The sequence below is a fragment of the Streptomyces sp. NPDC000229 genome (genome assembly GCF_040300825.1).
GTDB lineage: Bacteria > Actinomycetota > Actinomycetes > Streptomycetales > Streptomycetaceae > Streptomyces.
In genome coordinates this window covers 1-44,907 of record NZ_JBEPEL010000062.1, presented here as the reverse complement: position 1 = coordinate 44,907, position 44,907 = coordinate 1, and the positions used below count along the sequence as shown (strand labels likewise).

Here is a 44,907-nt window from a genome sequence, read left to right as displayed (position 1 = left end):
ACGGACGGTCGTTGTCACGACGGAAGCCACCCGAGGCCGGACACGTCGAGCTAATCGACGTTTGTGATTCGAATAAGGAATCGGATGGGCTCCGTGGAAATCAATTCCGACCGGAGCGAGAGAGACTCTATACGTCCACGCTCGAACTTGTCCAGTCCGAGGCAACCGTTCAAATCTACCTCCCCACGTCACCCGTGTCAACGGGTTTTGTGGGCGAAGAGGAGACTAGCAGGTCAGCGAGGCCGCGCGCACATCAGGCGGCGGTGGGCAGGTCGGCGCTGCGGTCGGGGGTCTCGACGTCGCCCATTGCGCCGGCCCTGGCCGCGCGCCCGCCAAGGACGTACACGTACGCGAGGAAGGCCAGCTCAGCGCCGATGCCGATGGTGATGCGGGCCCAGGTCGGAAGGCCCGAGGGGGTTACGAAGCCCTCGATCACGCCCGAGACGAAGAGAACCAGGGCCAGGCCGAGGGCCATGCCGAGAGCTGCGCGGCCCTGCTGGGCCAGGGCTGTCCGGCGAGGCAGCGGGCCCGGATCGATGAGGGTCCAGCCGAGGCGGAGACCGGTGCCGGCGGCGACGAAGACGGCGGTGAGTTCCAGCAGGCCGTGCGGGAGGACGAGCCCCAGGAAGGTGTCGAGGCGGCCGGCCGAGGACATCAGGCCGAGTCCGACGCCCAGATTGAGCATGTTGAGGAAGAGGATCCACAGCACCGGGACGCAGAGGAACGCGCCGAGGACCAGGCACATGGCCGCTGCTTGCGCGTTGTTCGTCCAGACCTGGGCGGCGAAGGAGGCGGCCGGGTGGCTGGAGTAATAGGTCTCGTACTCCCCGCCCGGCCGGGTCATCCGGCGGAGCTCCTCCGGCGCGGCGATGGAGGCCTGGACCTCGGGGTGCGTGCCGATCCACCAGCCGATGACCGCGGCCAGGAGCGTGGAAAGGACGGCCGTCGGGATCCACCAGTGACGTGAGCGGTAGACCGCGGCGGGGAACCCGGCGGTCAGGAAGCGGACCGCATCGCGCCAGGAGGCGCGGCGGGTGCCGGTGACCGTGGCGCGGGCGCGGGCGACCAGCTGGGTGAGCCGGGCTGTGAGTGTGGGGTCCGGTGCGCTGGACTGGATGAGGGAGAGATGGGTTGCGGTGCGCTGGTAAAGAGCGACCAGTTCGTCGGCCTCGGCCCCGGTGAGGTGGCGGCCGCGTCCCAGGAGGTGGTCAAGGCGGTCCCACTCGGCGCGGTGGGCGGTGACGTAGACGTCGAGGTCCATGATCGGCTGCTGCTCCAGGCACTGGTGCGTACGGTTCGTCCTACGGCGGCGCGCTGGTGGTCAGCTTGGCAGACTGGCGTGCGGAGGGGTTGGGAAGGTCGAAGAAGGGTGGGCGCTGTGAGCGGGGTTGTGACGGGCGACGCGGTCGTACTCGGCTTGCAGCCGGCGAGGCTGCCGAGCAGGGCGCTGGCTCTTGCCATCGATCTTGTCGTGGTGTGGGCGGCGTACCTGCTGATATCGGTCGGGCTGGCGATAGCCACCGCCTCTCTGGACGAAGCCGCCGTCACGGCGGTGTCGATCGCGACCTTTTTGCTCGTCCTGGTGGGCGGGCCCATAGCGGTGGAGACGCTCAGCCACGGGCGTTCGCTCGGGAAGCTGGCCTGCGGTCTGCGGGTGGTGCGGGACGACGGGGGGCCGATCCGGTTTCGGCACGCGCTGGTGCGGGGGGCGATGGGGGTCGTCGAGATTCTGATGACCTTCGGCGTCGTGGCGTGCATCGCGTCGCTGGTGTCGGCCCGGGGCCGGCGGATCGGTGATGTCTTCGCGGGGACGCTTGTCGTGCGCGAGCGGGTTCCGGCGGCGCGGGCGGCGGCCCTGCCCCCGCCGCCGCCCTGGCTGGTCGGGCGGTTCACGCAGCTGGATCTGTCGGCGGTGCCGGATGACCTGTGGCTGGCGATACGCCAGTACCTGACGCGGATGCGGCAGCTCGACGCGGAGGTGGGGCGGTCTCTGGCGGAGCGGCTGGCCGACGATCTGGTGGTCCGGACGGGTACGCCTCCACCGCCCGGTGTGCCTGCGGCGGAGTTTCTGGCCGCGGTGGTGAACGAGCGGCAGGCGCGGGACGCCCGGCGTGCGTTCGCCCCGGGGGGTGGCGGGCCGGTGGTGGGTGCCGGCGTCCCGGGGGCGGGGGGTGGTGCCCCGGTTGTCGGGGTGCCGGTGGTCGGTGCGTCGGTGGTGGGGTCCCCGGCGGTGCGGGGTGGTGAGTCCGCTGTGGTCAGGGGTTCGGCGGGCGAGGCTGGTGGGGCCGTCGGGAGTACGCCGCCTGCTACCGGGTTCGCCCCGCCCGCGTAGGGCGGCTGGGGACGCGACGGGTCAGGGGAAGACCGACGGTGGGGTCTGGAGGTCCTCGAGCTCGATGCCGGGGGCTGCGAGGACCACGTCGCCGGCGATGTGGACCGTGTGCCGTTCGCCCGTGTCGAGGGCGCTGACCTGGTATTCGTCCACGGTCAGGGGGCCGTTGTCAGTGGTGTGCGCTTCACTCTTCACCAGGGCCCACGACTGGTCGACGGTGAGGGGTGCGAGGACCGGGTCCGTGAAGGCGACGAGGCGGACTCGGGTGGGGGGAGAAGCGGGGGTGAGGCGCAGCAGGCGGGATGTCGCGACGAGGAATGCCGGGGACGTGCCGGTGAAGGCGTGGGCGCGCACATTGCCTTCCGTGGCATGGGTTCCGGTGGGGTCTGTGCGGACCCAGGTGACGCCGTCGAGTGCGGCGCCGCGGACCTGCCAGCTCGCGGCGTGCAGTTCGAGGCGGATGGGGCGGCCGAGGTCGTCGAGGGTGAGGTCGACGGAGCCGGCGTGATCGCCGGAGGGAGTGGTGATCTGGGAGACGTAGCGCCAGCCGGAGGGGCCGGGCGCGCAGTTGAAGTGCTCTTCACCGAGGGGGGTGTGATCGTGCGGATCATGGAGCGAATAGCGGCCGCGGGGCATGGGTCCTCGGGTCCTCGGGATCGGCGGTAGGGGCGACGCCCGGTACGGGGCAGGCCCCCGGCACGGGGGTGCGGGGGCCTGCCTGATACCTGCTTCGCTGCTTACCCGTTACCGGCTGCTGCGGGCGTGCGTCAGTGCACGGGCGCCGTCAGTAGCGGTAGTGGTCGGGCTTGTAGGGGCCTTCGACCTGGACGCCGATGTAGGCGGCCTGCTCGGGGCGGAGCGTGGTGAGCTTCACGCCGAGCGCGTCGAGGTGCAGACGGGCGACCTTCTCGTCGAGGTGCTTGGGCAGCACGTAGACGTCGGTCGGGTACTCCTCGGGCTTCGTGAACAGCTCGATCTGGGCCAGCGTCTGGTCCGCGAAGCTGTTGGACATCACGAACGAGGGGTGACCGGTGGCGTTGCCCAGGTTCAGCAGGCGCCCCTCCGACAGCACGATGATCTTCTTGCCGTCGGGGAAGGTCCAGGTGTGGACCTGCGGCTTGACCTCGTCCTTGACGATGCCGGGGATCTTCGCCAGACCCGCCATGTCGATCTCGTTGTCGAAGTGGCCGATGTTCCCGACGATCGCCTGGTGCTTCATCCTGGCCATGTCGGAGGCCATGATGATGTCCTTGTTGCCGGTGGTGGTGATGAAGATGTCGGCCAGGCCGACGACCTCGTCGAGAGTGGTGACCTGGTAGCCGTCCATCGCCGCCTGGAGCGCGCAGATCGGGTCGATCTCGGTGACGATCACCCGGGCGCCCTGGCCCCGCAGGGACTCCGCGCAGCCCTTGCCGACATCGCCGTAGCCGCAGACGACCGCGACCTTGCCGCCGATCAGGACGTCGGTGGCACGGTTGATGCCGTCGACCAGCGAGTGACGGCAGCCGTACTTGTTGTCGAACTTCGACTTGGTCACGGCGTCGTTGACGTTGATCGCCGGGAACAGCAGCGTGCCGTCACGGTGCATCTCGTACAGACGGTGGACACCCGTCGTGGTCTCCTCCGTGACACCACGGATCTCCGAGGAGAGGAGGGTCCACTTCTGCGGGTTCTCGGTGAGGGTGCGGTTGAGGAGGCGGAGGATGTGGCCGTACTCCTCGCTGTCCGCGGTGGACGGGTCCGGGGCCTCGCCGGCCTTCTCGAACTCGACGCCCTTGTGGACCAGGAGGGTGGCGTCACCACCGTCGTCCAGGATCATGTTCGGGCCGCCGGTGGGCGTGTTCGGCCAGGTCAGGGCCTGCTCGGTGCACCACCAGTACTCCTCCAGCGTTTCGCCCTTCCAGGCGAAGACCGGGACGCCCTGGGGGTTGTCCGGGGTGCCGTCGGGGCCGACCGCGATGGCGGCGGCTGCGTGGTCCTGGGTGGAGAAGATGTTGCAGGACGCCCAGCGGACCTGCGCGCCCAGGGCGACCAGCGTCTCGATCAGCACGGCGGTCTGCACGGTCATGTGCAGGGAGCCGGTGATGCGGGCGCCGGCGAGCGGCTGGGCCTCGGCGTACTCCTTGCGGATCGCCATCAGGCCCGGCATCTCGTGCTCGGCGAGGGTGATCTCCTTGCGGCCGAACTCGGCCAGGGAGAGATCGGCGACCTTGAAGTCCTGTCGGTTGGCGACAGTCGTCATTTCGAGCTGCTCCTCGTATTGGGTCGAGGGTGGGTACGGCTGGCTCTGCGAGGTGGTCGGACACAAGGATGCCCGGTACCCGCAGTGCAGTCGTCGGAGGCCCTCTCTCCCTCGGCCGGTCCGTCGTGGACCGCCCGACCGCCATCAGCAGCGACGTCTGGCTCTGGTCACGAATCTACACCGATCGGTCGGGGGGCCCACAGTCCACCCGCGATCGGATTCCGTGATCGGTTTGCGTGGGCGGATGTGGCGAGGCAGGCGAAGAGACCGCGATCATGGGCGTTTTCAGGTGTGACCGAGTGAGTAAGGGGTGGCGATGAGACCGGGGCGTGGGATGCGGATCGCCGGGTGGGTGCTGGTTCCGCTCGGGGTGGGGGTCCTCGTGGGGTGCGCGGTGGGCTTCGTGGGCGGGTATGCGGGGCACACGATCGCTTCGTCGTCGATGGAACCGACGTACGCCCCGGGCAGTCGGCTCTTCTTCGAGAAGGTCGAGCCCTCGGAAGTGCGGCGTGGGGATGTGGTCGCGTATCGCATGCCGGAGCGGTACGAGGGCGAGCTCGTGGTGCAGCGGGTGATCGGGGTCGGCGGCGACCGGGTCGTCAGCGACGGCACGGCGGTCACCTTGAACGGTGAGCCGCTGGTGGAGCCGTACGTCCGGGGTGGGGACCCGGTCGGGGACGGGATGCGGTACGACGTGACGGTGCCGGAGGGCCGGGTGTTCGTGCTGGGGGACGACCGCGGCAACTCCAGGGACTCGCGCTACTTCACGGACGAGAGCCCCGGCGGGACCGTGCCGGTGGGCGTGGTGAGCGAGCGCGTCCTGGAGAGCGGCACCGTGCCGGTGCTGCTCGGTGTGGGGATGGTCGGCGGGGCGATTTCCCTGATCGTCGGGGGCGGGCTCGGGCTCGCCGGGTGGCTCACCGGGCGTCGGCCCGGTGCGGATGCGGGCATATGAGCGAGGCCCCCATCCCTCGCGGGTGGGGGCCTCATCCCGTCAGGAGGCGGGGGTGGCGGGCTTGGTCTCCCGGTAGATGTCCGGCTCCAGGTAGATCACCCGGGCGATCGGCACGGCGGTACGGATGCGCTCCTCCGCGGCGTCGATGGCGGCCGCGATCTCGGAGGCCGTGTCGTCGTGCTGGACGGCGATCTTCGCGGCGACCAGCAGCTCCTCGGGGCCGAGGTGCAGCGTGCGCATGTGGATGATGCCGGTGACGGTCTCGTTGTCGACGAGCGCCTCTTCGATCTTCTTGACCTCGTCGACGCCGGCGGCCTCGCCGAGCAGCAGGGACTTGGTCTCCGCGGCCAGGACGATCGCGATCGCGATGAGCAGGATGCCGATGCAGAGGGTGCCGATGCCGTCCCAGACGCCGTCGCCGGTGGTGATCGCCAGGCTGACGCCGACGAGCGCCAGGATCAGACCGACCAGCGCGCCGAGGTCCTCCAGGAGGACGACCGGGAGCTCGGGCGCCTTGGCGCGGCGTACGAAGTCCTTCCAGGAGAGGTTGCCGCGGACCGCGTTGGACTCCTTGATGGCGGTCCGGAAGGAGAAGGTCTCGGCGATGATCGCGAAGACCAGGACGCCGACCGGCCAGTACCAGGCCTCGATCTCATGGGGGTGCTTGATCTTCTCGTAGCCCTCGTAGATGGCGAACATGCCACCGACGGAGAAGAGGACGATGGAGACGAGGAAGGCGTAGATGTAACGCTCACGGCCGTAGCCGAAGGGGTGCTGGGGCGTGGCCTCGCGCTGGGCCTTCTTGCCGCCGACGAGCAGCAGGCCCTGGTTGCCGGAGTCGGCCAGTGAGTGGACGCTCTCGGCAAGCATCGAGGACGAACCACTGAAGAGGAACGCCACGAATTTGGCCACAGCGATCGCTAGGTTCGCGGCGAGCGCCGCCACGATCGCCTTGGTTCCGCCTGACGCGCTCATGCGTGCGGGTGTCCTTCCTGGATGCTGCTGGATGCTGCTGGCTGCTTCGGGGGGTGGTTCGTACGGCGGCACATTGTTGCAGCAGCGGCGGCGGGCGGTGCGTCAGGCCACCACTGTGGCGCGGAACGCGGTGCCCGTACCGGACAGTTCGGCCTTTTCGCCTGCGGGGATGAAGACGGACTGCCCTGGGGTGAGGGTGGTGTCGTTCGCCCGTGGGGTGCCGGAGGTGGCGAGGACGATCTGGGGGGTGGGGGCGGTGATGTCGACGGGGACGGCGCCTTCGGACCGTACGTAACGGGAGAGACGGAACTCGTCGACCGGCGTTTCGTAGACCTCTTCGCCGGAGGGTGAGGCTTCGGGGCGCAGGACGCCGGGGTCGTGGGCTTCGAAGCGGACGACCCGGAGGAGTTCCGGGATGTCGACGTGCTTGGGTGTGAGGCCGCAGCGCAGGACGTTGTCGGAGTTCGCCATGATCTCGATGCCGAGGCCGCCGAGGTACGCGTGCGGCACTCCGGCCCCCAGGTAGAGCGCCTCGCCGGGCTGGAGCCGGACGTGGTTGAGCAGCATGGCGGCGAGGACGCCCGGGTCGCCGGGGAAGTGGTGTGCGAGGGCGGCGTACGGGGCGTGGGCGCCGCCGAGGCGGTCGCAGGCGGCGGCGGTCTCGGTGACGGTGGCCGCCATCTCGGTGGGGTCGGCGGAGAGGACGGCCGTCAGGACCTCGCGGAGGGCGGCGTCCTCGGGGTGGGCGTGGAGGAGGTCGACGTACGGCTTGAGGGAGTCGACCTCGAGCGCGGCGAGGAGCTCGGCGGTGCGGTCGGGGACGCGGAAGCCGCAGAAGCCCTCGAAGGGGGTGAGGGCGCAGATGAGTTCGGGCTTGTGGCTGGCGTCCTTGTAGTTGCGGTGCGGCGCGTCGATGGGGACGCCGGCGCGTTCTTCGGCGGCGTAGCCCTCCTGGGCCTGCGTGAGGTCCGGGTGGACCTGGAGGGAGAGCGGGGCGCCGGCCGCGAGGATCTTGAGGAGGAAGGGCAGGCGGGGGCCGAACCTGGCGACGGTGGCCGGGCCCAGTTCGCGTTCCGGGTCGGCTTCGATGAGGGCGGAGAGCGGTTGTTCCCCGTGTCCGGCACGGTGGACGCGGGAAGGGGCGCCGGGGTGGGCGCCCATCCACATCTCGGCCTGGGGTTCGCCGGTGGGGGCGACGCCGAGCAGTTCCGGGATGGCCGTCGTGGAGCCCCAGGCGTATGGGCGGACGGTGTTGGAGAGGCGGTCCATGCGTCGTCTTTCCTTGCGTCTGTGCTTGCCTTGCGGCCCCGGGGGTGGGGGATGCCGGGCCGACGGGCGGGGCGGGGCGTCAGGTGGTGTGGAGCCGGGAGGTCAGCGCCAGGTAGACGGCCGCGAAGTCCGTCACCGCGAGCAGTTCTGCGAAATTCTCCAGGTCGGTCGTACCGTCGTCACGGGTGGGAGTGTCCTCGTCGGGAGGCGTGCCCATGTCGGTCGGCGCACCCATGTCGTCCTGCGTGCCGTCGCCGGTCGTGCGGTCCTCGGGTTCGAGTTCGCTGATGGTGGTGTCGTGGCTCAGCGCGAGTTCGCGTGCGGCGGGCGCGGCGGTGAGGCCGCCGACCGGGCGGTCGCGGAGCAGGACGACGCGTGCGTGCAGGGCTTGCGCTTCTTCGACCCGGTCGCGGAAGAAGTCGTCGGGGTCGGCGCCGCCCGCGAAGTCACCGGCGAGGAGCACCCGGTGGGCGGCCAGTGCCTCCGGGAGCTCGGCCGCGAAGGCCGGGCGGCCGGCCAGCTCTGCCAGGAGGGAGGCGAACCGGCGGCCGATCGGGGCGGCGGTCGGGCCCTCGGTCCAGATGAGCGGGAGGGTGTCGGCCAGTTCGGCCGCGAGGGTCTTGGCAGGGTTGCTGTACGTGGCGACGGCCGGGCCGCAGCGTTCGGCGGTGCGGTCGAGGCGGTCGGCGACCCGCTGGAGGGTGTCGGCGGGCGCGGTGACGAGGCCGACCCGGTCGAGCAGCGCGAGGAGCGGCGTGAACAGGGCCCACAGGGCGGCGGGGCTCGCCGCCTGCGCTTCCTCGTCGGTCAGCTCGTGCGGGGCGACCGCCATCGGGACGACGAGGCCGTGCGTACCGTCGACGGCCTCGGCGAGCGGGGAGCGGCGGGGGGCGACGGCGACGACGGTGACTCCGCGGCGGTAGGCCTGCTCGGCGAGCAGGGCGAGGCCGGGTTCGCTGCCGTCGGTGGTGGTGATCAGGAGCAGGTCGACGGAGCCGGCCCAGCCGGGGAGCGCCCAGCGGAGGGCGCCGGCGGCGGCTGCGACGCCGGTGGAGTGCAGGCGGGCCACGGGCGCCGAGGCGCCGGCCAGGGTGGCCACCAGGTCGGCGACGCAGGCGGCCGCGGTGCCGGGGCCGGCGATGAGCACGGCGCGGGGGCGGCCTTCGGGGTTCAGCTCGGTGACGCCCGCTTCGGCGGCGTGGCGGGCGGCCGTGCGTACGCGCGCGCCGGCTTCGGCGGCCCCGCGGAGGAGACCGCGGCGGTCGACTCGGGCCAGGGCGTCCGGGTCGTCGAGCAGCGTCTCGTCGAGCATGAGGTGGGGCCTCCGATCGCCGTGCGGGTGAAGTGCGGTTCCGCGCGGCGCCGGGGTGCGGCGCCTTGCGGTGCGCGTTGCGGGTTTCCCGTGCGCGTCGCGGTACGCGTGGCGGTTTCCCGTACGCGGTGCCGGTAGGCGGTTCAGGTACGTGTTCCAGTACGTGTTCCGGGTTGCCCGTACGCGGTTCCGGTACGCGGTGCCGGTACGTGTTCCGGGTTGCCCGTACGCGGTTCCGGTGGGCCGTCAGGCGGGGCGGCGGGCCTCGTCCACGAGGAGGACCGGGATGCCGTCCCGTACGGGGTAGGCCAGGCCGCAGTCCGTGCCGGTGCAGATCAGCTCGGGGTTCTCGGCTGCCGTGCGGTCGTTGAGCGGGGCGTGGCAGGCCGGGCAGGCGAGGATCTCCAGGAGGCCGGCTTCGAGCGGCATGGGGTGGGTCCCTTCGGGCGGCATGGGGTGGGGCGTTTCGTACATCGGTGGTGTCGTGCCTGGTGCGCGCGCCAGGTGGTGCGCGTCGGGCCACGTCAGCCTACCGCCGGGGGGCGGGGGGATGCGGCTTTGGCGGGGGCGGGGTCTTGTCCTCCGCCCCCGCGCCCCCGTTCCCGGAACCGGCCCCGGTCGCGCGGGGTGGAGGTGTGCCTAGGGGGTGCGGATGAGGGTGAGGACCTCGTCGCGGAGCCGGGTCATCGTCGGTTCGTCGCGGGCCTCGACGTTCAGGCGCAGCAGCGGTTCGGTGTTGGAGGGGCGGAGGTTGAACCACCAGTCCGCGCCCGTGACCGTGAGGCCGTCGAGGTCGTCCGTCGTGACGCCGTCGCGGGAGGCGAACGCCTCGCGGACCGCCGCGGTGCGGCCGGGCTGGTCGGCGACCGTGGAGTTGATCTCGCCGGAGCCGGCGTAGCGGTCGTACGAGGAGACCAGCTGGGACAGCGGCCCGGTCTGGCCGCCCAGGGCCGCCAGGACGTGGAGGGCGGCCAGCATGCCGGTGTCCGCGTTCCAGAAGTCGCGGAAGTAGTAGTGCGCGGAGTGCTCGCCGCCGAAGATGGCGCCGGTACGGGCCATCTCCTCCTTGATGAAGGAGTGGCCGACCCGGGTGCGCACCGGTGTCCCGCCGTTCTCGCGGACGACCTCCGGCACGGACCACGACGTGATCAGGTTGTGGATGATCGTGCCCGTGCCGCCGTTCCTGGCGAGCTCGCGCGCCGCGACCAGCGCGGTGATCGCCGAGGGGGACACCGGGTCGCCCTTCTCGTCCACCACGAAGCAGCGGTCGGCGTCGCCGTCGAAGGCCAGGCCCAGGTCGGCGCCCTCCTCGCGCACCCGCTTCTGCAGGTCGACCAGGTTGGCCGGGTCCAGCGGGTTGGCCTCGTGGTTGGGGAAGGTGCCGTCCAGCTCGAAGTACATCGGCACCAGGTCCAGCGGCAGGCCCTCGAAGACGGTGGGGACCGTGTGGCCGCCCATGCCGTTGCCCGCGTCCACCACGACCTTCAGCGGCCGGACGGACGAGAGGTCCACGAGGGTCTTCAGGTGGGCCGCGTAGTCGGTGAGGGTGTCCCGCTCGGTGAGCGTGCCGGGCGTGGGCGCCGCTTCGGGGGCGCCCGTCTCCAGCCACTTCTCCGCGAGCTCCCGGATCTCCGAGAGGCCCGTGTCCTGGCCGACCGGGGCCGCACCCGCGCGGCACAGCTTGATGCCGTTGTACTGGGCGGGGTTGTGCGACGCCGTGAACATCGCGCCCGGCAACCCGAAGCGCCCCGACGCGAAGTACAGCTGGTCCGTGGAGCACAGGCCGATCAGCGTGACGTCCGCGCCCCGCCGCGCCGCACCCCGCGCGAACGCGCCGGACAGGCCGGGCGACGAGGGGCGCATGTCGTGACCGATCACGATCGCGTCGGCACCGGTCACCTCGACGAACGCCGCGCCGAAGAGTTCCGCCAGCGGCTCGTCCCACTGATCCGGCACCACTCCGCGAACGTCGTACGCCTTCACGATCCCCGACAGATCACGAGACAGATCAGCTGTCACTTCCCCGCACCCTCCTGCAAGCCCTGTGTGGTCCACCCGAGGGTGGAGCACACAAACTACCCGTAGAGGGCAGGGCCTCAGGAGTCGGGAGAGCGCAGCACCCGCAGATGTCCACGGCGCCCGACCTCCACCGGGTCACCGGCCCGGCCGCCGGGCTTGCCGCCGGCCTGCGCGGCGCGTTCCTGGGGGCGGGCCGCTTCGCGTACGGCGTTGGCGAGCGCTTCGAGATCGTCGCCGCTGGGGCGGGCCGGGGCGGAGCCGTCCGAGAGCCGGACGACCTCCCAGCCGCGTGGCGCGGTCAGGCGCTCGCTGTGCTCGGCGCACAGGTCGTAGCAATGGGGCTCGGCGTAGGTGGCGAGCGGGCCGAGGACCGCTGTCGAGTCGGCATAGACGTACGTCAGTGTCGCGACGGCAGGGCGGCCGCACGCGGTGCGCGAACAGCGACGTACAGGGCTCACGACGTTGGACGGTACCGCACTCTTGAGCGGGCCGCGACGACTCTCCACCAGGTCACTCGCCCGTGTCGCGGTGTGACGTCCCGCACAGGGGCCCCGGAAAACGCTCGGCTGACCTGCGCGGGAGGTGTCGTCCCGGGTGCGGGGCGGTTGGCCTGCCGAACACCACTCCGAATGAATCCGGTCATTCCTCATGAGTCGACCGATCGGACCAAGGTGTCGAATCGCGCCGAAGCATGGCCGGAATGCTCAATCTGCGACATGCCCTCGGCGTGGCGCGCGGCACGATCGTCATACGCCGGGGAGAGCTACCCTGCCTCAGTGATGGACAGTCCCGTACCGCCCCGCCCGGCCGAGCCCCGGCCACGCCGCCGAGACCGCCACGGCCGCGGCATGCGCGGGCCCGTCGCCCCGCCCCAGGTACCGCTCTCCGCCAGCCGCGCGGACACCTTCCGCGATCTCGTCCAGGACTCGGTGGAGCGGCTGGAGCGGCGCTGGCCGCAGCTGGCCGACGTCGATTTCCTCGTGCTGGAAGTGCCCGTGTCCCCCGAGGAGTCCGTACCGCTGGGCGTCTCGGTACCGGCCGGCCGTGACCGGCCCGCGCGGGTCATCGTCTACCGGCGGCCGGTCGAGCTGCGCGCCAAGAACCGGGACGAGCGGGCCCTGCTCGTCCACGAGGTCGTGGTCGAGCAGGTCGCCGAGCTGCTCGGGTTGTCCCCCGAGTCGGTCGATCCGCGGTACGGGCAGGACTAGCCCCCCGGCGGCCCATCCGCGGTACGGACGGGACCGCCGCCCCGAGACGGCCATCCGCGGTACGGACAGGGCTGCCCCCGAGGCGGCCGATAATCCGGCCGCACGGGCAGGGCTCTTCCCGAAGCGGCCCATCTCCCGCACGGGCAGGACTGCCACCGAGTCGGCCGATCCGGCCGCACGGGCAGGGCTAGCCGCCGAGGACCGACAGGTCCTGCCGCGCCGTCGGGACCTCCACCGTGCCGCGGTCGTCGGCGAGCGTCTGCACGGTGAACATCGGGATGTCGTCGTCCGGTTCTGCCAGCGTGCGCGCCGCGTGCACCGGGCCGCCCGAGACCGTCTCGACGGTCAGCGCGTACGAGCCCTTCAGCCCGGCCGGCACGGGTGGGGTGACCGCCAGCGTCGTACCCGCCTTGACCGTGTACGTCTTGGTGGCCGGCGTCCCGCCCTCGGTGCCCGCCGACGCGGTGACCTTGACCTCCGCGGCCTCCCCGGGCGCCGTCAGCGACAGGGTGGTGCCCTTGGCGCGGTTGTCCGCCGCGGTCGCCCGCTCCCCCACCGGTCCGGTCGCCGGGATGAACGCCACCTCCTGGCTCTCGCCCTTGCCGCGCACGACCCGCAGCGCGGCGACCACCGGGGCCGCCCGCCCCTTCTGCGCCGGGGACAGCAGCAGCGAACCGGCCTCGCCGCGCGTGACGTCCTTGAGGTCGACGGCCGCGGTCATCCCCGACTTGACGTGCAGGCTCTCGGCGGCGGCCGGGGTGATCGTGCCGGTCGGGCTCGCGAGCTGGATCTTCAGGTCGGCGTCGTCCTCGCCGGGCGCGTACGCCACCAGCCGTACGGACGTGGCGTCCGCCGGGATGCCGGGAAGGACCAGTGTCCCGGCCGGGTCGGCCGACGCGGGCAGCCAGTCGCTGCCGAGCTTCTCGTCGGCGGAGCGCACCACCGCGCCGACCCGCCCGCTGCGGGTGGTGGCGTGGACCGTGACGTCCTCGGCGGCCGGGTCGGTCGTCAGGGTGGACAGCAGGACCGGCACGCTGGACCGGGCGGGGACCGTGACGCCTTCGGTGAGCTGGGACTTCAGGGCGCCGTCCGGACCGTACAGCTCGATGTCGACGACGGTCGCCGTGTCGTCGGGGTTGGTCAGGTGGACGTAGTCCGCGCGCTGCGTGGCGGTCGAGGCGCCCGGGAACCAGAAGTCGGTGTCGGGCGCGGTGCAGCTGACGCCGAGCAGGCCGCGCGAGCCGCCGGCCGGGACCTTGGTGGTCTGCTGGGTGGTCCAGCCGGGCGCGAGCCGTCCGGAGGCGGAACCGACCAGGGCGGGGGCGTCGCCGCCGTCCGCCTCGGCGGAGACCGGCTTGCCGGGCTGGGCGAGGCTGAGCACGGACTTGTCGGCGGCCGGGGCCTTCTTGGCCGTACTGGCCTTCTTGGGGTCCGCCGTCGTCTCGTCCGCGGTGGCGGCGGACGGCTTCAGCTCCGCCTGGCCGCCGCCCTCGCCCTCGCCCGCCGGGGTGAACGACGTGTACACGGTCTCGGCGACCTCGGAGTTGCTCGGCGCCGGGCACAGCAGGCTGGAGCGCTCGACCGGGAGACGTGCGGGGGCCTTGGCGACCGTCGGCGTCCCGGCGTCGGCGCCTGGGGTGGTCAGGGCGGCGAACCCGGTGACCGCGGCGAGGGCGGTGACGGCGGCGGCGAGGGAGAGGGTGGTCCGGTTCACTGGTTGCTGCTCCCGTCGGGACGCTGCTCGTCGTCGTACTCGTAGCCGTGACCCGGCGGGTACTGCTGGTCGTACTGGTCCTGCGGATACTGCTGGTCGTACTGGCCCGGCGCGTACTGGCCCTCGTACGGCTGCTGATACTGCGGATACTGCTCGTACTGCTGGTACTCGGGGTACTGCTGGTACGGGTCGGCCGCCTGGTACTGCTGCTGGTCGGCCGGGTAGGCGGCGTACGTCTGGGCGCCGTCCCACTCTCCGTAGGAGGGCTGCTGCGGCACCCCGTCCACGGTGTGCGCCGCGTACGGATCGGCGTCCGGTACGGGTACGGGCGCGGGGGACGGCTCCGTCTCCGTGGCCGTGTCCGCCTCCGCCGCCTCGGCGGCCGCCGCCGCCCGCAGCCGGCGCGCCCGGCGGCCGTCGCCCGCCAGGTCCTCGGCGGTCACGGCGGGCTGCTCCTCCTCCGGCAGGTCGTCGTCCACGTCCCGGCGACGGCCCGGCAGGGCCAGTACCAGGAGGACCACGGCCAGGGAGCACTGGGTCCAGATCCAGACGGTGTGGCCGAAGGGGTCCTCGTACGTCAGGTCCAGGCGCCCGCCCCCGGCGGGCAGCTCGAAGCCCTGCGCCCAGCCGTCGACGACCGTCTTCTCCAGGGGGCGGCCGTCGATCGTGGCCTGCCAGCCCTCGTCCGCGCGGTCCGCGATACGCAGCACGCGGCCCGGGCCGCCCGGCGGGATCTCGGTGTGCGCCTCGACCGGACCTGCGGCGACCGGCAGCCGCTCGCCCTTGCCGCCGCCCGGGACGATGGTGGCCCGCGCGACCTGGCGGTCGACCCGCCACAGCGCGCTGCCGTCCAGTTGGCTGAGCCGGGTGAGCCCCGGCGTGGCGTCCAGCACACGGCTCATCTGGCGCGGCGCCCCGTCCCGTACCAGCACGTAACGGATCGCGAAGCCGCTCAGCTGGTCCGTCTGGTCCGCGCCGGAGCCGGCGACCAGGTGGGCGACCACCTTGTCGAGGCGCGGGTCACCGCCGCCCACCGCGGTCAGCTCGGCGTCACCGAGGCGGGCGCCGGAGCCGCGGAGCAGGGTGTACGGGACCTCGGCGGACGAGGTGCCTCCCAGAACGAGGGTGCGGGGCTGGTCGCGGGTGTCGCTCTCCTCGGCGACGAACGCGGGCACCTGGACCGGGTCGCGCCGCTCCAGCGGCCCGGCCGCGCCGCCGATCATCCAGCCGGCCGCGGAGACGACCGGGCCGGTGGCGGCGGCCAGCGCGATCAGCACGGCGACGGGCTGGCGCCAGCCGAAGCTCTGCGAGGCGACGCGCGTACGGCCGCCCTCCGCGCCGAGCATGCCGGCGGCCAGCAGCGCGATGCCGTACACGAGGGTGGCGGGCCCGGCCCAGCCGGAGCCGTCGCCGGAACCGTTGACGAGCACCGCGAAGGCGAGGGCGACGACGGCCGCGACCCACGCCGTACGGATGGCGAACTGCCGCTCGGCGCGCAGCAGGGCCGCCAGTGCCGCCAGGACGACGCCGATCAGGACGAGCCCGCCGGCCGCCTTGGGCCCGCCCGGCGAGACCCCCAGCAGGTCGAGCGGGGTGGCCGGTCCCGTACCGAACGCCATCCCGGCCTCCTCGAAGAGGGCGGACGGGTCGGTGAGCAGCGAGAGCGACCAGGGGGCTAGCAGCAGCAGCGGTGCGCCGACGGCGGCCAGGAAGCGCAGCCCGTACGCCACGATGTCGTCGCGCCGCAGCGCCAGCACCACCACACCGAGGACGACCGCCAGCGGCCAGACGACTGGCGTGAACGCCATGGTGAAGGTGAGCAGGAAGGCGTACGCCCAGGTGGCGCGCCAGCTGCCCCGCCCTTCTCCACGGAGTCCGTGGGCCGCGACGGCGGCCCGGGCGATCAGCGGCAGCAGGACCGCGAGGACGGCCGTGCCGAGCCTCCCGGTCGCGAGGGCGCCGGTGGCGGCGGGCAGGAAGGCGTACGCGACGGCCCCCCAAGCACGCAGCAGCCGGGACTGGACCAGGGAGCGGGAGGCGAAGTACGCGGTGATGCCGGCCAGCGGCACCGAGCAGACGAGCAGCACGGTGAGGGCGAGACCGGTGGAGCCGAGGAACACGGCGGAGAGGGCGGCGAGGACCGCGAGGTACGGCGGGGCGGTCTGGGTGCCGCCGGTGCCGAGCGGGTGCCACGCGTCCGCGTACCGGCTCCACAGGTCCCCGACTCCGTCGGGGACGGGCAGCAGCGCGCCGCCCGCGAGGGAGCCGCCCCCGAACAGGCCGCGGCAGGCCACCAGGGAGACGATCAGCAGCAGGGCGAAGAGGACCGGCCCCGGCTTGCGGGCGATCTTCTTGACGCGGGCGAACTGCTCGATCTCCAGGTAGTCGGCGTCGTCGCCGCCGGGGCCCGACTCGACCGCGCCGTGCCGTGAACCGCCCGAATCGGCGTCCGTGCCGCCGAAGTCGGACATGACCTGTTCGACGGTGGCACGGACGGTGGCGCCGGGCGGGGGGAACAGCGGCCGCAGTTCGGACGCCTCGACGGCCCTCCTGCTCCTTCTGCGGCGGGCCGCGATGATCCGCTCGGGCCGCAGCAACGTGCCGAACAGGCCCATGACTTCGTCGACGGCCTGGCCGGGCGCCTTGCCGACGAGGTACGCGAGGGTGCGGAGCAGGGTGCCGATGACGAGGCGGACCAGGACCCAGGGGAAGGCGATGCCGCGCGCGTTGGCGAGCAGCGTGTAGACGGCGCCCGCCTTGTCGACGCGGTGGGGGCTGGCGACGGAGCGGCCGGCGCAGTCGACGGTGCGCCGCTCGCGCGCGGACGCCTCGGCGTGGCGGAGGACGGCGTCGGGGGCGACGAGGACGCGGTGGCCGGCGGAGTGGGCGCGCCAGCACAGGTCGACGTCGTCGCGCATCAGGGGGAGGCGACGGTCGAAGCCGCCGAGCTCCTCGAAGACGTCCCGGCGGATGAGCATGCCGGCGCTGGAGACGGACAGCACCGACCGGACCTGGTCGTGCTGGCCCTGGTCCTGTTCCCGACGGTCCAGGCCGGTCCAACGGCGGCCGCTGTTGGCGATGGAGACGCCCACTTCGAGGAGTTGCTTGCGGTCGTACCAGCCGCGCAGCTTGGGCCCGACGATCGCCGCGTACGCGTCGCCGTCCGCGACGCGGAGCAGCTCGGCGAGGGCGCCCGGCTCGGGCGCGGCGTCGTCGTGCAGCAGCCACAGCCACTGGACGGGCTCGCCGTGCGGCAGCTCGGGCATGTCGTACGCCTCGTCGCGCCAGGTCCTGCTGACCGGGTCCCACCCGCTGGGCCGCTTCAGGTACGGCAGCTCCTCGGGGCCGAGGACGGGCGCGGTGCGGGCGGCCTCGTCGACGGCGGCGCCGAAGCCCGTCCGCCGCGCGAGGTGGAGCACCCGGTCGTCGCCGATGGCCTCGGTGACCAGCCGCGCGGAGTCGTCGGCGCTGCCGGTGTCGGCGGCGACGACGTTCTGTACGGGGCGTTCCTGGCCGAGCAGCCCGGCGAGGACGTCCGGCAGCCACCGGGCGCCGTCGTGGGACACGAGCACGGCGGTGACGACGTGCCGCGGGAACTCGGGCTGCTGCGTGGGGGAAGCGGGGGTGAACGCGGCTTGGGTGGCGGACATCGGGTTACGGGCCCTCCGGCCGGGGGTCGCCCGCGGGGGGCGTTGGAGCGTCTCGGACGGAGGCCCACACTAATGGCTGGCACGACACCGGTCCGCCGCCTGTGGACAGAGCCCGGGCGGGGGACCGTTCTTTACGTACGCGTGTGCGCGGTTTGGCCGATCGGCACCCTTCGCCGGCCGGTACCGGGCCCGGTCCCGCATGCGCCGGGGGCCGTGTCCTTGCCGCGGGCCGTATCCCGCCGGGGGCCCATCCCGCCGGGGGCCGTATCGCGCCGCGGCCGCCCGGCTCGGCGCTCGGTCGTCGTTGCGGCAGTCGGCCGGTGGCCTTCACGGCGGCCGGCGCGGTGCCCTCCGGGCGGGGCCGTGCGAGCGGGCGCTCCTGGCGGCCGGGCGCCCGACGACGGTCCGGGGGGTGCCGACGGGTGGCTGCCGGCTGTGCCGCGGCGCCCGGTCGGTGCCTGGCGCCCGGTCGGCGGGCAGCCTGGGGCTCCGCTCGCGTGGCGGGGCGCCCGGGGGCCGGAGAGGCGCGCTCCGGCGGTGGCCGGGGGCGCCGGACGCGCACGCTCCGGGGTGGCCGGGCGGCGCCGGGTGGTGGGGTCAGAACGCGGCGGCGGACGCCACGTCAGACCGCGGCCTTTTTCAGGCGGCGGCGCTCGCGCTCCGACAGACCGCCCCAGATTCCGAATCTTTCGTCATTGGCGAGCGCGTACTCGAGACATTCCGAACGGACTTCGCACGCGAGGCAGACCTTCTTGGCCTCGCGAGTGGATCCGCCCTTCTCGGGGAAGAAGGACTCCGGATCGGTCTGGGCGCACAACGCGCGCTCCTGCCAGCCGAGTTCCTCATCCGCGTCCTCGACCAGCAGTTCCTGGAACAACTCGGTCATGTGCGCCCCTCGTCGGTCTTTGCGTCCCCGTGATGTGGCCGTTTGTCGAATTTTTCGGCCGAACGACACGAGTGAAATTACAAGTGCGGTGCTCCGGGCCAGTCAAGCCGGGATCTGCTATTGGCCCCGGTATTCACTCTGCGGAACCAAGGTTATGCGGAAAGTGTTCAAATCAGCAAAAATGAGACACATGCCGCTACCCTGCCCGCACCCTCCCTTTCACCGCCTCTTCAAGGGAGGACGTCCGCCGCTTCGATCTTGTTGCGGCCGAGCCGGTGAAGCGACCCGGATCACAGTCAGGTCACGAGGAGGCGGTGACGTTTGCGCGGGCGGTTGCTGCGGCATGTGTCCTGGCCTCTTCCAGCACAAACCTTTCTCCGGACGGAGTAACCGGATGAGGTGAAACATTTCCGCCAAATCGGGCATTGGGTTGACAGACGTAATCGAGCCGGTCACCTTTGATGGCATGCCAGCGACCACAGCGCTCCTCGCGACCCACGCCCGTGGGTCCCACCGCGCTGCCCGGGCTCTCCAGCCGCTCTGTCGCTGTTGCTGTCGCTGTTCCAGCTGTTGATGCCGTAGCGCTCCAGCGCCTCTCCCCAGCGTCTGCTTTCCGCCTTTCCCGCGTGTACCGCTTCCGGTTTCCGGACCTGTTTCTCTCGAGGAACCCCCGCATCCCATGAACAGCGACAGCGACCTCCAGATCGCCGGCGACATCCTCGCCGTACAGCACCTTCTCCAGCCCGCCAAGGAGCACCCCTCCACCGTGGCCGAGTTCGTCGGGCTGGCGCGCTCCATCGCCGCCGACCGGACCCAATGGGCCCACCTCGTCGAGTACGACGCCACTACCCGCTGGTACCACCGGCTGCGCACGGGGCCCGGTTACGAGGTGTGGCTGCTGTCCTGGGTGCCCGGACAAGGCACAGGTATGCATGATCATGGCAACTCTTCCGGCGTACTGACCGTCCTCGAGGGCGAACTGACGGAACGTACGGAAAAGGGCGCCCGGATGCTCACCGGCGGCGCACAGCGGGTCTTCGCGCCCGGGTACGCGCACGATGTCGTCAACGACTCGCTCGAACCGGCCGTCAGCCTGCACGTCTACTACCCGGGCCTGACCGACATGCCGATGCACGGCACCGGCTGCTCCACCCCACGGACCGCGGATGTCGTAGTCGCCTGACAGACTGCTCCGCATGCGCATTGTGGTTCTGGCCGGCGGCATCGGCGGTGCCCGTTTTCTGCGCGGCCTCAAGCAGGCCGCGCCCGACGCGGACATCACGGTCATCGGCAACACCGGTGACGACATCCATCTGTTCGGGCTGAAGGTCTGCCCCGACCTCGACACGGTGATGTACACCCTGGGCGGTGGCATCGACGAGGAGCAGGGCTGGGGGCGTGCGGACGAGACGTTCCAGGTCAAGAGCGAGCTCGCCGCCTACGGGGTGGGGCCCGAGTGGTTCGGCCTCGGCGACCGCGACTTCGCCACCCACATCGTCCGTACGCAGATGCTGGGCGCCGGTTACCCGCTGAGCGCCGTGACCGAGGCGCTGTGCGCCCGGTGGAAGCCGGGGGTGCGGCTGCTGCCGATGTCCGACGACCGGGTCGAGACCCATGTCGCCATCGAGATCGAGGGCGAGCGCAAGGCCGTCCACTTCCAGGAGTACTGGGTGAGGCTGCGCGCCTCCGTGGACGCGCAGGCGGTCGTGCCGGTCGGCGCCGAGCAGGCCAAGCCCGCGCCCGGGGTGCTGCAGGCCATCGGCGAGGCCGACGTCGTGCTCTTCCCGCCGTCCAACCCGGTCGTCTCCATCGGGACCATCCTCGCCGTGCCCGGCATCCGCGAGGCGATCGCCGACGCGGGCGTGCCGGTCGTGGGCCTCTCCCCCATCGTCGGGAACGCACCGGTGCGCGGGATGGCCGACAAGGTGCTCGCCGCGGTGGGCGTCGAGGCCACGGCCGCGGCGGTCGCCCAGCACTACGGCTCCGGGCTGCTCGACGGCTGGCTCGTCGACACGAGCGACGCGGGCACGGTCGGCGAGGTCGAGGCGGCCGGCATCCGGTGCCGGGCGGTGCCGCTGATGATGACCGACGTGGACGCGACGGCGCAGATGGCGCGTGAGGCTCTGGCCCTTGCCCAGGAGGTGCGTGCGTGACGCCTCCCTCGTACCGGGTGTGGGCGCTGCCCGGGCTGCCGGAGGTGCAACCCGGTGACGACCTCGCCAAGCTGATCGCGGCCACCGAGCCGGGGCTGGCCGACGGTGACGTACTGCTCGTCACGTCGAAAATCGTCAGCAAGGCGGAGGGGCGGATCGTCGCGGCGGACGACCGCGAGGCGGCGATCGACGCCGAGACGGTACGGGTGGTGGCGCGGCGCGGCACCCTTCGTATCGTCGAGAACCGGCAGGGCCTGGTCATGGCCGCGGCCGGGGTCGACGCGTCCAACACCCCGGCGGGGACGGTGCTGTTGCTGCCCGAGGACCCGGACGCGTCCGCGCGGGCCATCCGCGACGGGCTGCGGGACGCGCTCGGCGTGGACGTCGGTGTGATCGTCACGGACACCTTCGGGCGGCCGTGGCGCAGCGGGGTGACCGATGTGGCGATCGGCGCGGCCGGGGTGCGGGTGCTGGACGACCTGCGCGGCGGTACGGACGCGTACGGCAACCCGCTCGTCGCCACCGTGGTCGCCGGGGCGGACGAGCTGGCCGCGGCCGGGGACCTGGTGAAGGGCAAGGCGGCGGGGCTGCCGGTCGCGGTGGTGCGGGGCCTTGCGCACCTGGTCGTCGCCGAGGAGGACGACGAGGGCGCGCGGGTGCTGGTGCGGGACGCGGCGGACGACATGTTCCGGCTCGGTACGTCCGAGGCGGTGCGGGAGGCGGTGACGCAGCGGCGGACGGTGCGGGAGTTCACGGACGACCCCGTGGACCCAGGTGCGGTCCGGCGGGCGGTGGCCGCCGCCCTGACGGCGCCCGCGCCGCACCACACGACGCCGTGGCGGTTCGTGCTGCTGGAGTCGGAGGAGTCGCGGGTGCGGCTGCTGGACGCGATGCGGGACGCGTGGATCGCGGACCTGCGGGCCGACGGCCTCGGCGAGGACGCCGTCGCGCGGCGGGTGCGCCGCGGGGACGTGCTGCGGCGTGCGCCGTACCTGGTGGTGCCGTGCCTGGTGATGGACGGCTCGCACCGGTACGGGGACGCGCGGCGTGACGGGGCGGAACGGGAGATGTTCGTGGTCGCGGCCGGGGCCGGCGTGCAGAACTTCCTGGTGGCGCTGGCGGGTGAGCGGCTGGGGTCGGCGTGGGTGTCGTCGACGATGTTCTGCCGGGACGTCGTACGGGACGTGCTGGACCTGCCGGGTGACTGGGACCCGATGGGCGCGGTGGCCGTCGGACGGCCGGCGGGCGTGCCCCGGCCGCGGGCGGCGCGGGAGGTGGAGGAGTTCGTCGAGGTGCGGTGAGGCGGGCACGGTGCGGCGGGTGCGGTGTGGTGCGGTGCGGCAAGTGCGGTGCGGCGGGTGCGCGGTGAGAGGGGTGCGGTGACGCCGTGCGGGACGGGGACGGGGACGGGGACGAGGTCTAGAGCGCCGCGATGTTGCCCGGCGTGAAGCGGGGGCCGTGGCGGGGCGGGATGTGGCCGCTGAGGAGGATGAGGCGGGCGGCGCGGTGGCGTTGGCCCGCGTAGGGGGACAGCAGTTCCAGCATCTCGTCGTCGTCGGCGTCCCGGCGGCCGGCCAGGGCGTAGCCCACGATGCTCGGGAGGTGGTAGTCGCCGGTGGTGACCGCGTCGGGGGCGCCGTTGCTGCGCTGGACCGTCTCGGCGGACGTCCACGGGCCGATGCCCGGGATCAGTTCCAGGCGCTGCCGGGCCTGCTCGGGTTCCATCGTGGCGGCCTCCTCCAGGCGGCGGGCCACCCGGACGGCGCGGATCACCGTGGCGGAGCGCTTCGAGTCGACGCCCGCGCGGTGCCATTCCCAGGACGGGATCAGCGCCCATGTACGCGGCTCGGGCATCACGTACAGGCGGTCGTTCGGGCCCGGCGCGGGATCGCCGAACTTCCGTACGAGCAGACGCCACGCCCGGTAGGCCTCGTCCGTCGTGACCTTCTGCTCCAGGATCGAGGGGATCAGCGACTCCATGACCAGCCCGGTCCGGGTCAGCCGCAGCCCCGGACGGCGCCGCTCGGTGGCGGCCAGCAGCCGGTGGCGCGGGGTGAACGCGGACGGGTCGTCCTCCGCGCCGAGGAGCGCCGGGAGGCGGTCCAGGAGCCACTGGGCGCCCGCGCCCCACGCCTCCGCCTCGACGGCACCGCCACGCGCCGCGACCCGCAGCGTCCCCGGGCCCTCCGGGGTGCGGCTGGTGCGCCAGACGGAACCGTCGGGTGCCGTACGGAACGTGGGGTCGGCCGGACCGCGCCGCAGCGGTCCCAGGGCGAGCCCGAGGTCCAGCGGCCAGGGCGGGGTCCAGCTCCGGGTGCGGGGAGGTGAGGCCTGCGCGGGTATGGCGACCTGTCCGCCGCGCACGGTCGTGCGGGTCGGGCGTGGTGCGTAACGGCCTGCCACGTCGGTACGGTCCTCGGCGTCGGGGGCGGCCCCCGGTCGGGGTCCCTATGAGGGTAGCTCCAGCCCGGCGGACCCCGCAGCGCCCCGCAGGGCCCCGCCACCGGGCCGGGGACCTGCGCCTTGGGCGCCGCCCGCCCTACTGGTCCGAAGAGAACCGCACCGCACCGTCCGGCAGGCGGGCTCCGCACCACACGCGTACGCCGTCGCGCAGCTCGTTGTCCGCGCCCACGTACGCACCGTCGCCGATGACCGCCCCGTGCAGGATCGTCCGGGCGCCCACCCGGGCGCCCTCGCCGATCAGCGAGTCGTGGATCACCGCGCCGGCCTCGACGACCGCACCGTCCATGACGGTGCTGCCGTCGACGCGGGCGCCCTCGCCGACCGTCGCGCCGGAGCCGATGACCGTACCGCCCGTGAGCTTGGCGTCCGGGGCGACGAAGGCGCCGTCGAGGACGAGCCGGTCGCCGCGGCGGCCCGGCACGGCCGGCGACGGGGCGCGGCCCAGCACCAGGTCGGCGGAGCCGCGCACGAACGCCTGCGGGGTGCCCAGGTCCAGCCAGTACGTGGAGTCGACCATGCCCTGGAGGTGGGCGCCGGTCGCCAGCAGGTCGGGGAACGTCTCACGTTCGACCGAGACGGGACGACCGGCCGGGATGGTGTCGATGACCGAGCGGCGGAAGACGTACGCGCCCGCGTTGATCTGGTCGGTGACGATCTCCTCGGGCGTCTGCGGCTTTTCCAGGAACGCCGTGACCCGGCCGGTGGCGTCCGTCGGGACGAGCCCGAACGCCCGCGGGTCCTCGACCCGCGTGAGGTGGAGCGAGACGTCCGCGCCGGACGTCTCGTGGGTGTCCACCAGGGCCCGGATGTCCAGTCCGGTGAGGATGTCGCCGTTGAAGATCAGGACCGGCTCGTCCGGTCCCGAGTGCAGGCGTGAGGCGACGTTGCGGATGGCCCCGCCGGTGCCGAGCGGCTCGCGTTCGGTGACGTACTCGATGTGCAGGCCGAGCGACGACCCGTCGCCGAAGTACGGCTCGAACACCTCGGCGAGGTACGAGGTCGCCAGCACGATGTGCTCGACGCCCGCCGCCCGGGCACGGGCCAGCTGGTGCGTGAGGAACGGGACGCCCGCCGCCGGGACCATCGGCTTGGGCGTGTTGACCGTCATCGGACGCAGCCGGGTGCCCTTGCCACCGACCAGGAGGATCGCTTCTGTCACCTGTCGTCTCTGCTTCCTGCTGGGTCCGGTCGATGGGCCACATCGGTCATATGACCGATACGACCGGACAGTGTATGCAGACCGTTGTGTGCAGACCGTTCGGTACAGCCGCCCCGGTCGTCGTCACCGGCCCTGGTACTTGGCCGACGCGCTCCGGGCCGTGCCCAGCTTGCCGTAGAGCCGTGCGCCGGGGCAGTCGGTCGAAAAGCCGTCCCTGTGCCCCGAGATGACGTTGAGTTTGACCTTTGTGCCCTTCTTGTACCGGTTTCCGCCACCCGAGGTCAGGGTGGACTTCCCCCGCGGATCCTTTCCGTACAGTCCGAGCTTCCATGCCGTCAGCCGTGCGACGGCGGTCACCGCCGCCGAGGGCGGGGTGGACTGACTGTACGTGCCCAGGACCGCGATGCCCATGCTGTTGGTGTTGAAGCCTCGGGTGTGCGCGCCCAGCACGGCCTTGGCCACGCCTCCCGCACGTCCTTCGTAGATGTTTCCGCACTTGTCGACGGCGAAGTTGTAGCCGAAGTCACGCCAGCCGCTGCTCTTGACGTGGTAGCGGTAGATACTGCGCAGAACGGACGGGGCCTGCTTGCAGGTGTAGTTGTTGCCGGTGGCGCTGTGGTGGACGAAGGCCGCCTGGACGGACTTGGTGTAGACGAAGTTGCGTTCCCGCAGCTTCTCGTCCGCCCCCCATCCCTTGCGGGTGATGATGCGCGGGCGGGCACCGATGTACGGCTTGGAGGTCATGGCCTCCTCGCCGAACTGGTCGGCGAACGCCGCCTCCGTCTCCTCCTTGGACAGTTCGGGGATCTCGGCCGCGCCGAGCGGCACGAGTTCGGCGTTGACGGCGGACGCCGCCGACTCCTCCGGCGTCAGCGCCGGGGCAGGAACCAGGACCTGGCCGGTGGTGGTGCCGGTGTCGGTGCCCTCGGGGATCTCGGGGCCCTGGGCGGTGTCCTCACTGGCGGGTTCGCTGCTGGGCTCGTCGCCGGGGTCGACGAGCTCGATGCGCATACCGCGCGGCAGGGACGCGGGCGTGGCGCCGGAGCGCGGGGCCTCGGCCCGTACGCGTACCTCGACGCCGTCCGAGGCGCCGACCCACAGCGGGGCGGTGGAGCCGCGGACCGTGCCCGAGTCGCGTTCGGGGGTGCCCGGGTCGGCGGCGTGGGCGTGGTTGTGGGTCTCGACGGACTGCCAGCCGGACCAGGCGCCGGTGCCGGTGGCACGGGTGCGGACCTGGACCGAGCCGTGCAGCTCGGCGTCCGGGTCGTCCCAGACGACGCCGACCAGCGAGAACGGCCGGACGTCGCGCCGGGTCAGCCCCTGCTGCGCGGCGCCGGTCGCCCGGTCGGAGCGGAGCGCCCGCAGCGGCAGCGACTGGGTGGAGCCGGGTACGGACACGTCGCCGGCGGCGACGGCGGAGACGGCGGAGACGGCGGCGGACGTGGACGGGGCGGACGGGCCGGCGCTCGCGGGGAGCGCCTGCGGGAGCACGAGGGCCGCGGCGCACGCGACACCGATCGAGGATGCAAGGTAGACACGCATGAGGCGATCCTGGGCGGGCCGGACGCGCCCCGCCCGCCGGGAAACTGACGGCCCATCGGTCCGACCGGCGGACGCCGTCACCGGTACGGCCGACCCCGCCCGCCCGGCGCGCGTACCCTGGCGCGCGTGAACGCGACCGACCGTACCCCCGCCGACCTGCTGCGATCCGCTCTCGCCACGGATCCGGCCCGCCCCTTGGTCACCTACTACGACGACGCAACCGGTGAACGCGTCGAATTGTCGGTGGCCACCTTCGCCAATTGGGTGGCCAAGACGGCCAACCTCCTCCAGGACGGCCTGTCCGCCGAGCCCGGCGAACGGGTCGCACTCCTGCTGCCGGCCCACTGGCAGACCGCCGTCTGGCTCGTCGCCTGCTCCTCGGTGGGCGTCGTCGCCGGCCTGAACGGTGACCCGGCCTCCGCGGACCACGTGGTCGCCGGCCCCGACCGGCTCGACGAGGGCCTCGCCTGCCGGGGCGAGCGCCTCGCGCTGTCCCTGGCACCGCTGGGGCGCCGCTTCCCCTCCCCTCCGGCGGGGTACGACGACTACGCGGTCGAGGTCCCGTCACAGGGCGACGTGTTCGCCCCGTACGTCCCGGTGGACCCGCAGGCCCCGGCGCTCAGCGTGGGCGGTACGGAGCTGACCGGCGCGGAACTGGTGGACCGGGCGCGTGCGGACGCGGGGCGGCTGGGCCTGGAGAGCGGGGCGCGGCTGCTCTCGGCGCTGCCGTACGACTCGTGGGAGGGCGTTTCGGCGGGGCTGTACGCGCCGCTGGCGGCCGGTGCGTCCGTCGTCCTGTGCCGGAACCTGGACCAGCTGTCGCCCGAAGCGCTCGCGAAGCGGGTCGAGAGCGAGCGGATCACCAGCACTCTGGTGTGAAGTCCACCCGTCCGGCGCACGGCGTGCCGAGTCCCTCGGGGTTCGGCGCCGTCCGCGATGGATGATCGGTCCCACACCCCTCGTGTGAAGGACGGACGGACGACGTGACGGACAGCGCTGGTACGCCCCCGGAGCCGGACCCCCCAGCGGGGGCGTCCGGTCCGGGCACCCCAGCCGGTGACGCCGCGCCGGACCGGCCGGCGCCCGGCCCGGCGGCCGGCAAGGGCCGCACCCCCAAGGGCGGCGGCGGCAAGAAGCGCCGGCGGAGTACGCCCCACCCGGCGGCCGGCCAGGTCAAGAACGGGACGCGCCCCTCGAAGCCGGCCCCGGCGAAACCGGCCCCGGCGACCCCCGCCCCCGCGAACCGGGCTCCGGCGCCGGCCCCCGCACCGGACCCCGAACCGACCGGGCCGACCCCACCGACCCCACCGACCCCACCGACCCCACCGACCGGGCCGACCGGGCCGACCGGGCCGACCGGGCCGACCCCACCGACCGGATCCGCCGCCACTCGTCGCACCGGCTTCCGGCGGCCGCGCGGCCTGCGGGTGATCGCCTTCGTGGGCGCGGTCGCCGTGCTCGTGGCCGCCGGGGCCGGATGGTGGCTGTACAAGAAGCTCGACGAGAACATCACCACCGACATCTCCGCCGCCGCCGAGCTGGAGCGGTACGCGAAGGAGCGCCCCAGCTCCCTGGTGCGCGGCGCGCGGAACATCCTGCTGATCGGGTCGGACACCCGCGCCGGGAGCGGCAACGCCCAGTACGGCCGGGACAAGGGCGTCCAGCGCTCCGACACGACGATCCTGCTGCACCTGGCCGCCCACGGGCGCGGTGTGACGGCGGTGTCCGTGCCGCGCGACCTGATGGTGCGCATCCCGAGCTGCCGCACGCCCGACGGCAGCCGCAGCACGCCGCAGTTCGCCCAGTTCAACTGGGCGTTCGGGCTCGGCGGTACGGCCTGCACGGTCCGTACGCTGGAGAAGCTGACCGGCATCCGCATCGACCACCACGTGGTGATCGACTTCCGGGGCTTCAAGGACATGGTGGACGCGGTGGGCGGCGTACGCGTCTGCGTCACCAAGCCCATCAACGACCCCGACGCCCGGGTGAACCTGAAGCCCGGTGCCCGGACGCTCAACGGCGAGCAGGCCCTCGGTTACGTACGGGCCCGCAAGTCCCTCGGCAACGGCAGCGACACCGAACGCATGGGCCGGCAGCAGCAGTTCCTGGGCGCCCTCATCAACAAGGTGCAGAGCAATGGGGTGCTGCTCAACCCGACGCGCCTCTACCCGGTGCTCGACGCGGCCACCAGGTCGGTCACGACCGACCCGGGACTGGACTCGCTGAAGGACCTGTACGACCTGTCGCGCGCGATGCGCAGCGTACCGACCGAGAAGGTGCAGTTCCTGACGGTGCCGCGGCGCCCCTACCGTGACAACCCGAACCGTGACGAACTCGTACAACCCCGTGCGAACAGCCTGTTCAAGCGCCTGCGTGACGACGAGCCGGTCGCGGTCGTGCCGGGTGACGGGCAGGAGTCCGGTAGCGAGGAGCCGACGGATCCGAGCAGGCGCAAGAGGGATGCGAGGCCTTCCGCGACGCCGACCTTCACCGGCACGAATGCCGCTGCCGGCACCTGCAAGTAATGGCTGTGAGTAAAGCGATGCCCAAAGAGGGCACGGATCTCCATGCGGATTGGGCGGATTGCCCCCTTGTAAGGTGCGTGCAATTTGTCACGGGCGTCGCCCCACGCTGAACTGGGCGGATAGTGTGACGCGATCCGGTGCTCCCGGCCGTGAGGTCGCGCACCCGAGATCGTGGAACCGAGCGCCTGACGGGGGAGGCGCCTCGCGTGGCACCGACGGAGGACTCAAGCAACCGTGGACGCGCACAGCCGTGGACGGGCGGACGACATCGACCCCGCCGACCAGTGGGTGCTCAACCCGCAGACCGGTAATTACGAACTGCGACTGGAGCATTCCACTGAGCAGTCGGCGCCCTCGGCGCCGTCCACCCGTCCCACCGGCCGCCGCGCCACCACCACCTCCAGAACGGCCACGACCGGCAGCAGAACGGCCGGCGTCCCCGGCCAGCGCAGGCGCCGCACATCCGGTGCTCCGGAGGGATCCGGCCACGGCGGCGGTACGCCCCCGGCGGCGGGCCGCCGCAAGCGCAAGCCGCAGAAGTCCCGCAAGAAGAAGGCCCTGATGTGGACGAGCGGCGTGACGGCCGGCATGGTCGTCGCCCTCGCCATCACGGCGTACGCCTATTACGAGCACCTCAACTCAAACATCAGCACGGTCGACATCGCGGGTGCGGGCAGCGGCGGCTTCAAGAAGGACCAGGCCATCAACATCCTGGTCATCGGTACGGACAAGCGGACCGGCGACGGCAACGAGGGCTACGGCGACAAGAACAGCGCTGGGCACGCCGACACCACGATCCTCTTCCACGTCTCCAAGGACCGGACGAACGCCACCGCGATGTCCATCCCGCGGGACCTGATGACCGACATCCCGGACTGCGAGACGAAGACGTCCGAGGGTACGAAAGTGATCCCGGGCGAGCAGAACGTCCGGTTCAACACCAGCCTGGGCCAGGCCGACCGCGACCCCGGCTGCACCATGCGCACGGTCAAGGAGATCACCGGGCTGACCATCGACCACTTCATGATGGCCGACTTCAACGCGGTGAAGACGCTGACCACGGCGATCGGGGGCGTCGAGGTGTGCGTGGCCAAGGACGTCGACGACAAGCAGTCGAAGCTGAAGCTCACCAAGGGCAAGCACATGATCCAGGGTGAGGACGCCCTCGCCTTCGTCCGCACCCGGCACGCCTTCGGCAACGAGAGCGACCTCGACCGGATCAAGACCCAGCAGCAGTTCCTCGGCTCGATGATCCGCAAGATGAAGTCGAGCGAGACGCTCACCAGCCCGTCCAAGTTGATGGACCTCGCGGAGGCGGCCACCCAGGCCCTCACCGTCGACACGGGGATAGGGAGCATCAACAAGCTCCAGGACCTCGGCAGCGAGCTGGCCAAGGTGAACCCGAAGAACATCACCTTCACCACCCTTCCCGTCGTCGACAACCCGGCCGAGACGGTGAAGGCCACGGTCGTCGTCGACGAGGCGAAGGCGCGACCGCTCTTCTCGATGATGCAGAACGACGTCTCGCTCACCGAGGTGAAGGAGAAGCAGAAGGACGCCAAGAACGCCCAGGCCGCGCTGCTCAAGGGCGCGCGGGCGCAGGCCTCCGAGGTGCGCGTGGACGTGTACAACGGCAGCGGCAAGACGGGCGCGGCGCAGAGGACCCTCGACTGGCTTCAGAATGACGAGGGCGTCTTCAAGTCCTCGAACAAGAGCAACGCCCCGCATGACATCCCGAAGACGACGCTGGAGTTCGCGCCGAACCAGGCCGACCAGGCCCGCAAGCTCGCGGACCTGATGGGCCTGCCCGCCACGGCGCTGAAGCAGGGGACGGCGGACGCCGGGGAGAGGGAGCCGATGAAGCTCACGCTCGGCGGGGACTTCAAGGGCGCGGGGGTGCCCATCGCCGCTCCGGCGAAGGCGCCGGAGGGTGTGCAGAAGGTAGAGGCAGACAAGCAGGTCTGCGCGGAATGACGCATTCCTGAATGACAGGGGGACCTGGGGTGGGGCAGAGCAGCGTGCGTGGGGAGGGGACGCGAGAAGGCGTTCCGCACGCCCGTGAACTGGGCTGGGACGAGGGTCTGTACGACGACTCGTCGTCCGGCGACACGGACGATACGGCGAAACCGGCGCAGGCGGCCGGACGCGAGAACGCGGCGAGGCCGGCGGAAGCGGGGGCCGGTGCCCAGGGCGGCGGGAGCCGTCGTCGCGGCAGCGGCGGCGGCTCCCGCCGCGCCGGGAAGGGCGCCGGGAACGGCAGGAACGGCAGGAACGGCAAGCGGCGGGTGCTCCGGTGGAGTGCCGCCGTGCTGTCGCTGCTGATACTGGGGACGGCCGGCGCCGGATACCTCTACTACGAGCACCTCAACGGCAAGATCAAGAAGGAAGACCTGACGCTCGGCAAGAACGGGATGCCCGAGCACAAGGCGAACGCCGCGGGCCAGACACCGCTGAACATCCTGCTGATCGGCTCGGACGCCCGGAACTCCAAGGCGAACCAGGACCTGGGCGGCGGCAGGGACACCTTCGACGGCCCCCCGCTCGCCGACGTACAGATGTTGGTGCACCTCTCCGCCGACCGCAGCAACATCTCCGTCGTCAGCATGCCGCGCGACACCATGCTGCGGCTGCCGGAGTGCAGGGACAGCCAGGGAAAGGTCTACCCGGCGCGCGAGTTCGCCCAGACCAACGAGTCGCTGGACCGCGGCGGTCCGGGCTGCACCGTGGCCACCTGGGTCGAGCTGACCGGCATCCCCATCGACCACTTCATGATGATCGACTTCGCGGGTGTCGTGTCGATGGCCGACGCGATCGGCGGCGTACCCGTCTGCGTCGACAAGAACATCGAGTCCCGGACCGCCGACGGCAAGGGCTCCGGCCTGAAACTGCCCGCGGGAACGCACCCCATCAAGGGCGAGCAGGCACTCCAGTGGCTGCGCACCCGGTACGGCTGGGTCGGCGGCACCGACCTGGAGCGGGCCAAGGCGCAGCACATGTACATGAACTCGATGGTCCGCGAGCTGCGCAGGAACGCCAAGCTCACCGACCCGAACAAGCTGCGCAAGCTCGCCGAGGCGGCCACCGAGGCGCTCACCGTGGACAAGGGACTCGACACCATCGGCAAGCTGTACGACGTGGCGGAGCAGCTCAAGAGCGTCCCGACCGGGCGCATCACCATGACGACGATGCCCAACTTCTACTCGACCCGCAGGCCCGGCAAGGTCGAGCCGACGCCGGGCGAGGCCGAGGAACTGTTCAGGATGATCCGCGAGGACATCCCCCTCGACGGCAAGCCGTCCAAGCGTGCCACTCCCACCGCCACGAAGGACAAGGCGGCCCTGCCCGCCGAGACCAAGGTGACCGTGCAGAACGGCACCTACACCGACCAGTTGGGCTCGGCCCAGGGGCGGGCGACCACGGTCGCCGGGCTGCTCGCCGAGAAGGGCTACACCCAGGCCAAGGCCGACGCGCTCACCCCGCGCGAGGCGAAGACGGTCGTCCGCTTCCCGGACGCGGACCTGGAGGCGGACGCCCAGGCGGTCGCCAAGTCGCTGGGCATCCCGGCCGGTTCGGTGCAGAAGTCGGACAAGGTACAGGGCATCACGCTCATCGTGGGTGCCGACTGGCGCGAGGGGACTGCCTACCCGAAGCCCAAGCCCAGCGCGAAGACTCCGGGGTCCAACACCAGCAGGGCCGACCAGTCCGGCTGCATGGAGGTCGACCCCGGTTTCACCTGGTGACCGCTGGGCGTTACGCCGCCGTCCGGACGACCGCGGGGCGGCGGCTGGCGATGACCTTCTTCGCCAGCGAGCGGGGGCTCGTGAGGAACCCGTACCCCCACGACATGTGCATCGTGGCCAGCGCCACGGGGATCTGGAGCCGCGCCTTCAGCGGCAGGCCCTTGCCGGCCGGGACCGAGCCGGCGACGATCGCCGCCAGGTAGCCGCCGGGGACCACGAAACCGAGCGGGGTGAGCGTCGCACCCACCACGATGCCCGCCGCGATGGCGCAGACGGCGGTCGGCGGGGCGAGGTAGCGGAGATTGATGGAGCCCTGGTGGTAGCGGGCGACGACGTGCCGCCAGCGGCCGTAGTCCTTGTACTGCTTCGCCAGCGCCCGCACGCTCGGCCGGGGGCGGTACTGGACCCTCAGCTCCGGCGAGAACCAGATCAGGCCGCCCGCCTCGCGGATGCGGAAGTTCAGCTCCCAGTCCTGGGCGCGGATGAACTCCTCGTTGTAGCCGCCCTGCTGTTCGAGCGCCTCCCGCCGGAACACGCCCAGGTAGACGGTCTCCGCCGGGCCCGCCTCACCACCGGTGTGGAAGGCCGCGTTGCCGACGCCGATCTTCGAGGTCATCGCGGCGGCGACCGCGTGCTCCCAGTCGTTCTCCCCCTCGGCGTGCATGATGCCGCCCACGTTCTGCGCGCCCGTCTCCTCCAGGAGGCGGACGGCGGTCGCGATGTAGTTCGGCGACAGCATGCCGTGGCCGTCGACCCGTACCACGATCGGGTGACGCGACGCCTTGATCGCGGCGTTCAGCGCGGCGGGCGTGCGCCCGGTGGGGTTGGGCACGGTGTGGACCCGGGGGTCCTCCCGTACGAGCTCGGCGGCGATCTCGTCCGTACGGTCCGTGGACGGGCCGAGGGCGATCACCACCTCCATCTCGCCGTCGTACTCCTGCTCGAGGATGTGACGGACCGAAGCGCGCAGATGCCGCTCCTCATTGAGGACCGGCATGATCACGGAGACCGGGGGCAGGGGCGGAGGCGTGGCGTTCATCGTCGGCCACGTTACCGCGAACGGGGGACACCGGTGCGCGCCGCCCGGGTGGCGCGGGCGGTCGCTGATCGTATGGGCCTACTGTGCCCACTATTCCCCCAGCCGCCCGCGGAGGTGTCCTTCGTGCCCACGCCGCCCCGCCGCCCCGCCCCTCCACGGCCACCCGTCCCCGGGCGGCCGAGACGGGCCCAGGCGCCGGCACCGGCCGTGCGGCAGGAGCGGCGGGCGAGGACCCGGTGGGGCACGCGGATGGCGACCACCCTGTCGGTGCTGGTCCTCGCGGCGGGCGGGATCGGGCACGCGATCGTCACGAGCCTGGACACGGAGATCGGCCGGGTCGACCCGTTCAAGGACATGAAGAACCGTCCCGCGCCCGGTCACGGCACCAACATCCTGGTCGTGGGCACCGACGGACGCGACAAGATCACGCCGCGGGAGAAGGAGAAGTACCGGCTCGGCGGCGCACCCTGCCGGTGCACCGACACGATCATGCTGGTGCACATCTCCGCCGACCGTAAACGGGCGAGCATGGTGTCGCTGCCCCGCGACTCGTACGCCGAGATCCCGCCCCACATCGACGCCACCACCGGCAAGCACCACCACCGGCATCCGGTGAAACTGAACGCCGCCTACGCGGAGGGCGGGCCGAACCTCACGGTGCGGACCGTCGAGCACATGACCGGCATCAAGATCGACCACTACCTGGAGCTGGACTTCACCAGCTTCATGCGGACCGTCGACGCCATCGGGGGCGTGGAGATCTGCACCGCCAAGCCGATGAAGGACGCGTACACCGGTCTCGACCTGCCGGCCGGCACGCACAAGCTGGACGGCGGGGGCGCCCTTCAGTACGTGCGCTCCCGCCATGTCGACGGGGCGTCCGACCTGGGGCGCATGCAGCGGCAGCAGCGGTTCATGGCGGCGCTGATCGACCAGGCGACCAGCAACGGCACCATGCTGAACCCGGTGAAGTTCCAGCAGGTCGTCACTTCCATGCTCAGCTCCGTACGGGCCGACGAGGGCTTCGGCGCGGAGCAGCTGCTGGCCCTGGCGAAGGCCATGCGCGGCTTCACGGCCGCGTCGTCGGAGTTCACCTCCGTACCGGTCAGCGACACCAGCTTCCCCGTCAAGGGCATCGGCTCGACGGTGAAGTGGGACCCGGTGAAGTCCAAGAAGCTGTTCGCGGCGGTACGGGACGACAAGCCACTCGCCCCGTACGCCCCACGCAGCGGTGTCCGCAAGAAGCTCGTCGAGGTCTCGCCGCAGCAGATCCGGGTCCAGGTCTACAACGGCACGCGCGTCCACGGCCTCGGCGCCCGGATCGACACGGCGCTGCGAGCGACCGGCTTCCGTACCAGCAAGACGGCCCTGAACTGGGCGCGGCGTGACGTGGGCCGCACCATCGTCTGGTTCGACCCCCGCTGGGACCGCTCGGCCCGCTCCCTGGCCACGGCGCTCCCCGGCTGCGAGCTCCGCCCCGTGGAGGGCCAGGGCGCGGTGTTCAAGGTCACGGCCGGCGCGAACTTCGTGGGGGTCGTGCCGGTGCGTGCGGAGAACGCCTTCCAGGGCGAATTCGGCGTGGTCACGGGCGACCAGGTCATCTGCGCCTGACGCCGGGCGGGGTGGGCGGTGAGCCCGGTGCCGGTACGGCGGCTGCCGGTGCGTGGGGGGTGTGGCCCCTCCGGGCTCGCCTCCTCGAGGCCGGCGGCCTGGGGTTTCGCGTCGGGGAGCCCGACTGTCGCCGCCGGCCTCTGCGGGGGCGACCCTGCACGGCCCCACCCCGGCCGGATGCCGACTGCGGGTGGTGCGGTGGGTCAGTCGTCGATGCCCTCCGCCGCGCGCTTCTCGCGGAGTTCCTTGATCGCGCGGCGGCGCGCCAGGCGGTGGGTGCGGCGGATCTGCGCCTCCTGGTAGCGGCGCTTGTCGCGTTCCGTCTCCGGGATCACCGGCGGAACGGTGCGCGGCTTGCCGTCCGCGTCGACGGCGGCGAAGACCAGGTAGGCCGAGCCGACCTGGGTCGCGGGCGTGGACTCGTTCCAGCGTTCGGCCAGGACCCGGACGCCGACCTCCATGGAGGACCGGCCGGTCCAGTTGACCTGAGCCTTCACATGGACCAGGTCGCCGACGCGGACCGGCTCCAGGAACACCATCTCGTCCATGGACGCGGTGACGGCGGGCCCGCCGGAGTGGCGGCCCGCGACGGCGCCCGCCGCGTCGTCCACCAACTTCATGATCACTCCGCCGTGCACCGTACCGAGGAGGTTGGTGTCACTGCCGGTCATGATGTGGCTGAGGGTGGTGCGGGAGGCCGAGGTCGGCTTTCCTTGCAGCTCGGAGGCCTGATCTGTCATGCCCTCCACCCTATGCCCGAGTCCGTCCCGCTCCTCATTGCATCAGGTTCGCTACAGCCCTGGCCCGATTCCCCACCCACCCTGTCGGGCTCCCGGGAGCGGCCTGCACACTGGTCCGCATGAACGACTGGCCCGATGGATGGACCGACGACCGCAACGCGCGTTACGGCCGTGGCAGCGCCGACGCCCAGCCGGAGGGCGTCCGCAGGATGCGCCATGTGCAGCGCCCCTCCGCGCCGCCGCAGCGCCCGCCGGTCCCCCAGCAGCAGTCGCGGGGGTACGACGACGCCTACGACAGCGGCTACAACACCGGGCAGGTCTACGGCAGCCCCGCGGGGGGCGGCCGCGGTGGCGGCCGTGCCGACCGCGGCTCGGTCCGCGCCCCGGGCCCGGCCCCGGACTGGCGCCGCCGCATCAAGATCGGGTCGATCGTGGTCCTGGTCGCCGTGCTGGGCACGACGATCGGCACGTACTTCTGGGCCGACGGCAAGATGCGCCGCGAGGTCGACCTCGCCAAGGTCATCGACCGGCCCAAGGAGGACGACTGCACGACGTACCTGATCGTCGGCTCCGACAGCCGTGAGGGCATGACGGCCGAGGAGAAGAAGAAGCTGCACACCGGCTCCGCCGAGGGCAAGCGCACCGACTCGATGATGATCCTGGCGGCCTGCGGCGGCGGCAACACCATGATCTCGCTGCCCCGTGACTCGGACGTGGAGATCCCCAAGTTCGTCGGCTCGGAGTCCGGCAAGACCTTCCCCGCCCAGGGCCGCCGCGTGAAGCTCAACGCCGCCTACGCGGAGGACGGCCCCGAGCTGCTGGTCCGCACCGTCGAGCACAACACCGGGCTGCGCATCGACCACTACGCCGAGATCGGCTTCGCGGGCTTCGCCAACATCGTCGACGCGCTCGGCGGTGTGGAGATGAACATCGAGAAGGGCTTCAAGGACAAGAAGTCCGGCGCCGACTTCCAGGCCGGCAAGCAGACCCTCAACGGTGAACAGGCCCTGGCCTTCGTCCGCACCCGGTACGCCTTCGCCGAGTCGGACCTGGCCCGCACGAAGAACCAGCAGAAGTTCCTGTCGGCACTGGCGAGCCAGGCGGCGACGCCGGGCACGATCCTCAACCCGTTCAAGCTCTACCCGACGCTGGGCGCGGGCCTGGACACGCTGATCGTCGACGAGGACATGTCGCTGTTCGACCTGGGCGAGATGTTCTTCGCGATGAAGGGCATCAGCGGCGGTCAGGGTACGTCGATCAACATGCCGATCAACGGCACGCGCGGCGGCAACCTGACCTGGGACAAGGCCAAGGTGCAGCAGCTGGTCCAGCAGATCCAGAACGACGAGAAGGTCACCGTCACGGAGAAGTGACGGCGCCGGACGTGTACGTCAGGAAGTCGGCCCAGGCGCCGGGCGTGAAGCCGAGCTGCGGGCCGGGGACGTTCTTGGAGTCGCGGACGTGGACGGTGTCGTCCGCGGCCGCGACCTCGACGCACTCGGGGCCGTCGGCTGTGCTGTAGCTGCTCTTGACCCAGGTCAGCTCGGCGTTCATGTCTCTCCCAGCAGTTTCTCGATGAAGGTCCGCGACAACCGAGGCGTGAGCGCCTGCGACCTGATCAGGCCGTACCGCATCTCAAGGATCTGAACCTCCTTGGGTTCGGTGATCAGGCGGCTGGTGAGCTGCACTTCGTTGTGCCCCACCGCCGTGCCGTCGCTCAGCTTAAGCACCTGGTGTGAGCCGTCCAGACCCGCGTGCTCCTCCGTCTCCGTCGGCATGACCTGGATCTCGACGTGCCTCAAGGTGCTGATTTCCAGCAGGTGTTCGAGCTGGTGGCGCAGCACCATTGTGCCTCCGGTCGGCCGCCTCAGCGTCGCCTCTTCCTGGACGAATGTCAGAAGGGGTGCGGGTTGTCGCTCGAAGACGGATTGCCGGGCCATCCGGGCCGCCACGAAGCGCTCCACCTGGTCCTCGGAGAACGCGGGACGCCGCCCCCCGTACAGCGCTCGGGCGTACTCCTCGGTCTGGAGCAGCCCGTGCACCACGCCCGCGGCATAGGCGCCCATCTCGACCGCGTCGGCCTCCAGCTTCGCCAGGTCCCGCACCTTCTTCGGGTACCTGGCCTCCGCGACGTCCTTCTTCATCGCCGCCAGCTTGCCGCCCGCCCCCAGGGCCTCGTCCGCCCTGTCCAGGAACTCCGGCTTGGGGATGCGCTTGCCCGCCTCCACCTTGTAGACCTGGTTCTCGCCGTACCCGATGGCCGCGCCCAGGTCCGCCGCGCGCATGTTCGCGGCCTCGCGCCACAGCCTGACCTGCCGCCCGACCGCCGCGATCACCGCTCCTGAGTCGTCCTCCAGGTCGATGTCCTGCTCCGGTTCGTCCGCCATGAGTGATCCGCCTCCGCCCGTGTCCGTGTGCGCCGCCGTACCGGATGGACAGGTCCGCACACCGGCTGGACAGTCACTGTCCGTACACGCGTCGCTCTTTTCAGCGTAAGCACGAGACGGCCACGCTGAGTCACGTGAACCTGGAAATCACCCGAACCGAACCTTCCGCTCCGGCCCGGCAGTTCACCGTGCTGCTGTCCCCCACCCGCCGTGGCGCCCGGCTCGCCCGCCTGCTGACCTCGGCCCAACTGGCCGACTGGGGGCTCCCGTCGGAGTCGGCCGCGCAGATCGTCGCCGAACTGGCCGCGAACGCACGGGCACATGGCCGCGTTCCGGGCAGGGACTTCCGCCTGGACCTCGTCGTCGCGGGCGGGCGCCTACGCATCGAGGTCACCGATACACGCGGGGACCGGCTGCCACCCGGTCCCGGCGCCGCCACCCCACCCGCACCCGACTCCGAGTGCGGACGCGGTCTGCTGATCGTCGAGGCGCTTGCCGACAGGTGGGGCATCGTCCCCGGACCCGTGCCCCGCAAGACCGTCTGGGCCGAGCTCGACCTCGCACCGTGACCGGTCGCACCGGGTCGCGGGTTTCCACGACCCGGTGGTCCGCGACATGGTGGCGCACGACGCGATCGGCCGCCTGGCCGCCGTCGCAACCGTCCGCGCCGTGCCTCGAAGGTGGTGCGCAGGTGCTTGAGCACGCGCTTCCGCATCGCCAAGGTCAGGGCCTGTGGCGAGCGTCATCGTGGATAAGAACCGGATGCGAGGTCCCGGCCTGGACTTCAGTCCGCTTCTCCAGGCGGCTGCCCCGTGGCAGGGTGATGGACATGATGTCGCTGGGGCCGTCCAGTGCGATGCGGTGCCACCGCCCGCGCGGGATGATGGCCGCTGTTCCGGCCGCCAGCTTGATCTCCTCCTCTTCTCCCGGCTGCTCCTGGCGGAAGTACAGGCGTATCCCGCCGGTGAGACAGGACACGACTTCGTCCGCCTCGGAGTGCATTTCCCAATGGTCGGCGTGGACGTCGGCGTCGGTCTCCACATGGAAGGTCATCAACTGCCAGCCGTCCCGCTCCGGGTCGAACACGGGTTGCTCGGCGCGCACCTGGCCGCTTTGGTCAAGGTGGATGAAGGAGGCGAACAGGTCGATCGGGGGAACGGTCATGCCGGGACATCCATTCTGCGGTGATCTTTCATCTGGTGGGTTGTAGAGCATGAGGGCCGGCCCGGTCGGCCGCCGCCTCACTCGGCTACGGCGCGGCGCAGGGCTGCGCCGAGTTCGGCGAACTGTCGCTGCGACACGTCGGCGGACAGGACCGCCAGCGAGCCGTGGAAGGTGCCGGGCCACTGGTGCAGTTCGACCGAGACGCCCGCCTGCAGCAGGCGCAGCGCGTAGGTGATGCCCTCGTCGCGGAGCGGGTCGAACTCGGCGGTGGCGACGTAGGCAGGGGGGAGGCCGGAAAGGTCGTCGGCCCGGGCCGGGGCGGCGCACGGCGTGGCGGGCTTGGAGCCCAGGTAGTGCCGCCACGCTGCGGTGAGTGTGTCGCGATCGTGCAGGGGCGTGTCGGTGAAGTTCCGTTGCGACCACGTCTCCTGACGATCGTCGAGCAAGGGCTGGTTGAGCAGTTGGAAACGGATTGCGGGCCCCTGCTGGTCACGTGCCCGCAGCGCCACCGCGGCTGCGAGGCCGGCGCCGGCGCTGTGCCCTCCGACGGCGATCCGGTTCGGGTCGATGTCCAGCTCGGCCGCGTGTTCGGCCGTCCAGGTCAGTACGGCGTAGGTGTCGTCCAGGGCGGCTGGGAATCGGTGCTCGGGAGATCGGCGGTAGTCCACCGAGATCACCACTGTGTCGGCGCCGGCCGCGATCCGGGCGGCAAAGTGGTGATCGGTGTCCAGATCCCCCATGACCCAGCCTCCGCCGTGCAGCCAGATGATCGTGCCCCGCGCCCCGTTCGGACGGTAGATCCGCACCGGCACATCCGGATCGGCGGGCACGGTACGGTCTTCGATCTCCATGCGTGATGTGTCCGGCGCGGGTGCCGCGGCGGCACGCTCGGCGTAGTTCTTGCGGTCGGTGACAGGGTCGGTCAGATCAGCTTTCACGAGTAGGGGAATGAACGCTTCGAGTTCGGGATCCATGACGACCATCCTCATCGCCGACGCCCAGGGCGTCAGCCGCCAACTGTCGGGCATCCGGCCCGGCTTACGCACCGATCGGCGCACCCACGGGCCCCTATCCTTGCGCTATGGAGGCCCTTGCTGAACGGCTGTCGCACCTGGACTCGCATGCCCAAGGCGCGATCCGCGTCGTCGCGTTCTACGACACGTTGATGCGCCGGCGGGTGGATATCCCGGCTCTCGCCCGGGCCTCGGCGGGCCTGGCCGGGTGCGCGGTCGGAATTCGGCTCCACGGCACAGGGCGGGTGATCCGCATCTCGTCCGACGGCAGGCAGGCGTCCACTCCGCTGCACTCCGCGTCCACCACGGCGCCGATCACCCTCGACGAGGAGGAGATCGGCACGGTGTGGCTGGAACGCCCCGGCCCGCCCAGTCCGCTCGATGACGTGCTCCTGGACCGGCTCGCCATCGCCGCCGCGGCGGTCGTCGAACGATATGGCCCGGCCCGCACCACCATGGCCGACCCCGCCCTCGTCGAACTGGCGATCAGCTCCGACAGCGACGAGGCGGCCCGGGCCCGGGCGCTACGGCTCTTGGGGTTCGCCGCCGACTTGCCGGTCCGTGTCGTCGCCGTACATTCGCAGCTTCCACTCAACGAGGTCGGCGCCCTCGTCTGCCCGGCCCACCCGGTGAAGGCGGCATCGCTCGCCGACGTGGGTGTCATCCTGGCGACCACCGTGGACCGGGCCCGGTTCCCGGCAGGCATACGCGCGGGCATCGGCGCCGCCGCAAGCCCCCACCTGTCCTGGCGGCAAGCCCGCACCGCCCTCCGTTTCACCACTTCACGCCGGCCGACCGTCCGCTACGACGACTTGGGGGCATTGGCGCTGCTCGCCCAGGTACCCCAGGACGCCGCGCAAGGCAATGCCGACGTGGCCGCGATCGCCCGCATCGCCAGCAACCCAGAAGATCTGGAGACGTTGGACGCCTACTGCGCCACCGGCTCCCTGCGCCGGGCCGCCGAAATTCTCCACGTGCACCACAGCAGCGTCGCCCGCCGACTTGAACAGATCGGAAAGACTCTGGGCATCGAACTCACCGAACCCTCTGGCCTGATACGGGCCGCTCTCGCCCTCACCGCATGGCGGCTGCTCAACGACTAGGTGTATTGAGGTTGGGGACGCGGCCGGCGGATGGTTTGCCTGCGAGCGCGGTGGGGACGGCTGCAGGGTCGGGTGACACCTGACCTGGCTTGCCGAGAGGCGGCCTGGAAGGATGTTGCAGTGCCCAAGTCGTATCCAATAGGAGTTCCGCGAGGACGTCGTGCGGGTCGCGCGCAACCACGAGCCCGGCGTCACGCTGGAACAGATCGCTGCCGACTTCGGCGTCCATCCGGTCACGCTGTCGAAGTGGATGCGCCGCGCCGACACCGACGAGGGCGCCAGGCCCGCAACGACGCCGGACGAGGCGGCCGAGTTGCGTGAGGCCGTAAGCGGATCCGGTTGCTGGAGCAGGAGAACGAGGTGATCCGGCGGGCAGCGGCATATCTGTCGCAGGCGAACCTGCCGGCAAAATGATGTACCCGCTCGTCCGCGAGCCGGCTGCCGCCGATGGCCCCCCACAGCATGCCGGTGGCGGTGACGTGCCGGGTGCTCGGGCCGGCCCGCCAGCCCTACTACCGGTGGCTGGCCTGCCCGGTCGCTGACGCCGAGCTGACTGAGGCGTATCGGGCCGGTGCCCTCTTCGCAAGGGTGCCGCAGCGAGCCCGGGCCCACAGGACGCACCAGCAGGTCATCGGAGAGCGGGGCGGCCCGTGATCACGTGGCCCTCAAGCCGCTGCCTCCGACTCCATATCTGGTGGCCGAACGGCACCTGCGTCCAGTCGGCAAGGACTGCCTGGTCGCCTTCGGCGCCAACCTCTACTCGGTGCCTGCCCGCAAGGTCCGACCGCGTCAGCTGGTGGAGATCAGGGCCACGAAATCGCAGGTCATGCTCCATTCCGCTGTCGCGAGTGCCGACGGCGAGACGCTGCTGGCCTCCCATCCTCGGGCGATCGGCCGCAGGGTTCGCATCATCGAAGAGGCCCACTGGAACGGTCTGCCCACTGGCAGGGACGCCGGACCACCACCGGCATGTCCCGCCCCGGCCTCGTCATGAGCGTCCTCTGGGCGAGGAGGCCGGACCGCTGCAGGCCCTGCTGAACCGGGCTGCCGCCACCCGCATCGAGGGTCGGCCGCCGTCCGCTGGCCCTGCTGATCACTCCGGGCCAGTGGGGCGATGCCCCACAGCTCATCCCCGTCATGGAACGTATCCGCGTCGGCCGCCTCGGCGGCGGGCGTCCCCGCACCCGACCGGATCATCTCGGCGGTGGCAAGGCGTACTCCTCGCGCTGCAACCGCCGTTACCTGTGCCGACGGCAGATCAAGCACACCATCCCCGAACCGGGCAACCAGCGGGCCAACCGAAAGCGTCGCGGCAGTCGCGGCGGCCGACCCGCAGGCTTCGACAAGACGATCTACAAGCGAAGGAATGAAGTCGAGCGGACGATCAACGTCCTCAAGAACTTCCGGGCCGTAGCCACGAGGTTCGACAAGCGCGCCTATGTCTTCCAGGGCACCGTGACTGTCGTGGCGATCCCGCTCTGGCGTCGCGGATAGATCCATTATCCCCGTGCGGGGAGGTGCCTGTCACCGTTCTCCGGAATGATCTTTACGCCTGATCTACGCCTTTAGGCTTGCGGTCACCAGGCACAACGCACCGATTCGACCGGGGAGTTGAGAGTGGCGCATGACATTGCCGCGCTGGCCATGGAGCTCGCGGACATGGCTGCGGCCGATCACCAGTCCGCAGTCCGCGCGAACAGCGATGACCCTGCCGAGCAGTTGGCCTGGCGGCGGCTGACCGCCCGGCACGGTGACCGGCTGGGCGAGATCATGGACGAATACGGCTGGCCGACGGCACAACTGGTCGGTGAGGAGGCCGCACGTGCAGCATGGCTGATCGCCCAGCACGCCGACCGGCAGCTCGATGTTCAGCGGCGCGCCCTCCATCTGATGCAGCAGGCGGCGTCGGCAGGCTCGGCCAGCCCGCGCCAGCTGGCCTTCCTGCGCGACCGCACGTTGGTCAATGAGGGCCGCAAGCAGGTCTACGGCACTCAAATCGCCGGCGTGAAGGACGGGGTACCGATTCCTTGGCCCTGTGAAGAGCCCGAGCGCATGAACGAACTCAGAGCAGAAGTCGGCATCGAGCCCTTCGACGAGTACGTTGCCAAGTTCTCCCTGGCCTGACGCGCTGTTCCCAGTCGCGTGCTGCGGATCACTGCCCGGGGCTCACCTGCCGCAGGCAATGATCCGCCGGACAGGGCCTGATACTGCAACGGTCCTTGGCCTGACAGATTGGCAGCTTTGGGTGGTGTGTGGCCTCGGCGTTCGTAGTGGCTGGGCACCGCCACATCACCCTCGCCATGGCCGCCCACGCCTGCCTCACCGTCCTGCGGGCCCGGGCACAGGATGCCGGGCAGGTTCCAGTCGCTGCCCGACGGGGCAAGATCGGCATCAAGGTGCTGGCCGACCGGTTCCCGGAGAGCGAGGCCCGGATCGCCGCCGCGCTACGGGAGTTGGGGACGCACCACTACCTGGAGCGCACGCTGGTCCGCCTCCCCGGCGGGGGGGGGGGCTCGTCACCCGCACGGTCTCGTACAACCACCCGGCGGGCGCCACCGCGGCTCCCACCCCGCCCCCGGCGCCGGAACCCGAACCCGAGGAACGCCCGGCGCCCGAGCCCGTGACCGTACCGCCCCCGGCCACCCGCCCTCGCCCGCCGCTCCCCCAGCCGCAGGCAGAGGCGCCCTAGCCGCGACGAGGAGCACACACGCCATGAGCTTCGCCCCGGACGACACACAGCGGAAAACCCACCACCGGTACCGGAGGGTGCAGGACCCGTCGGGCCCTCGCTACACCACGCCCAAGGAGTTCGTGTACGGCGAGAACGTCACCATCGGCGAGTGGACGATCCCGACGACGGATCTCCCCCGGTACGCCGACGCCTGACCGCCCGGCCCGTCAGGCCGCGAACGGGTTCGCGTGGCCCGGCAGCTGCTGGCCGGGGCGCAGGAAGCGCTGCCGTCCCGTCTCGTCCTGTACCGGCGTGAACCCGGCCGCCTGGAGGCGCTGGGCGACGCGCTGCCGACGCACCTCGCTGATCTTGACGCCTCCTACGAGGAGGCCGGCCAGGGCTGCGCCGCCCGCGATCGCGGCGATGTACATCTGGCAGATCAGCAGTGTCACCACCAGGCCCGCCACGCAGAACCAGGCGAAGCCCATCTTCCGTGCCGAGGCCATCTGCGTCATGACGTCGAAGCCGATGCGGTCCTTCATCAGGGCGACCGCCTCCGCGGCCTCGGCGGTCGGCTTGAGCGTCCCGGGCTGGAGGCCGGGCACCGTGCCACCCATGCCGGCCTGCGGGTGCGCGGCGATGGTGGCCGCCTCCCGGGCGCGGGCCTCGGGCGCGGGGTCGCGGTAGAGGTAGACGGCGAGGGTCTGGCTGTTGTGGCCCTCGCGCCGGGTCTCGGCGTACTCGAAGCCGTAGTGCTCGACGACGTGCGCGAGCGTGGCGGCCCTTCCCGCGCGGGAGAACTCGTTGGTGACGACCACGACGTCCTGGGTCGCTATCTGCTTGAGCAGTGCGGAGATCTGACGATCCACACTCATGAGGACTCCCACTGGTGCTGTGCTGGTGGTGCGGCAGCGCAGCCTAACCGCAACGGCCCCCGGCGGATCGCCGGGGGCCGTGCTGTGCGGTGGAGGGGGTGTTACGGCAGGTTGCGGGCCATGACGATCCGCTGGACCTGGTTGGTGCCCTCTGGGGGGG

The 44,907-nt window shown here is 71.6% G+C and carries 39 protein-coding genes and 2 pseudogenes; 19 read left to right on the top strand and 22 right to left on the bottom strand.

What is annotated here, in order from left to right; genetic code table 11:
• Positions 1-253 precede the first annotated feature (253 nt).
• A complete protein-coding gene (locus ABT360_RS25690) occupies positions 254-1,261 on the bottom strand; it encodes a stage II sporulation protein M (protein WP_351820987.1) in 1,008 nt (335 codons plus the stop codon).
• A 117-nt stretch (positions 1,262-1,378) separates the two neighbouring features.
• On the opposite strand from ABT360_RS25690, the gene ABT360_RS25685 reads away from it, so the two are divergent.
• The gene (locus tag ABT360_RS25685; RefSeq protein ID WP_351820984.1) at positions 1,379-2,332 is read left to right on the top strand and encodes an RDD family protein; all 954 of its coding nucleotides are present in this window, start codon (positions 1,379-1,381) and stop codon (positions 2,330-2,332) included.
• A gap of 21 nt (positions 2,333-2,353) precedes the next feature.
• Here ABT360_RS25685 and ABT360_RS25680 read toward each other — a convergent pair whose 3' ends face one another.
• Both ABT360_RS25680 and ahcY read right to left on the bottom strand, forming a co-directional pair.
• Positions 2,354-2,968: a hypothetical protein gene (locus ABT360_RS25680; RefSeq protein ID WP_351820981.1), complete on the bottom strand. Its 615-nt coding sequence runs from the start codon at positions 2,966-2,968 to the stop codon at positions 2,354-2,356.
• Positions 2,969-3,116: 148 nt separating this feature from the next.
• Positions 3,117-4,574: an adenosylhomocysteinase gene (ahcY, locus tag ABT360_RS25675; RefSeq protein ID WP_351820979.1), complete on the bottom strand. Its 1,458-nt coding sequence runs from the start codon at positions 4,572-4,574 to the stop codon at positions 3,117-3,119.
• A 316-nt stretch (positions 4,575-4,890) separates the two neighbouring features.
• On the opposite strand from ahcY, the gene lepB reads away from it, so the two are divergent.
• Positions 4,891-5,529, top strand: coding sequence for a signal peptidase I (gene lepB, locus ABT360_RS25670; protein ID WP_351820977.1), 639 nt, complete (start codon positions 4,891-4,893; stop codon positions 5,527-5,529).
• A 39-nt stretch (positions 5,530-5,568) separates the two neighbouring features.
• Here lepB and ABT360_RS25665 read toward each other — a convergent pair whose 3' ends face one another.
• From ABT360_RS25665 to ABT360_RS25640, 6 genes are all read right to left on the bottom strand, one after another.
• A complete protein-coding gene (locus tag ABT360_RS25665; RefSeq protein WP_351820974.1) occupies positions 5,569-6,504 on the bottom strand; it encodes a cation diffusion facilitator family transporter in 936 nt (311 codons plus the stop codon).
• Positions 6,505-6,606: 102 nt separating this feature from the next.
• Positions 6,607-7,773 carry a mannose-6-phosphate isomerase, class I gene (gene manA / locus ABT360_RS25660; protein WP_351820971.1) on the bottom strand — a complete coding sequence of 389 codons (1,167 nt, stop codon included), beginning with the start codon at positions 7,771-7,773 and terminating at the stop codon, positions 6,607-6,609.
• A gap of 79 nt (positions 7,774-7,852) precedes the next feature.
• The gene (locus ABT360_RS25655; RefSeq protein WP_351820968.1) at positions 7,853-9,085 is read right to left on the bottom strand and encodes an SIS domain-containing protein; all 1,233 of its coding nucleotides are present in this window, start codon (positions 9,083-9,085) and stop codon (positions 7,853-7,855) included.
• 246 nt (positions 9,086-9,331) lie between these two features.
• Positions 9,332-9,514, bottom strand: a complete 183-nt coding sequence (locus ABT360_RS25650; RefSeq protein ID WP_351820965.1) for a Trm112 family protein — start codon at positions 9,512-9,514, stop codon at positions 9,332-9,334.
• Positions 9,515-9,724: 210 nt separating this feature from the next.
• Positions 9,725-11,092 carry a phosphomannomutase/phosphoglucomutase gene (locus ABT360_RS25645; RefSeq protein ID WP_351820990.1) on the bottom strand — a complete coding sequence of 456 codons (1,368 nt, stop codon included), beginning with the start codon at positions 11,090-11,092 and terminating at the stop codon, positions 9,725-9,727.
• A gap of 89 nt (positions 11,093-11,181) precedes the next feature.
• Positions 11,182-11,610, bottom strand: a complete 429-nt coding sequence (locus ABT360_RS25640) for a DUF3499 domain-containing protein (protein WP_073757778.1) — start codon at positions 11,608-11,610, stop codon at positions 11,182-11,184.
• A 273-nt stretch (positions 11,611-11,883) separates the two neighbouring features.
• Between ABT360_RS25640 and ABT360_RS25635 the strand changes: the two genes are divergently transcribed.
• A complete protein-coding gene (locus ABT360_RS25635; RefSeq protein ID WP_351820962.1) occupies positions 11,884-12,312 on the top strand; it encodes a metallopeptidase family protein in 429 nt (142 codons plus the stop codon).
• 187 nt (positions 12,313-12,499) lie between these two features.
• Here ABT360_RS25635 and ABT360_RS25630 read toward each other — a convergent pair whose 3' ends face one another.
• From ABT360_RS25630 to ABT360_RS25620, 3 genes are all read right to left on the bottom strand, one after another.
• Complete coding sequence (locus ABT360_RS25630; protein WP_351820959.1) at positions 12,500-14,026, bottom strand: DUF5719 family protein; 1,527 nt, start codon at positions 14,024-14,026, stop codon at positions 12,500-12,502.
• Positions 14,023-17,676: a glycosyltransferase family 2 protein gene (locus tag ABT360_RS25625; protein ID WP_351820956.1), complete on the bottom strand. Its 3,654-nt coding sequence runs from the start codon at positions 17,674-17,676 to the stop codon at positions 14,023-14,025. The genes ABT360_RS25630 and ABT360_RS25625 overlap by 4 nt, the downstream gene beginning before the upstream one ends.
• Before the next feature lie 622 nt (positions 17,677-18,298).
• Positions 18,299-18,562, bottom strand: coding sequence for a WhiB family transcriptional regulator (locus ABT360_RS25620; RefSeq protein WP_023588371.1), 264 nt, complete (start codon positions 18,560-18,562; stop codon positions 18,299-18,301).
• A gap of 679 nt (positions 18,563-19,241) precedes the next feature.
• Here ABT360_RS25620 and ABT360_RS25615 point away from each other — a divergent pair.
• The 3 genes from ABT360_RS25615 to ABT360_RS25605 are packed head-to-tail and all read left to right on the top strand — an operon-like array spanning position 19,242 to position 22,016.
• Entirely contained in the window at positions 19,242-19,745 is a 504-nt protein-coding gene (locus tag ABT360_RS25615) for a cysteine dioxygenase (protein WP_351820952.1), read from the top strand.
• Positions 19,746-19,758: 13 nt separating this feature from the next.
• On the top strand, positions 19,759-20,715 hold the full coding sequence (gene cofD, locus ABT360_RS25610) for a 2-phospho-L-lactate transferase (protein ID WP_351820949.1): 957 nt from the start codon (positions 19,759-19,761) through the stop codon (positions 20,713-20,715).
• Positions 20,712-22,016, top strand: a complete 1,305-nt coding sequence (locus ABT360_RS25605; protein ID WP_351820946.1) for a coenzyme F420-0:L-glutamate ligase — start codon at positions 20,712-20,714, stop codon at positions 22,014-22,016. Before cofD ends, ABT360_RS25605 begins: the two co-directional genes overlap by 4 nt.
• 118 nt (positions 22,017-22,134) lie before the next feature.
• Here the strand turns inward: ABT360_RS25605 and ABT360_RS25600 are convergent, their stop codons facing one another.
• The 3 genes from ABT360_RS25600 to ABT360_RS25590 all read right to left on the bottom strand — a co-directional run bounded on the left by ABT360_RS25600 (position 22,135) and on the right by ABT360_RS25590 (position 25,879).
• Positions 22,135-23,118, bottom strand: a complete 984-nt coding sequence (locus tag ABT360_RS25600) for a DNA-3-methyladenine glycosylase family protein (protein WP_351820943.1) — start codon at positions 23,116-23,118, stop codon at positions 22,135-22,137.
• Positions 23,119-23,254: 136 nt separating this feature from the next.
• Entirely contained in the window at positions 23,255-24,337 is a 1,083-nt protein-coding gene (locus tag ABT360_RS25595; protein ID WP_351820940.1) for an NDP-sugar synthase, read from the bottom strand.
• 123 nt (positions 24,338-24,460) lie between these two features.
• Complete coding sequence (locus ABT360_RS25590) at positions 24,461-25,879, bottom strand: peptidoglycan recognition protein family protein (RefSeq protein WP_351820937.1); 1,419 nt, start codon at positions 25,877-25,879, stop codon at positions 24,461-24,463.
• A gap of 126 nt (positions 25,880-26,005) precedes the next feature.
• On the opposite strand from ABT360_RS25590, the gene ABT360_RS25585 reads away from it, so the two are divergent.
• The 4 genes from ABT360_RS25585 to ABT360_RS25570 all read left to right on the top strand — a co-directional run bounded on the left by ABT360_RS25585 (position 26,006) and on the right by ABT360_RS25570 (position 32,144).
• Positions 26,006-26,758 carry a TIGR03089 family protein gene (locus tag ABT360_RS25585; protein ID WP_351820934.1) on the top strand — a complete coding sequence of 251 codons (753 nt, stop codon included), beginning with the start codon at positions 26,006-26,008 and terminating at the stop codon, positions 26,756-26,758.
• Positions 26,759-26,862: 104 nt separating this feature from the next.
• Positions 26,863-28,404, top strand: a complete 1,542-nt coding sequence (locus tag ABT360_RS25580; RefSeq protein ID WP_351820931.1) for an LCP family protein — start codon at positions 26,863-26,865, stop codon at positions 28,402-28,404.
• Between the two features lie 234 nt (positions 28,405-28,638).
• Complete coding sequence (locus tag ABT360_RS25575) at positions 28,639-30,378, top strand: LCP family protein (RefSeq protein WP_351820928.1); 1,740 nt, start codon at positions 28,639-28,641, stop codon at positions 30,376-30,378.
• A gap of 11 nt (positions 30,379-30,389) precedes the next feature.
• Positions 30,390-32,144, top strand: coding sequence for an LCP family protein (locus ABT360_RS25570; RefSeq protein ID WP_351820925.1), 1,755 nt, complete (start codon positions 30,390-30,392; stop codon positions 32,142-32,144).
• 10 nt (positions 32,145-32,154) lie between these two features.
• Here ABT360_RS25570 and ABT360_RS25565 read toward each other — a convergent pair whose 3' ends face one another.
• Positions 32,155-33,183: a glycosyltransferase family 2 protein gene (locus ABT360_RS25565; protein ID WP_351820922.1), complete on the bottom strand. Its 1,029-nt coding sequence runs from the start codon at positions 33,181-33,183 to the stop codon at positions 32,155-32,157.
• 123 nt (positions 33,184-33,306) lie between these two features.
• Here ABT360_RS25565 and ABT360_RS25560 point away from each other — a divergent pair, with 123 nt between their 5' ends.
• Positions 33,307-34,794, top strand: coding sequence for an LCP family protein (locus ABT360_RS25560; protein WP_444852324.1), 1,488 nt, complete (start codon positions 33,307-33,309; stop codon positions 34,792-34,794).
• A gap of 203 nt (positions 34,795-34,997) precedes the next feature.
• Here the strand turns inward: ABT360_RS25560 and ABT360_RS25555 are convergent, their stop codons facing one another.
• The gene (locus tag ABT360_RS25555; protein WP_351820916.1) at positions 34,998-35,534 is read right to left on the bottom strand and encodes an acyl-CoA thioesterase; all 537 of its coding nucleotides are present in this window, start codon (positions 35,532-35,534) and stop codon (positions 34,998-35,000) included.
• Positions 35,535-35,653: 119 nt separating this feature from the next.
• Between ABT360_RS25555 and ABT360_RS25550 the strand changes: the two genes are divergently transcribed.
• Positions 35,654-36,907 carry an LCP family protein gene (locus ABT360_RS25550; RefSeq protein ID WP_351820913.1) on the top strand — a complete coding sequence of 418 codons (1,254 nt, stop codon included), beginning with the start codon at positions 35,654-35,656 and terminating at the stop codon, positions 36,905-36,907.
• Here the strand turns inward: ABT360_RS25550 and ABT360_RS25545 are convergent.
• Together ABT360_RS25545 and ABT360_RS25540 are read right to left on the bottom strand one after the other, a co-directional pair.
• Positions 36,894-37,088, bottom strand: a complete 195-nt coding sequence (locus ABT360_RS25545; protein WP_351820910.1) for a DUF397 domain-containing protein — start codon at positions 37,086-37,088, stop codon at positions 36,894-36,896. The genes ABT360_RS25550 and ABT360_RS25545 overlap by 14 nt on opposite strands.
• Positions 37,085-37,921, bottom strand: a complete 837-nt coding sequence (locus tag ABT360_RS25540) for a helix-turn-helix domain-containing protein (RefSeq protein WP_351820907.1) — start codon at positions 37,919-37,921, stop codon at positions 37,085-37,087. Before ABT360_RS25540 ends, ABT360_RS25545 begins: the two co-directional genes overlap by 4 nt.
• A 134-nt stretch (positions 37,922-38,055) precedes the next feature.
• Here ABT360_RS25540 and ABT360_RS25535 point away from each other — a divergent pair, with 134 nt between their 5' ends.
• Positions 38,056-38,490, top strand: a complete 435-nt coding sequence (locus tag ABT360_RS25535) for an ATP-binding protein (RefSeq protein WP_351820904.1) — start codon at positions 38,056-38,058, stop codon at positions 38,488-38,490.
• Between the two features lie 154 nt (positions 38,491-38,644).
• Here ABT360_RS25535 and ABT360_RS25530 read toward each other — a convergent pair whose 3' ends face one another.
• Both ABT360_RS25530 and ABT360_RS25525 read right to left on the bottom strand, forming a co-directional pair.
• Positions 38,645-39,085: a cupin gene (locus ABT360_RS25530; protein WP_351820901.1), complete on the bottom strand. Its 441-nt coding sequence runs from the start codon at positions 39,083-39,085 to the stop codon at positions 38,645-38,647.
• A gap of 77 nt (positions 39,086-39,162) precedes the next feature.
• Positions 39,163-40,059: an alpha/beta hydrolase gene (locus ABT360_RS25525; protein ID WP_351820898.1), complete on the bottom strand. Its 897-nt coding sequence runs from the start codon at positions 40,057-40,059 to the stop codon at positions 39,163-39,165.
• A gap of 107 nt (positions 40,060-40,166) precedes the next feature.
• On the opposite strand from ABT360_RS25525, the gene ABT360_RS25520 reads away from it, so the two are divergent.
• From ABT360_RS25520 to ABT360_RS25490, 6 genes and pseudogenes are all read left to right on the top strand, one after another.
• Positions 40,167-41,201, top strand: a complete 1,035-nt coding sequence (locus ABT360_RS25520) for a PucR family transcriptional regulator (protein WP_351820895.1) — start codon at positions 40,167-40,169, stop codon at positions 41,199-41,201.
• 160 nt (positions 41,202-41,361) lie between these two features.
• Complete coding sequence (locus ABT360_RS25515) at positions 41,362-41,565, top strand: transposase (protein ID WP_444852323.1); 204 nt, start codon at positions 41,362-41,364, stop codon at positions 41,563-41,565.
• Positions 41,566-41,859: 294 nt separating this feature from the next.
• The gene (locus ABT360_RS25510; RefSeq protein WP_351820892.1) at positions 41,860-42,195 is read left to right on the top strand and encodes a Mu transposase domain-containing protein; all 336 of its coding nucleotides are present in this window, start codon (positions 41,860-41,862) and stop codon (positions 42,193-42,195) included.
• Positions 42,196-42,262: 67 nt separating this feature from the next.
• A pseudogene (locus ABT360_RS25505) lies at positions 42,263-42,695 on the top strand (transposase); the annotation flags it as partial.
• Positions 42,696-42,818: 123 nt separating this feature from the next.
• Positions 42,819-43,325, top strand: coding sequence for a DUF6624 domain-containing protein (locus ABT360_RS25500; RefSeq protein ID WP_351820889.1), 507 nt, complete (start codon positions 42,819-42,821; stop codon positions 43,323-43,325).
• 651 nt (positions 43,326-43,976) lie between these two features.
• Positions 43,977-44,087, top strand: a pseudogene (locus ABT360_RS25490) (Uma2 family endonuclease); the annotation flags it as partial.
• A gap of 12 nt (positions 44,088-44,099) precedes the next feature.
• Here the strand turns inward: ABT360_RS25490 and ABT360_RS25485 are convergent.
• Entirely contained in the window at positions 44,100-44,747 is a 648-nt protein-coding gene (locus tag ABT360_RS25485; RefSeq protein WP_351820886.1) for a hypothetical protein, read from the bottom strand.
• Positions 44,748-44,907: the final 160 nt, after the last annotated feature.

Coding starts and splice junctions, on each gene's coding strand:
- ABT360_RS25625 (WP_351820956.1), bottom strand. CDS start 17,676: ATGTCCGCCACCCAAGCCGCGTTCACCCCCGCTTCCCCCACGCAGCAG.
- ABT360_RS25620 (WP_023588371.1), bottom strand. CDS start 18,562: ATGACCGAGTTGTTCCAGGAACTGCTGGTCGAGGACGCGGATGAGGAA.
- ABT360_RS25550 (WP_351820913.1), top strand. CDS start 35,654: ATGAACGACTGGCCCGATGGATGGACCGACGACCGCAACGCGCGTTAC.
- ABT360_RS25570 (WP_351820925.1), top strand. CDS start 30,390: ATGACAGGGGGACCTGGGGTGGGGCAGAGCAGCGTGCGTGGGGAGGGG.
- ABT360_RS25655 (WP_351820968.1), bottom strand. CDS start 9,085: ATGCTCGACGAGACGCTGCTCGACGACCCGGACGCCCTGGCCCGAGTC.
- cofD (WP_351820949.1), top strand. CDS start 19,759: ATGCGCATTGTGGTTCTGGCCGGCGGCATCGGCGGTGCCCGTTTTCTG.
- ABT360_RS25690 (WP_351820987.1), bottom strand. CDS start 1,261: ATGGACCTCGACGTCTACGTCACCGCCCACCGCGCCGAGTGGGACCGC.
- ABT360_RS25530 (WP_351820901.1), bottom strand. CDS start 39,085: ATGACCGTTCCCCCGATCGACCTGTTCGCCTCCTTCATCCACCTTGAC.
- lepB (WP_351820977.1), top strand. CDS start 4,891: ATGAGACCGGGGCGTGGGATGCGGATCGCCGGGTGGGTGCTGGTTCCG.
- ahcY (WP_351820979.1), bottom strand. CDS start 4,574: ATGACGACTGTCGCCAACCGACAGGACTTCAAGGTCGCCGATCTCTCC.
- ABT360_RS25680 (WP_351820981.1), bottom strand. CDS start 2,968: ATGCCCCGCGGCCGCTATTCGCTCCATGATCCGCACGATCACACCCCC.
- ABT360_RS25545 (WP_351820910.1), bottom strand. CDS start 37,088: ATGAACGCCGAGCTGACCTGGGTCAAGAGCAGCTACAGCACAGCCGAC.
- ABT360_RS25590 (WP_351820937.1), bottom strand. CDS start 25,879: ATGCGTGTCTACCTTGCATCCTCGATCGGTGTCGCGTGCGCCGCGGCC.
- ABT360_RS25650 (WP_351820965.1), bottom strand. CDS start 9,514: ATGCCGCTCGAAGCCGGCCTCCTGGAGATCCTCGCCTGCCCGGCCTGC.
- ABT360_RS25555 (WP_351820916.1), bottom strand. CDS start 35,534: ATGACAGATCAGGCCTCCGAGCTGCAAGGAAAGCCGACCTCGGCCTCC.
- ABT360_RS25540 (WP_351820907.1), bottom strand. CDS start 37,921: ATGGCGGACGAACCGGAGCAGGACATCGACCTGGAGGACGACTCAGGA.
- ABT360_RS25665 (WP_351820974.1), bottom strand. CDS start 6,504: ATGAGCGCGTCAGGCGGAACCAAGGCGATCGTGGCGGCGCTCGCCGCG.
- manA (WP_351820971.1), bottom strand. CDS start 7,773: ATGGACCGCCTCTCCAACACCGTCCGCCCATACGCCTGGGGCTCCACG.
- ABT360_RS25520 (WP_351820895.1), top strand. CDS start 40,167: ATGGAGGCCCTTGCTGAACGGCTGTCGCACCTGGACTCGCATGCCCAA.
- ABT360_RS25615 (WP_351820952.1), top strand. CDS start 19,242: ATGAACAGCGACAGCGACCTCCAGATCGCCGGCGACATCCTCGCCGTA.
- ABT360_RS25635 (WP_351820962.1), top strand. CDS start 11,884: ATGGACAGTCCCGTACCGCCCCGCCCGGCCGAGCCCCGGCCACGCCGC.
- ABT360_RS25485 (WP_351820886.1), bottom strand. CDS start 44,747: ATGAGTGTGGATCGTCAGATCTCCGCACTGCTCAAGCAGATAGCGACC.
- ABT360_RS25525 (WP_351820898.1), bottom strand. CDS start 40,059: ATGGATCCCGAACTCGAAGCGTTCATTCCCCTACTCGTGAAAGCTGAT.
- ABT360_RS25565 (WP_351820922.1), bottom strand. CDS start 33,183: ATGAACGCCACGCCTCCGCCCCTGCCCCCGGTCTCCGTGATCATGCCG.